The following is a 57,671-nucleotide window of genomic DNA, read 5'->3' as shown; positions in this document are numbered from 1 at the left end:
TTGGGTATACCAAGTTCAGCGACGGCAGCGTTGGTCCCCACCTCTTTAGCTAATTTCACAGCCTGCTTTTTGAATTCGTTGTCATATTTTCTTTCTGCTCCCATGTTTGACACACTCCTTTGGTTTTATTATACTTTGGTTGTTGGGGTTGTATCAAGTTTTATTATACAGCATTACTATGAGGACAACGTATCCGGTAAGATCTCCGATGAACGCTTTACAATGATGTCCGATGGATACGATGACGAACAGAAGAAGCTGAAAGCAAGTGTTGCAGAGCTGAACGCTTTTATTGAGACAGCGGAGCAGAAAACAGCAGATGTGAACTCGTTTATTAAAGTAGTACGAAAATATGAGCATATAACCGAGCTTACTGAGAAGATAGTCATTTATGCTCCCGATAAGAGCAGCGGACACCGCACTCAGGATATTGAGATACACTTCCGCTTCGGCGTTGCAGTTGCTTCTGCTGTTGCTGACAGCAGAGACTACGATAAAAAGAGAAAGGCTGCGTAGGCTATTCTACGCAACCTTTACCTTAATTCTTAAATACTTCTTTTAGAGCGCAACTCTTGTGCAGTCCCTTGTTTTTTTGCAGTGATTCAGTGGAGCTGTATCTGACCGTTGTTCCTGCGTCTGTCCTTTTCGGGGTGCTGACGGTAGAACTCGTTCTTGTCCTCGTACATCTTCGCGTCGGCGGAATCCATGGCGCTGTCGATGTCGATGTCGCCCGAGATCCATTCCGTACCCACCGCAAAGCTCACATCGTCGGTAGTGTCTGCAAGGGCGCGAAGCTGTGCGGTCTGCCGTTCAAAGGCTTCCTCGGTGATGTTCGGGCAGAACACCACGAACTCGTCGCCGCCTGCACGGTATATCTCGTGGTCGCCGAACGCGAGCTTCAGCAGCGAAGCGGCTCTCGAAAGCAGCTTGTCGCCAGCCGCGTGACCTTCGGTATCGTTGACGGTCTTGAGACCGTTCAGGTCGGCAAAGACAAGACCGAAAGTCTCGGGCAGTTTGCTCTTGTCGGATTTCAGCTCTTTTATTCGCGTGTTCATGAAATTTCGGCTGCCCACCTGAGTGAGTTCGTCGATATTGCTTTTGATCTCGAGCTTTGACAGGAGCTGATGATTTGCGATGACTGCGCCGATGAGGAACGAAGTCAGTTCGAGCGTTTCCTTTATGTGCATCATCTTCGTCTTATCGAAATTCGCAGCCCAGATGAACCCGACGACCGTTTGGCTGAAACGCACTGAGTACAGAACGATGCTGTTGATCTTGAAATCACAGAGTGATTCGTACCACAGGGGATCGCGTTCCTTTATCACGCTGAGGTCGTCGAGCAGCAGGCAGTCGCTGCCCGCAAGGTCGTTTTCCCACGCAAAGGCGACCTCGTAGGGTGTACATTTCATCCCCTTTGCGATGATCTCAAGAAGTTCGGGCTGAGTGCCGTACTCGTTGATGAATGTGCATTTGTGTTCACTGCGGTCAACGGTCAGGAGCGAGCACAGTTCCGAACCGCAGACTTTTCTGAGCTCGGCGATAGTCTCGGACATGGACTGTATGAAATCCTGAGTTTCATGGAGCTTGATGCTGATATTAATGACCGCCGCCGAAGTTTCGGCAGAGCGGTGGGACATCGCGTCGGTGTCCATTTCTTTTGAATGGTCGAGAACGTAGAGGACGTACACAGTCCTCGGGCTGTCAGGGGATTCGGGCGTTTCGCCTGTCAGAACAGGAAGATAGAACCCTTTGAGCCAGAACCCGTGGGCGTTCACGTAGGAGTAGAGAGGTTTGCAGGTGCTGCCGCATCTGTAGCAGAAGCTCTCGAAGTTCACATCGGTAAAATAGCTCCGCCAGGGGATACCCGGGTAAAACTTCGGCGCTTTCGGGTTTCTCGCGATTATCGCGGCATTTTTCTTGTTCAAAGCCATCAGCCGAATCTCGCTGAAGCTGCCGTCGGGCATAATGTCGAATGCGTATACGCTCGCCAGACCGATCATGCTTTCTATCCACTGCTGAAAATCCATAAGCCGCACGCTCCTTTACCTGAACTTTACAATTAAATCACAATTCATTAACTTAATTATACACCATTCTTCGGCAAAAATCAATAGATAAATCAAAAAAAGTTTAAATACATTAAGGCTCCGATCTGTTTTCGGGATCGGAGCCCATATTTCTATCGAAAAATGTAAAACAGGATATTGCCGTTAACCGAACACCCTGACGCTGTCGCCCGTCTTGCCGTGGAAAATGATATATCCGCCGACAGGCAGGGGTATCTCGGCAGGCGCGTCCTTAATGTGGGTGGTGTAAACGAGCTCGCCGTACTTGTTGTACACGCAGATAACGCTGTTTTTCGGGCGCTCGGCAATTATCGAGCCGCCGCTCATGTCCTCGCCGATGCGGAACCACTGTTCAGCGTCACATCGTGTATATCAATGTTCCTGAGGTCACGGTTCGTTGATGAGGGAGTTGTGGTATCCTTTTTGATCTTGTGAGCGATCAGAAAGAAAACCGCCGCAAAAGTCACTGCCGAGAAGAAAATGCTGATATAAAGGTACATTTCCGTCTCCGTGGTCTCAATGATCTTTGAGTCATCAACATTGCGGTACGAACAAGCCTTTGAGAAATTATTACCGCTTTTTTCGGCGCATTTCTCGCTGTATTCGCGGTAATCAAAGCTCTCGCTCTTATCGAATATCAAAAGCTCACTCTCGGGGTAGATCGAGGTCAGCAGCATATAGTCGTAATCGGAGATAACGCATTTTCTGCCTATTCCGCCCTCGGCAAGAAGTCCGCATTTATAGAAGCCCGCTATCTCAAAGGGGTAATCCATACCGCCCGCCGTCAGGGTGAAGATGTCTCCGGGCTTGAAGCCGTCGGCGATCTTGAAGTATTCGGGCAGGTAGATCGGGTGCTGGAGCTTTGTGATCTTATCGTCGGACAGCGTTTCGTCCCTGACGAAATCCTCAAAGGCATACTCGGTGCTTTCGGTCACAAGGGTCATGTTCACGGAATGGTTTTCGCCGTTATTACTGTATCAGCGAAATCGACTTTGACGCTTGAAACAATATAATACTATTCCGTGCATCAAACAAGGCATACCACCTTTTCGGCGGTATGCCTTGCTTTTTACCAATCAATGATAGTATCAACGATCTCACGCTGTTCCATAAAAGCATCCGGCACTCGTTTTTTGTACATGACTGTGATTTATTAGCAGAGGGGAAAAGCATTGATTTTACCAGCTTTTCAGAATTATTGTTTTGACTGATAGGCAGTCCTTACGCCGAACATATTGAAATACTCGGACGTAGCCGCGGCGATCATCTCATCGTCATCTATCATCAGGACTTTGAAATTTTCGTTATCCATAACTTCTCCTATCTCTCTCCGATCTGTTAAATAACCGATTTTTACGGAGCGTTTGTCTCTTGGATTTTTATACCAAACCTTATGAAAAAAGTCAATCTGCCGACAATAAAACTGACAAGCAAAGCTGTAAACACACGAGAATTCGCCGTTTTTGTAAAGAAGTGTTGCATTTTGCCCGTAAATATGATAAAATATAAATATGAAGCACCGAACCCCCCGACCGCACCGAAAGGAGAGACCTATGAGGATATTATTCATCGGCGGAACAGGCACGATCAGCATGGCTATCACACGCCTGCTCGCTCAGCAGGGTCACGAGCTGTACCTGCTGAACCGCGGCAGCCGAAACGCAGACCTGCCAGAAAACGTCCGCACGATCATTGCAGACATCAGCTACGAACAGGAGACCGCAGAAAAGCTGGCAGGAATGGACTTCGACTGCGTTGGCGAGTTCATCGGCTTCGTCCCTCAGCAGCTTGAACGTGACTTTCGGCTGTTCGGCGGCAGAACGAAGCAGTTCATTTACATAAGCTCCGCCTCCGCCTATCAGAAGCCGCCGACAAGCTATATCATCACCGAGGAGACTCCTCTTGAAAACCCCTACTGGGAGTACTCGCGCAACAAGAAAGCCTGCGAGGAATACCTTATGGAGCGCTTCCGCGAGGACGGCTTCCCCGTGACGATAGTCCGCCCGAGCCATACCTATGACGAGCGCAGCGTACCTCTCGGAGTCCACGGCAGGAACGGCAGCTGGCAGGTGGTAAAGCGCATCATGGAAGGCAAGCCAGTAATAATCCACGGCGACGGCAGCTCCCTATGGACGATAACTCACAACAGCGACTTTGCAAAGGCGTATGTGGGGCTGATAGGCGACCCGCGGGCAATCGGCGAAGCCTTCCACATCACTTCAGACGAGAGCGTCAGCTGGAACGAGATATATCACGCGATAGCCGATGCGCTGGGCGTTGAGCTGAAGCCCTATTATGTTTCCTCGCAGACCCTTGCCGATATGAGCGATTATGATTTTGTCGGCAGTCTCATCGGCGACAAGGCGAATTCCGTCCACTTCGATAACTCGAAGGTCAGGGCGATCGTCCCCGACTTCAAGGCGGAGATAACTGCGAAAGAGGGCATCCGCAGGACGGTCGAAAACATCCTCGCGCATCCCGAATATCAGCACCCCGACGAGGAATTCGACAGCTGGTGCGACAGGGTCATCGCCGCACTTGAAAAGGCAAAGAAGGACTTTCACTGACATACAATTACAAGGCGCAGAGGCTTTATGGCTTCTGCGCTTTGTGCTGTCACAATATTGTCAGGGATGTACTTGAAAAAAGTCGGATGATATGTTATAATATCCAATGTGCCTTCATACTTACAGGCGAAAAAAAATACATACAGGAGCAGCAGAAATGAAAAAAATAATGATAATCGAAGACGAATCCGCCCTGCGCGACGAGCTTTCAATCATGCTTCGGAACGCGGGCTACGATACGGTCGTTGTGACCGATTTCGAGAACGTATCGGGTCAGATGACCGCCGCGAATGCCGATCTCATCCTGCTCGACATAAACCTGCCGAACGTCAACGGCGAGACACTTTTGCAGGAGTTCCGCAAGGGCAGCGACACCCCCGTCATAATGCTTACCAGCCGCACCACAGAGCTTGATGAAGTGCTGTCCATGAGCTACGGCGCGGACGACTACATCACAAAGCCCTACAACCCGACGATACTACTTCTGCGCATCTCGGCAGTTCTGAAACGCACCGCGAAGGTCAGTCAGGTGCAGAATTATCATGATATCGAGGTCAGCACCGTCAAGGGCAGCCTGTCGCGTGGCGGCAAGGAGCAGATACTCACCAAAAACGAAATGATAATCTTTCAGCTGCTGCTTGACCGACAGGGCGAGATAGTGACCCGTGACGACCTTATGACCGCCCTCTGGGACAACGACGAGTTCGTCAATGACAACGCCCTCTCGGTCAACATCAGCCGCCTGCGTGGAAAGCTCGCGGACATGGGGCTGCCCGACGCCATCGAGACACGCAAGAAACAGGGGTATGTGCTGAAATGAAGCTGACTGATTATATGAAAGACAGGCTTGCGGTGTACCTTATCGCAGGCGGGACATGGGTGCTCGTGCTGATATTTCTGGCGGCGTTCCGCGTTACGGTGCAGGCGGCGGTCATCGTGAGCGTGATACTCTGGCTCGGGATGTTTGCCGCCGAAGCCTGGGGCTTTACCCGTAAAAAGAGCTGGTATGACAAGCTGGAAAACTGTCTCGGCGAGCTGGACAAAAAATATCTGCTCTCTGAAATGGTCAGCGACCCCGACTTTTTAGAGGGGCACATCCTCTATGAGGCTTTGCAGGAGTCCAACAAATCCATGTGCGAGCATATCGCCGAATACCGCCGCGAGAACAAGGAGTTCCGCGAGTACCTCGAACTTTGGGTGCATGAGATAAAGCTGCCTGTCGCGAGTTTGCAGCTGATGTGCCACAACGATGACGGCAATTCGTCAAATCACACCAAATACGCCGAGCAGATAAGGCGCATCGACGACTACATTGAAAACGTCCTCTACTATGCCCGCAGCGGCAACGCCGAGCGCGACTATATCATCAAGCCCGTGTCGCTCAAACGCACCTTTGCCGACATCGCCATCAGGAACCGTGAGGAATTGCTGGAGCGCGGCATTTCGCTCCACACCGAGGGTCTTGACGTGAACGTAATGACCGATGGCAAGTGGCTCGGCTTCATCCTCGGTCAGCTGATGGGCAACAGCATGAAGTATGACGCAACAGAGATCACAGTTACCGCTGAGGACAGCCCCGAAAAAACAGTGCTGCATTTCCGCGACAACGGCTGTGGCATCCCCGCGGCCGACCTGCCGAACATTTTTTCAAAATCCTTCACGGGGGAAAACGGCAGGACTCACAGAAGATCGACGGGCATGGGTCTGTACATCGTGAAAAAGCTCTGCGGAAAGCTGGGTCACAGCGTTTCGGCGGGATCGGTGCAGGGGGAGTTCACCGAGATCTCCATTACTTTCGGCAAAAACGACCTGCATGACGTTGTTTGAGCCAACATTACAAAATTGTAATGTTATGTAAGATTAAAACAGCGACTATCGTTTTCAAGTGTGCTATAATTAGATCATCGAAAGGGCAATGACCCGAAAATAAAGAAAGAAAAGGTGATCTTTTATGAAAAACACAAAAAAGAAAATCAAGAGCATTAGAAAGGCACTCGTTATTTCCTCAGTTACTATGGCAGTATGCATCATCGGCGTTCTGCTGGTCTTGGTGAAGGAAAAGAGATTGGATGCGGCAGGCTGCTCGATACTTGCCTGCAACGCTGCGATCTTCAGCTGCTGCTGCGAAGCACTGAAGAAGGCTGAAGAGGTCTGACGAGTAGGAACAGAAGGAGAATAACGATCATGGAGTTGCTAAACATTCAGCATATAGAAAAGTATTACGGCAGCAAATCGAGCCTTACGAAAGCCATCGACGACATATCTTTCTCGGTGGAAGAGGGCGAGTTTGTCGCGATAATGGGAGCATCTGGCAGCGGAAAGACCACGCTTCTCAACTGCATCTCGACCATCGACCGCGTGACGGCAGGGCATATCAGCCTTGAAAATACCGACATCACCACCCTCAAAGGCAAGGCGCTGAACAAGTTCCGCCGCGAAAAGCTTGGTTTCATTTTTCAGGACTTCAACCTGCTCGACACGCTGACGGCTTACGAGAATATCTCGCTGGCGCTCTCGATTCAGAAAAAGCCTGCTGCTGAGATAGACAAGGCGGTCAAGACGGTCGCCGAACAGCTCGGCATCACCGAGGTCTTGCAAAAGTACCCCTACCAGATGTCGGGCGGTCAGAAGCAGAGGGTCGCGTCGGCACGCGCTATCGTCACCGACCCGAAGCTGGTGCTGGCAGACGAGCCCACAGGAGCACTCGACTCAAAGGCGGCAAGATGCTGCTTGAGCGTTTCAAGTACCTCAACAGTGAGTGCGGCGCCACTATAATGATGGTCACCCACGACAGCTTCACCGCAAGCTACGCAGGCCGCGTCATTTTCATCAAGGACGGCAAGGTATTCCACGAGATAAGCCGCGGCTCCGACAGCCGAAAGCAGTTCTTCGACAAGATCATCGACGTGGTAACGCTGCTGGGAGGAGATGTGAACGATGCTCTGTAAACTCTCCCTCAGTAATATCCGCAAGAGCCTGCGGGACTATGCGGTATACTTTTTCACGCTCATCATCGGCGTTTCGGTGTTCTATGTGTTCAACGCCATAGGCGGACAGGCGGCGATGATGGAAGTCTCGAAGAACCGCAGCGACATCATCGAACTGCTCACGACGATGCTTTCGGGCGTGAGCGTTTTCGTGGCAGGCGTGCTGGGTCTGCTTATCGTCTACGCAAGCCGCTTTCTGATGAAGCGCCGCAACCGTGAGTTCGCCCTCTACATGACCCTCGGCATGAGCAAGGCGAAGATATCGGCGATATTGCTGCTCGAAACGGTCATCATCGGTATCGGTTCGCTGGCAGTGGGACTGGTGATAGGCATAGGGCTCTCCCAGCTGATGAGCGCTCTTGTGGCGAACCTCTTTGAAGCGGATATGACCGCATATCGTTTCAGCTTTTCGGGCGAAGCGATGCTGAAGACCGTGATATATTTCGCGGTGATGTATCTTGTGGTGATGATCTTCAACAGTGCCGTCATCACGAAAATGAAGCTCATTGACCTCATACAGTCGGGAAAACGTTCCGAGCAGATAAGGCTGAAAAATCCCTGGATCTGTGTTGTGATCTTCCTGATGGCGGCGGCAGCGCTCGGCTTTGCCTACTATCAGGTGGGCTGGAATTACAGCGAGCTCTCACGCAGCCGTCTTATAATGTATATCATAACGGGCTGTGTTTCCACCTTCCTCATCTTCTGGTCGGTGTCGGGTATGCTGCTCCGCGTGGTAATGTCCATGAAGAACATCTACCATAAAGGGCTCAACAGCTTCACCTTCCGACAGATAAGCAGCAAGGTCAACACGATGGTGTTCTCCATGACGGTCATCTGCCTGATGCTGTTCGTGACCATCTGCACCCTTGCGGCGGCGTTCTCGATCCGCAACTCGATGAACTCCAACCTGACCGATCTTTGCCCTGCGGATCTCGAACTCACCTACCTCGAATATTCGGACGATGAGATGAAAACTCCTGTCTACGGCGATGTGACCGAGCTCTGCGAAAAGTACGGCTATGACCTTACCGATGAGTTTTCGGACTACGTGCATTTCCACGTTTACGCAGACCGTGATCTTACCCTTGCAGATTCGCTCGGCGGTCATCTGGATGAGACCCTTGAGGAGTTCCGTTTCTTACAGACCGACGTTCCCGAGACCATCATCCGACTCAGCGATTACAATACGCTGATGAAGCTATACGGCAGACAGCCGCTCTCACTCGGTGATGACGAATTCATCGTGCTCTGCGATTTTAAATCCATGAAGGCGCTCCGCGACAGTGCGCTGACGAAGGGCTCCGAACTGACCGTCTGCGGTCACACACTTCGCTCGAAATATGACGAGTGTCAGGATGGTTTCGTGAATATATCTTCACAGCATATCAACGCAGGAATGATAGTCGTTCCCGATACGGCTGTAGATGAAACTTTTGCGAACATGGATTATCTGATCGCGACCTACAAGGGTGGTTCGAGAAGAGAGAACAAGAAAACAGAAAGTACAGTCCGTGACGCTTTTGAAGCGATAACGACAAAAATGACCGACGACTTTGACAACAGCCGTTTCAGTCTTGAACTGAACACAAAGCTCGACATCGCCGAAGCGACAATCGGTCTCGGCGCGATGGTGACCTTTCTTGGTCTATACATCGGACTTGTGTTCCTCATCGCCTGCGGTGCGATACTCGCCCTCAAAGAGCTTTCCGAGAGCGTGGACAGCATCACAAGATACGAGATGCTCCGCAAGATCGGCGTTGAGGAGAGCGATATCTCCAAGTCGCTCTTCCGTCAGACGGGGATATTCTTCCTGCTGCCGCTGGTGCTCGCCGTTATCCATTCGGTGTTCGGCATGAAGTTCGCGGTACAGATATTAGAGGTGTTCGGCACCGAAAAGATGGGTTCGTCCATCGCCGCGACCTCGGTCATGATACTGCTTATCTACGGAGGATACTTCCTCGTAACCTATTTTTGCAGCAAAGGCATAATCAAAGACAGAAAATAACAAAACGGAAATACTATACAAAAGCTTTCAGCCGATGTCCGCCGATCTATTCGGGCATCGGCTGTTTATTTTTTTGCTCAGAACGAGGAAAAACAATCTTGAAAAATAAAAAATCGCCAAAAAGGGGTAGACAATGTTAACAAAAAGTGTTATAATGGTAACATAAAGCGTATTATTTCTTTAATTGAGTATAAAAAGCGGTATGATAGTCCGCGTGGGGGGAGTTTTTTACAGAAAGGGGTTGCTTTTTGTTGAACACGAAAACTGCTAAAAAGATCGCATACGTGGTCAACACCGTCATGCTTTTGATGGTTTTTGGACTGATGGCATTTTTTAAGCTGCTCGATGCTGATTTTCTTGTTTATTTCAGCATCCCGACGGCTTTGGTATACGTGATCTCGTACTTTCTCGTCTATACGGATCATCTGGAGATCTATCTATGGTTCTGCTATTGCTGGCTGGTGCTGTATATGGCGGTGACGACGGTCTTTCTCGGCGAGAGCTACGGTTTTCACCTGTACTGTTTTTCGATGATACCTGTCGTCTATGTGGTGGAATATATGTCGTTCAGGATCGGCAGAAAGGGTGTCAAGGCTCTGTACATCAGCATAATCATCGCACTGATCTACTTTGTGTTCATGAGCTACGTCATGGTCAACGGTCCGATATATGACCGCGGAAAAAAGTACGCGCCCTTCTTCTGGATTTTCAATTCGCTGACGGTCTTCGGGTATCTGGTCATCTACACGAACTATCTTATCCGCAATATCATCAAGTCGGAGAAGAAGCTCAGCGAGATGGCGCACAGAGACCGCCTGACTAAGCTCTATAACAGGCACTATATGCTCGAAAAGCTCTCGGAACTGCCCGAAGGCGGCAAGCCCGATATCCTCGCGATGGTGGATATAGATGACTTCAAGAAGATAAACGATACCTACGGCCATAATGCGGGCGATGAGGTGCTGAAGGTCATCAGCAGCAAAATGACGGCTTCCTGCGAAGGCTGCGTTATTGCAAGATGGGGCGGTGAGGAATTCCTTATACTCTGTCAGGATGACGAACAGCTCTCGCACGAAATGCTCGACAAGATGCGTGCGGGTATCGGCTCGGAACCCGTTGTTTTCGAGGACAGCAGTATAAAGGTCACAATCACGGTGGGTATGTCCCGCAGGAACAGCGGCGACACCATCGACGAGTGGATACATCAGATCGACAAAAAGCTCTACAAAGGAAAAAAGAGCGGAAAGAACAGAGTAGTTGTCTGAATCGGAAAATAATGCACAGCCCTCTTCGGGATCAGCCCCGAAGAGGGTGAAAAATTGCATTTTACCGCCAAAAAACTGTTGACCCCGATGCCACAGTGTGGTATACTGTTATCAGCGGTCAGAATTCCGCAGGAAGGAGTATCGGAAATGAAGTTCGGAGAATTCAGGAAGTATATTTCAAAGATCGACAGGGTGAGCATCTGTAATGCTGAAACTCTGAGTTATGAAAACTATCAGTTCATCAGTCAGGTGCCAGATAAGTTCGATGAGCTGTATCTTTACGGTATCGGCAGGATACAGTCGGAGTTTCCGCTCAGGGAAGCGCTCGATGAGGCTTCCGCACATGGCTATGAGCTTACCGAGGAAAACATGGATAAGATAATTTACGCAAACTGCATCGAGATCATGCTTTCGGAAAAGCCGAGGGATTTCGGGGCTGATGAGAGTGCAGAGGATATCGCTTTCTCATTTTCGTGACGGCTGATCGCAGGTGAGAAAATGGAAGTAATAAACGGTCAGTTCATCATGCGCGGTCTTTCGGAAAACGATCCGCTGAGGATAATGTCTCACAGCGAGCTTGTCGCGTGGGTGAAAGAGATAGGGTTCCTGCCGCTGTTCGCCAATGAGATAGAGGGCTTTTCCGCAGAGGAACACGTCTCTCCGAGGTACTGGTGGACAGGGAACAGAGAGCAAGACCCCTGGGAGTGGCGTGAGATCATCGCGTCAGGCAGGGAAGTCGCCTACGGTAAATTCTTCGGCGGCAAAGCAGGCTTTATCAGCACCGAATGGCTGCCTGTTTTCGCAAATTACAGACGAGGCGGATACGATTTTGATTCGCGCTGGGATGACGGTCTTGCCAACAGGCGCGAAAAGCTTATCATGGATATGCTCACCGAACGAGACAGCGACGGCGACATCATCCGGACAGACAAGCAGATACTTTCATCGGACCTGAAAAAGCTCTGCGGCTTCGGTAAGGGCGGAGAGAAAAATTTTCCGGGTATCATAACAGGGCTCATGATGCAGACCTACCTTACGATAACCGACTTTCACAGGCGCAGGAACAAAAAGGGCGCGGAATACGGTATGCCCGTTTCGGTACTGCTTCCGCCCGAAGCTGTATGGGGTTATGAGCTCGTCACATCTTGCTATGACGAAGCTCCGAGTATCTCACGCGAACGCATAGTCGGGCAGGTGAGAGCACTCTTCCCGAACGCCGACGAGGAAAGCATCGGCAAAGTCATCGGCAAAGCGCCGTAAACTATACAGAAAAAGAGCGGACAGCTTCGCAACTGTCCGCTTTTGATTTGTCACCTTGAGATATACTTGATGAGTTCCTCGCCGTAAACGGTGCGGAACATATCCATAACGCCCGTTGTTGCGTTTCGGAACGGTACGAGGTCGGGGTACACGACGATCATGCCCTTCGCTTCAAGCTCCTTGACGCAGTCCTCTGTCTGCTGTTTGACAAGGCTGCGGTTGAGCTGCTGAGCGTCGGCGGCAGCGTCGGAAATGACCTGCTTATAGTCATCGGAGAGCTGTTCCCATATGTCCTGACGGATGGTCAGCGGCATGGCGTCGTAGCTGTGGTTTGTGACCGAAAGATACTTCTGCACCTCATAAAGTCCGTTGTTGTAGATGACGGGGATGGGATTCTCCTGAGCGTCGAAAACGCCGTCTGTGAGCGCCTGTTTCAGTTCGGCGAAGGGGTAGCTTCGGGGATTTGCGCCGAGCTCGGACATGGTTTCCATAACGATCTGGTTTTCGGGAGTGCGGATGTTCAGCCCGTCCATATCTTCCGCTTTTTCGATGGGACCGATGTTCTCCGAAGTGGTCACGCACCTGAACCCGTTGTCGAAATAAGCGAGAACGTGCATATTATACTCTTCGAGGTCGGCGTTGAGCGCCTGCATCACGTCACTGTCGATGAACGTCCATGCCGATTCAAAGTCACTGAACAGGAACGGCAGAGCGGACACGCCTATCTTCGTAGCGTAGAGCGCGTAGTTGCCTGCGCTCGAAACGGTCATATCCACGGTCTTTTCGATCATGCCGTTGATAAGCTCAGAGTCGCTGCCGAGCTCTCCCGAGGGGTGTATCTCGAACAGTATATCGCCGTTGGTCTTTTCGGTGACGGTCTTGCAGAAGCTGTCGAGGGCGATACCTCGGGGGTCGTCCGCACCCGTGGAATAACCGACCCTGACCGTGAGCGGGTATTCGACCTTTGTCTGCACCTGAGATGTCTGCGGATCGCTTTCGATGGATGATGGGCTGCCGCTGTCTTTCTGACAGCCCGACATCAGCAGGAGCGAGACCGACAAAAGCAGTGCTGTCATCTTTTTATTCATTCTCCTGCTCCTCTCCGCTGTACAAAGCATACATATTCTTTCCGCTGCCTTTGACCTTGTAGAGGGCGCTGTCTGCGTTTCGGTACAGCTCCTCATAATCTCTGCCGCTTGCGGGGTAGAGCGCAATGCCAACACTGACAGACACGCTGACCGATGCCCCGTGAGCGGTATATTCCTTGTTCATTTCGGTGCATATCTTCTCCGCGGTCTTCTCGACCGTTTCGATATTGCCGCCGCAGCGAAGGAAAGCCGAGAATTCGTCGCCGCCTATCCTTCCGACGCTTTCACGGCTGCCGAAGATCTCCGACAGCTTGTCGGCAGTGTCTACGAGCACCTTGTCGCCCATGACGTGCCCGAGATTGTCGTTTACGGATTTGAAGTCGTCGAGGTCGATGATGAACATGGCAAGTCCGCTCTTTCCCTTGTCCATCTCCTCGCAGAAACGTGTGCGGAAAGTGCCTTTGTTGAGAATCCGCGTGAGCGAATCGGTGGACGCTCTCTCGGAGATGATGTCGGCTTTTCTGAGAAGTCTCGCTATGAGAAGCAGTATGATAAGGAATATTGTCAGAACAGACCCAACAGCAAATCCCACGTATACCGTTATCTCGGTCGTCAGATCTGTCACGGTCGTTTCGGGAAGTATCGTGATAAAATACCAGTCGTGCAGTCCGATGGGGACTATCTCTGCGATGTAGTTTTTGTCATGTCTCTCGACATACAGCGTCCTGGCTTTTTCGTTTGCAGGCATTTTCTGTCGGGGAATGAAGTCTTTCAGGTCGCTGCTCTGCTCGTCGTTTCCGCCGAAAGTCGAGTGAGCAAGAATCTTCCCCTCCGAGCTGACAACGATGTTTGACGTGGTTTTGGACATACTGATCGAATCAATGATCGAGTCGATGGTGTCTGTCGTGAAGGTTCCGTAAATAACGCCTGCGGCAGTACCGTCCTTGATGATCGGAACTGCGAGCACGAGCACTTCATCGCCGTCCTCGTCGATGATCGTGGATTCCGATATGGCGTTGTGACCCTGCATAGCCTCGCGGTAATAGCCCGAGAGGTAGATATTGCCCGAGGATGTTCCGTTGTAGTTTATCGTAGCGCCCGAGGAATTAGCCACGCCGATATTCTTGAAGCCTCCGATACCCTTTGTCGAGAGTATGGTCCTCTTCATCGAGTTATAGTCGGAAAGGTCGATGGTCCGGAAATACCTTGCCTGCGATTCAAGCATCGTCAGCTGGTCATCGAGCTTTGTGTAGAATACTTCCGAAACGGTATTCGCGTTTTCAACAAGATGCGCTTCCTCTGTTTCGCGCAGTGTGGCGTTCAGGTAGTGTCTGAACACTAAGAACACCGCAATCAGCAGTATGAGCATCACCACGACCACGATGGTCGTATGGAGATGCGTCGATCTTATCTTCTTCATTTCTGACCCCTGTTATAGTTCGTGATTTAGAAATAATTTATGTAACTGTATTAATATGTTTTGAAATAATAAACAGAATTTGTCCGTATATTTTCTACTCTATTAATTATACTAAAAAACCGCTCCTTTGTCAATGACTTTTTGAATAAAAAATAAATAAACGTAAAAAAGGAACAGTCTGTGTGACTGTTCCCAATAAATACCTATATTCTGAATGTGATGACGAACGCCTTTGTGAAGCCGCTGCTTCCCGATACCGTGCAGATCTTTCCCTTGTGGCGTTCGATGATGCGCTTTGTTATCGCAAGACCCAGCCCTGTACCGTGGTCGATGGTGCGGGCGGTGTTCTCGGTCACGAACGGCTCGAAAATATCCAGCCCCTCGGGAAGCGGAGAACCGCTGTCTTCTATCCTGACCAGAGCTTTGCCGCCGTCTTTTGCGACAGATATGCGCGCCTTTATGCCGTCGGGATTGTGCTTGTAGACATTCACGATGAGGTTTGAAACTGCGCGTTTCAGCTCCTTCTTGTCGGCGCTGATGGTCACAGTCTCATCGGGGATATCTATGTCGAGATCGATCTTGTGTTCCTCGATGTCGCAGTAATTCTCCGCGATGATATCCCTCACGACAGCACAGAGATCTACCTGTTCCATCACAGGCTTGTAGCCCGAAGTTCCGAGCTTCGAGTATTCAAACAGCGTATTTACCATGTCGTTCATGCTGATGGATTTGCGGTAGATTATATCGAATATCTCCTGCTGTTCTTCTGGTCTGACCTTCCCGTCGGAAAGTGCCTTTGCAAAGCCCTGCACCGAAGTCATGGGAGTTTTCAGGTCGTGAACTATCGCGGCATAAGTCAGGTCTTTTTCCTTCACCTGCCGCTCGCTCTCTTTTCTGACCGCCTTTCGGGTCATCAGATAGAAAATGAACGCGCTCGTCACATAGATGATTATGTCCGACATAAGCCACAAAAACGTAAAGATCATCGCAGCCTTTGAAGACTTGTCGAGCCTTTCGAGCTGTATGTTCGCAAAGGTATTCTATGTTGTTTGAGATGACCGTGGCAAAAAACGTCACCGCCAGAAATGATAACATTATTTTCTTGCGGAGCTTTGCCATCCCGTTTTTATTCTTCATAACGATATCCCAGCCCTCTTATTGTCTTGATGTGTTCTGCACCGATCTTGTCGCGAAGACGGCTGATTATGACGCGGATGGTGTTGTCATCCACCGCGCTGTCGGAATACCATGCGCTTTCGTATATCTGTTCCTTCGTGAAAACACGTCTCGGCTGTCCCATCAGTAGTTCGAGCACCTTGAATTCCGCCATCGTCAGTTCAATGGTCTTGCCGCCGCTGATGACGCTGCACTTGTCAAGGTCAAGCGAAACGCTGCCTACGGTTATAAGGTTCTTCACCTCCGCTTTCTGCGAGGTCGAGCTGAGTCTGCGAAGCTGTGCCTTGACCTTCGCGGCGACTTCCAGCGGCTCGAAGGGTTTTGTGATGTAGTCATCGGCGCCGAGATCGATGCCGAGCACTCTGTCCGACAGTGTGATCTTTGCGGAAATGACCATCACGGGGATATACCTTTCCAGGCTGCGTATCTTTTTAATCACCTGATAGCCGTCGATCTTCGGCATCATGATATCAACGAGCGCAAGGTCGATGTCGTTTTCAGCGATGATATCGAGCGCCTGCTGACCGTTATTCGCCTCAAGGATCGTCACGCCGTCCGATTCAAGGTATATTTTCAGCAGTTTCACTATCTCTTTTTCGTCATCTGCAATAAGGATCTTTGGCATTTTCGTCACTTCCCCTGATATTTGTAAGTTTTTTCCTTTATTATATCACAAAACCAAACATTTGGCAAGTCACCTGCTTTTCGGTTGTTATCATACTAATCCATCACCCTTAACGGTACTATCGATTAGTATTAACCGAACATTAAAATCCGCTCTCTGGCAAAAAAAGAGCCTGACACATTTCGTGTCGGGCTCTGCTGTTTGTTATTTCAGACCGAGAGATTCTCGCCCTTGAGACCGATGTAGGCACCCTGCTTCGCCTCAGCCGATTCCTCGTGTGCGAGCAGCCACTTGTTTCTTGCCCATAGCATCTTGTCCTCAAGGTTTCTGATCTCGGGCTTTTCGATGTCGGTGTTCGTCTCTCTCGGGAGAACGATCGCGACTCTGAAACCGTCATCGGAAGTCTGGCACGGTGCATAGTGCAGCGATGTCGCATAGACCTCAACGACTGCACCTGCGGGTGCGCGGAACGCCTTTACGTCAGCCGTGTCGAGCACGCCGTTTATGATCTTCTCCTGCTTTGCCAGCAGCAGTATGAAGTCGGTCGAACCGATGTTCAGCTCGCTGTTTCTGTGATATTCAAGACAGTTGAGCGACTTGTTGTGTCCCCAGCACATTCCGAGCTCGATGGGCATACCGCCGTAAGCATTTTCGGAAAGAGCCTTGAATATCCCGCACTTTTCGAGACTGTCGATCCAGGGCTCATAAGCAACGCCCTCGGCAGGCAGTGCGATATCGTTCATGGCTTTTGTGAGCTCTGCGGTGTCATAGCCCTCCAGCACCTTGCCGTATTCTGCGAATTCGGGGTCTGTAACTGAATAGATCTTCATTATTAGTATCCTCCTTGTTGTTTTGCCCCATTTTTCGTCTGAGCCGTGCTGATGGGGACACTATAATTATACATCTTCTCACCGAAAAAGTCAATCGAAAATTTCGCACCCGATATCCGAGACCATATCGATATCGATGACCCTGCCTGCGGCATCGAGTTTCTCGTCGCTGAAAACAAGCGTGCGGAAAGTGCTGTCTACCTTTCTCAGCTCCCCCGTGAAGTTCTCGTAGCAGCCGCCCGATTTGTGTTTGTCGGGAACGAAGCAGGTGACGGTGACAGTCGGGCGGTATCCCTCGGCGGTCATCGCGGTCAGAAGCGCCAGCCTGCGGTCAAGCTCATCCTTGACATGGTCGGGAAGTTCGCATTGTTCCTTCGTGATTCTGCCTGTCTCGCATATTATCTCATCATACCCCGTCAGTGCCGCGAACGGCGAGAACTGTGCCGCCCGTTCCGATAAGCTCATCGGCTTTCGATCCGCCGACTTATGGTGCGGCAGACCGATAATATCCCTGTACGGAAAAAATTCGTCCATTATATCACCTCTTCACGCCTTGTGTCCGCCTATCTGACCGTTCCTTTCGATGGTCATGCAGCCTTCAAGAAAATTCATGCCTTTGAGCAGGGCGTTCTTGCCGTATTTTTCCTGTATTGCGAGTGTCGCGAGCTGCAAGCGGTGCTCACGTTCTTCCGCCTGTTTCGCAAGCTCGCTCTTTGACACCGCCGTATCCGCATCCGTGAAAAAGTCGAGCTGTATCGGCTCTTCGTCGGGGATGTCGTCCGTTATGATGACATTTTCGGCAACGACATTTACTCTGCGTATCAGCAGTTCGGGGTCAACAACGCGGTCGTATATCCGTAGTACAGTCTCACACAGCAGGGAAGTCGAGCTCGTGTAGTGGTCGATGTTTTCCGTGCCGTGTGCGTGCTTAGGGATTACTCTGCCGTAGTGGTCGGTAACGACCGCGCCCCTGTACGACCGTCCGTGTCCGTCCGAAAGGCTCTTGCGGTCGTAGCCGATCACGAGGGTGATTTTTTTCGTGACGAAGCCTTTGCGCACAAGGTCGAGAGACAAAAGCTCCATCATCTCGCGGACGATGAGCCTGCACTTCCCGAACGTATACGGTTCTTTCAGCACCTGTCCCGAGGATATCGACTTCGCGGACGGTCGGTAGCTTTTGATAGCGGGCACGGTAGTCGGTTCCCAGCCCCATGCGTGGTCGATGATGAGCTCGGCGTTCACCCCGAAGGTCTTGTACAGCTTTTGTTCCAGACGCGGTTCAAGCGACGCCCGCGCCACGTCACCCATCGTGTAAAGGTGCATGGCTTCGAGCTTGCGGCTGATGCCTGCGCCGATGCGCCAGAAGTCGGTCAGCGGACGATGCGTCCACAGCAGCTCGCGGTATTTCCGCTCATCCAGCTCGGCGATGCGCACGCCGTCCTTGTCGGCAGGGGAGTGCTTCGCGACGATATCCATGCATATCTTTGCAAGATAGAGATTCGTACCGATGCCCGCCGTTGCTGTGATGCCCGTTTCGTACAGCACCTCCCGTATCATGGTCATGGCAAGCTCGTGTGCGGTCATGTTGTAGGCGGTCAGGTAGCCCGTCACATCCATGAATACCTCGTCGATGCTGTAAACCACAATGTCCTCCGCGCTTATATATTTAAGGTATATCGAGTATATCCTGCTGCTGTAATCTTCATAGAGCCGCATCCGCGGCGTAGCCGTGATATAGGAAAGCTCCAGCGACGGGTCGGCGGCGAGTGCGTCCGCGTCAAACGATCCTCCCGAAAAAGCGTACTTTCCCTCGCTGTTTTTCCTGATCCTGCCGTTTCTGACCGCCGTTACGAGGCGTTCTCTGTTGACCTGTTCAACGCGCTGTATGACCTCGAAAAGCCGTGCTCTGCCCGAAATGCCGTGAGCTTTCAGGCTTGGTGAGACCGCGAGGCATATTGTCTTTTCTGTGCGGCTCGAATCCGCGACCACAAGGTTCGTCGTCAGCGGATCGAGCTGACGTTCGGCGCACTCCACGGAAGCGTAGAAGCTTTTAAGGTCGATAGCAACATATGTTCTTTCACTCACGCAGAGCACCTCCTTTTAGTTCGCGGTCATAACGTACCATCGCCCGATACGGCTGGAAAAAGTCGAATCGGCAGGTTCAAAGTACAGATGTTTTTCCTCGCCGCGTATCATCACGGTGAAGCAGTATCCGCTGCAATCATCGCGGTATATGTTCGCAGGCCGAAAATCCTTTATCTTGTCTATCGTGAATGTACGTCCGTCGCTCCAGGTCACCGACCGCGGCTGCATATAGCCCGTAGCGTCGAAATCGGTGCTGACCCTGACGTACACTTTTTCTTTCTTATTACGGTCAACTGCCACCCTGCTCACCTCTCACACGATAACGCTTTCATGAGCCGCAAGGAACCTTCTGACATCGCTGTCCGACGCGATATCGCCGTCATCGAGAATGCCGATGACCTTTCCGATGAAGAACACCTTGTCCTCCTCGGTGAAATGTATGGTCTTGTATCTCTTGTTGAACGAGTGCAGACCATCGCGCTGAAATTCCTTTATGAACGCCTCATTCCCCTTGATGAACGCACCGACCTCGCCCTCGCGGATATCGCTGCACTCGGGGAAACGGCTGATGAGCACCATGTCCCCGTTGTGGTATTCGGGTTCCATGCTGCTGCCGTTGACGGTGAAAACATAGTCCGCCCTGTTGACGAGCTCGGATGAGTAAAGATAGATGGGCTCACCCTCGTCGGTGAGGTCGGTGGGGTCGCCGATACCTGCGGCGAGCTGTCGGCTGAAATATGTGAGCCTTGTCAGTTCGGGGCAGCTGTCCATAGTCTCGGCGGCCGCGAGCGAGTCAACAATGTTATCGACAGCGTACCTGTGACCTTCCGACAGCTCATGATACTTTGCGACGAGCAGCCGCTCCTGTTCGGACATATTTGCGCGGGGGTCGTCCACACCGAACAGCTCATAGAGCGTGATGCCGAGTATCCTGCAAACGGGCACCAGCACATCAAGGTTGGGCTTTGAAAAGCCTGTCTCCCAGTTGCTGACCGCGCTTGAAGCCACACCGAGCCTCCGTGAAAGCTCTTTTTGTTCCATGCCGAGCTGTTCACGGTATTTGCGGATGTTTCGGCTGACGATGTTTATCTCTTTATCAGAGTTTTTCTGACGAGCCATACTTAGCTCCTTTCTGTCACGTAACGGATGCTTTTTTACGGGGCCGTATCTTCTGTATACAATTATATCACAAAATATTTGTTGTGTCAAGCAGTAACCCCACCCTATTATTTCAAAATATTTGTAACAGACTGCTGTAAATATTGCCAGCCCCAAAAACAAAGCTGTCCGCTCCCTTTCGGAAACGGACAGCCCGTAATTGTAGGTGACGTGATCAATGTCGGCACTTTATCTGCCGAGGGTCATCACTGCTTGTTCTTTCTGGTAACTACGATCATGGCAGCCGCTGCAAGAATGGTAGCGCCGAAAGCAGCGCCCGAACCTGTAGCAGGGTTGCTGTCGGAAGCGGTCTTGCCGGCAGATGTTGAGGTGCTGTCTGCGGTGGAAGCAGTCGAAGCTGTGCTCGAAGCAGACGAGGAGCTCGAAGCGGAAGAGCTGCTGACGGAAGCGCTGTCGGTGCTGTTGTCGGAGTTGGAGCTGCTGTCAGCTGCGGAGCTGTCGCTTGTGGACTCTGCGGTGCCGATGCCGCTGTCTGTAACAGAACTTTCGTCAAGCACGCCGGAATCTGCGGAATCGGTAGCGGGGTCATCTATGGAATCGGTCTCGGAATCAGTCTCGGAGTCCTCAACGGAATCGGTCTTGGAATCAGCGTCGGAATCAGCATCGGAGTCCTCAACAGAATCTGTCTTGGAGTCAGCGTCAGAATCAACCTCGGAATCCTCAACGGAATCGGTCTTGGAATCAGCGGTGGAGTCAACCTCGGAGTCCTCAACGGAATCGGTCTCAGAGTCCTCAACAGAGTCGGTCTTGGAATCAGCGGTGGAGTCAACCTCGGAATCCTCAACGGAATCGGTCTTGGAATCAGCGGTGGAGTCAACTTCGGAATCCTCAACAGAGTCGGTCTTGGAATCAGCGGTGGAATCTACTTCGGAATCCTCAACAGAGTCGGTCTTGGAATCAGCGGTGGAATCTACTTCGGAATCCTCAACGGAGTCGGTTTTTGAGTCAGCGGTGGAATCAACCTCGGAATCCTCAACAGAATCGTTCTTGGAATCAGCGGTGGAATCAACCTCAGAGTCCTCAACGGAGTCATCCTTGGAGTCGGCAGTGGAATCTACAGCTGAAGAATCGGCAGCAGAATCGCTGATGCCTTCACTGGAATCGTCTGCGGACTCGGCAGAAGAATCATCAAGACCCTTGTCGGAATCTTCGGAGGAAGTCTCGGAAGACTCTTCGGCGCTGACGGTCTCAACGCTTGAAGTCTCCTCGGACTCGGTGTGGATGTCGGCGAAATCGCTTGCGGTGAACGGATTCTGGTGGATCTCGCAGGTGTCGTGGGTCACGCTCTTAGCGAATACCGAACCGTTGTGGGAAGCGGTAACGATGATGTTGGAATCGGGAGCGAGGATAACGCCCGTGTTGTTCTCGCCGAAAGTGATGGTCTTGTCAGCAGCGTCAACGAAGTTCCAGAGCAGCTTGCCGCCCTCTTCAAAGTAGCCGCCGCCTACGCCGTCAACGGTAGACTTGTTGTTGTATACAGCGCCGTCGGTAACACCAACAACGTTGATGACGAGCGAATAATCGGTATCATCGCTCTTTCCGACAACGTGGATCTCGTTGTTCTCGATAACGGAGGAGTCGAGAGTGATCGCGTTCTCACCGTCGCTGCAAATGATGGTGATGGACTTTTCGCCCGATACCTGTACGACAGTCTTGGTCTCCTCAGTGTTCATCTGCGAGGATGTGTAGGAATAGGAGCGGAGCGCGTCGAATGCCTTGTCGAAATCGATCTGATAGCTGGTCTTGGAAATGTGATAGAGACCGTTGGCAAGTCTTTCGGCGTTGTTGAAAGTGCCCGACTGAACGCCGTCCAGATCGTTGATGAGAACGATGCCGTTGCCGTTGTTTGCGCTGTGGTCGAAGGTGATGGTATCGGGGAGGATCATCGCCCATTTCTTGTCCTGAGTGATCTCGTTGATACCCTCATTTATCGAATCGATATTGTTTCCGAAAGTGCTGGTGTCTCCGGGCTTGTTAGCACCGAAGTTCTCGATGTATATGAAGTTCTCGCCGGGGTTGAGGTAGTTTACAACGTTGCCGGTAGTACCGAAGCCCATTCCCGAAGGATAGAGATACTTGGCAGCAAAAACGCCCTCCATGTGGTTGCCCTGATAGTAGTCATAAGTGAATACAGCATAGCTGTTAACGCTTCCGAGACCCTCGGACGAAGGATAAACGAAGTGTCCGAGATCCTTTTCCTGCTCATCGGCTGCTACGGCGAACTGTGTGATAGGTCTTGTGAATGCTCCGTTTGCTGCATTGGTTATCAGAACTGCGGAGTTTGCTGCCAGCGCAAGAGAAAGTACGCAGGCTGCGATCTTTTTGTGATTTCTCATTTCTTTTTCCTCCTGAAAAGCTGCTGTTTACATCTTTTAGTTAAATATTTTGTCTTAATAAAAATCAACCATGTCACATTATATACCAACAAAATGAAAATGTCAATAGCGTTCATAAAATTGATAGGTTTTATTTAAAAATATTTACTATATCAAAAATGTAATATTCCATTCGTGATACTGTACAATAAGTTGCAATATTTCAGCATGGTTTATTAATAATTCTTCTATGGAATATTATATTTTTGAAATCGATTTCAGAATCATGATATGTCACAGCTTCGTCATTATGCTAACATATTAACATAGTAAATCGAAGAGCTCACGGGCGCAAATTATGAACAAAACACCGATGCCATTGTCTGACATCGGTGTCTGAGATAACTTATCCCGTGTTCATTTTTTCGGCTGAGAACCCCGTGAACTTTTCGGTATCAGCAGTTCAAGTGTCTCGGATGCGTAGTAGGTAAAGCCCTTCTCCTTGCAGTAGTCTGATATCCCATCAATGAGTTTCTCGTCGGTGGTGTACTCAAGCAGATAAACATCCTTGCCGTACCCCGACACCATCTCGGCATACCCCTGAAAATACTCACGCTCGCTGTCGGTATTCGCGGAAAACTTATCGCCGTCCCAGTCTATCCTGCTGAAAACGGTCTCCTGATTCACAGCGTCCATCACACTGTCGAGCTCCCCGAACTTTTTTGCATACTCGGTCACGAAAGCGTCGCCGCCGTTTATCGAAACATAAGCACCCTTATCCTTCAGACCCTTCAGAAGAAAAGCCGTACCCTCGAAAATTTCCTCGGACGGGAAGTTGTAGTAAACATCGCAGTTGTCCACAAAGAACCCCTCGACACCTTTTTCGAGTATCTAAGGTGCGAGTTCATCCAGCACAAAGCTCTGCCACTCGGCAGAAGAAACATCGACCCAGCGTTCCTCATCCCAGTTTTCGTAATCGCCGATGGTGAGCTGTTCGTATTTGCTGTAATACGGTCGGAAATTCTCTACCGACCCGATGTTGATGTAGCTGTAAACGGTATGCCCCGAGTCTTTCAGAGAGTTTATCTGTTCCTTGGTGAAATACTGAGCGTCCAGAACGATTATCCTGTAGGGCTCCATCTTCCCGATGTCCTCGGCCTCTGCCCCGAGAAACACCCCGTATTCATAGCTGATACCCTTCGGTTTGCTGTCTTTTTCGGCAGGTCTGCCGCATCCTGCAAGAGCCGCCGCAGCGCCCGCTGTCAGCAGCAGTCCCGTCATGAATTTCTTTTTCATACTTTCTTTCCGTTTCTGTAGTTTTTTCAGACTGTTTCCGCACCTGTGCTGAGATCGCGGCGAGTCTGTTTTCTATTATAATACGTTCTGCCAATAATTTCAAGAAGCTGCGGCTATTTCACGCAACTTTCATGAAAATGTTTTTTAAGCAAAAATATATTGAATTATACCAAAAAATATGGTATAATATCAACCGTAGATAATGTGCTGTTCGTCCGTGTCTGTCTTTGCGTGACGAAGCATCATCTTTTTAATGGAGTAAAAAATGAAGAAAATACTGCACCTTTTTTCGCCGAGAAGGATATGGCTTTCGGTCCTGCTGGCCGTTCTCTCGGTGGTGATATATCTTTCTGTTAACATCAGCGGCAAGGATGGTTACGTGACTGACGGCATCCTGCCAAAGACAGGGGTGACTACCGAATCGATAAAGGATGCCGCTGTCTCTCCCGAGGGACTTCTCGGCATCGACGACACCACAGCCAGCAACTCGCTCGTCTACTGTGCCGACCCTGAAACGGGCAGGATACGTTATTATCTTGGCTACAAAGCGCTGTATCAGTACTGCGGCACAGAATCGAGGATACATATCGTTTTCGGCGATGACGGCGCTATGTTCCTGCACTATGTGAACTGGTCTGATAACGGCTTTGTCATCACTTCGGAGGGCGTGCTCTCCATTTCTTCCGACGGCAAGGAGATCGAGAAGATCTGCGGTTTCGACTACACCGATGATGATGAACCGCCTATCCGCGTTTCAAGGCTCACAGCTTTCTCCTACAAGGACGGCATACTCAGCTTTGCTTATGTTGACCCCCGTAAGGTCGAGCTTTATGCTCTCGAAACCGAAACGGGCACTCAGACACTTCTGAACACCATTGAAGCCGATCCCGACGGCAGTTATATCGGTCGTGTGTTCGCGCTTGACGGAAGATATATGTATGTCAAGAGCGATGGCAGCGTGTATATCGCCTCGGCAGACGAACAGCCGGGTGAACCTGTTTACAAGAGCGATATGCCGTCGGATAAGCCTTCCGACACAAATGTGATACTCAACGCTGCCGAGGTCGGCGGACAGATATACGTCACCAAAGACTACGACCGCAATACCGTGTACCTTTTCGAGGACGGCAGTTTCACCCCTGTTATCACTCTTGACGAGCTTTACGGCGAACTTGACGGTGATCTCCATGAGGACTATGGTCTTGAAATAACCAAGCTCAGCACAGACGGCGAAGATCTCGTTATCTGCACTTACAGCGATGTTTTCGTCTGGTCGGACGGGGAGTACGCTCAGCTCACGGGAGAGTATAAACTCCCTGCCGTGAACGCGGCTGTCACGATACTCAAATTCGTCTCGAAGTGCCTGATGGTACTTGCGGGTATAATGTTCATCGTGTGCGTTGTCCTGACCCGCAAGAACCTGCTCGTAAAGCAGCTTATGCTGACGATACCGATCTCCATCGTTACCGTAGCAGTCATCCTCGTGTTTGTTCAGAAGAAAATGACAAGCATCTATCTCGACAACTGCTACAGCGAGATGTCGGCATTCTGTGCCCTGTGTTCAAAGAACATCGACGGCGACAGGATAACATCCGACCCTGCCGATTATACCTACACCAAGAATGCAATTTTCAACTGTACCGAGCGATCTTCGACCTTCTGGAGCGGCGGCTATGATGTTATGCTCTGTGTTCCGTCCGAGGAAAAAGCGTTCGTCTATGCTGATTCCGCCAATGAGGCGATGCCATATTCGGAAGTGACCGATAACTATACCTATGAGGAGATAGTAGAGGGCTACTACAGCGACAGCAGCGTCTGCCTGTACTACTATAACGGTGAGAACGGCATCCTTTCCAAACTGGGTTTCAAGCCCGAAGCCATAAAGCTTCAGGCGGTCACGCCTGTCCTCAACAGCAAGGGCGAATTTGCCGCCTTCATCATTGTCGTTAACGACAGCTACTCGTTCGTGGACGATCAGCGCAGTCTGAGATGGGAGATGTATGAACTGCTCATACCCTGCGCTCTGCTTCTTGCAGGGGCGGTAACGGCAGTGTCTTTCTACATTTCGGTGATGATAAAGCGTGCGACCCGCACCGTCACAAGGATAGCGAACGGAGATTTCTCCGCGAGAGTGGATTCCCGTGCGAGCGATGAGCTGGGCGAGATATGCCGAAGCGTAAACTCGATGGCTTCGAGTCTCGACACCATGTTCAGGGAGAAGGACGAAAACGAGCAGTTCTATTACAAATTCGTGCCCGAGAAGTTCCGCGAGCTGCTGGGCAAGGAACGCTTCACCGACCTTAACCTCGGAGACGCCGAGAGCCGCGAGCTCACTGTACTTTTCACCGATATCCGCTCCTTCTCGCTCAATTCCGAGATGATGACCGCCAAGGAGAACTTCGAGTTCGTGAACGTCATTTACGGCAAGGCAGGCCCGATAGTCAGAAAGCACGGCGGTTTTGTCGATAAGTACATCGGCGATGCGGTCATGGCGCTTTTTGAATCTCCCGACAGTGCGGTCGCCTGCGGTATCGAGCTTTACAGGGAGATAGTCCTCGACCATTCAACTGCCGAATTGCTCGGTATCAGCGACATTAACATCGGTATCGGAATACACACGGGCATGGCGCGTATCGGTATCGTCGGCGAGAGCGAGAGACTTTCGGGAACGGTTATTTCCGATACGGTGAACCTGAGCTCACGTCTTGAATCGCTGACGAAGCAGTATCACACCGCTATGCTTGTCTCGAAAGACACCCTCGACCGCATGACCGACCCCGAATCCCTCGACCTGCGCTATCTTGGTATCCTTCAGGTGGCAGGCGTCAACGAGGTCAAGGCGGTCTACGAAGTGCTTGACTGTATCGACGGCGAAATTCGTGACCTGCGCTCTGCAAGCAAGAACGATTTCCGCGAGGCGGTGAGACTTTTCCATCTCGGACGCCGTGATGATGCGGCAGCACTGCTTCAGAAAATGATCGACGAGGGCAGGGCGGACGATACGGTTCAGCTTTACCTCGACTACATAAAGGGAATGTCGGCTGACGACAAGGGAAATGTATTCAGATTTGTGAGAAAGTAACGGAGGAAGCGAGTAATGAAGGCAAAAAAGATCGCCGCGCTGATGACAGCGCTGACTATGGCCGTATCCACGGGCTGTCTTGATGAAGACAGCAGCAAGGACCAAAAGGACAGCTCCTCGAAGAACGGCAAGTCACAGGTATCTCACAGCGGTTCGGATGACCGTCCCGCCGAGCTTATCATGAGAAAAAAACGTGCGGAAGAAAAGCCGATGGGCGAGGAAGGCACCTGGACGGTGTTCGTGTATATGTGCGGTTCAGACCTTGAGTCCGAGGACGGCGCTGGCACGAACGACCTTGAGGAAATGATGGATTCTGCGGCGAACGAAAATGTGCGGTTTGTGGTGCAGACGGGCGGTGCGGAGGAATGGGACTGCGAAGTCGATCCCGATGCCTGTGAACGCTACGTGGTACAGAACGGTACTGCCGATCTGGTCTATTCGGGAGATGAGACGGATATGGGCGAGGGCGAGTCCCTTGCGGATTTCCTCAAATGGGGTATAGCCGAGTATCCTGCCGCGAACATGGGTCTTGTTTTCTGGGATCACGGCAGCGGCAGCATCAACGGAGTGTGCTTCGATGAGAACCACGACGAAAGCTCGCTGCTTCTCAAAGAGATAGACGCGGCGCTCTACAGCGTGTACGACGACATGACCGAACCATTTGAATTCGTGGGCTTCGACGCCTGCCTGATGGCGACTGCCGAGACGGCGGCTATCATGGCGACTCACGCAAGGTATATGGTGGCCTCAGAAGAGTCCGAACCGGGAAACGGATGGAACTATGAGAAGATCGGCAGCTACCTGGCGAAAAACCAATCCTGCACTGGTGAAGAGATCGGCAAATACATATGTGACAGCTTCTACAAGGAATGTGAAAAGCTCGACATGGAAAATGAAGCGACCCTTTCCGTGACCGACCTCTCGAAGATGGACGCCTTCATCAAGGCGTTCGACCTTTACTCGAAGGACATTTACGAGCTTGTCGAGAGCAGTTCCGATTATACGGCTATCGCCCGTGCGGTTTCCGATGCCGATAATTTCGGCGGCAACAACAAGGCTTCGGGCTATACGAACATGGTGGATGCAAAGGGTCTTATCGAAGCGGGTATGGACAGTTCCGACAATGCGAAGGCTGCGGCAGATGCACTCGCCGAAGCTGTGGTCTACATGAAAAACGGCAGCGACCACCCCGACGCCTGCGGACTTTCCATGTACTATCCGCTGAGGGTCAGCGGTTCGCAGGAACTCGGCATATTCAAGGATGTGGCGCTCAGCCCCTACTATCTCGGACTTGTGGGAAAGATTGCATACGGTGCAGCCAACAACGACATCTCGGGCTATGATAATTCGGATATACTCGGCAGCTTCTCGAACAACTGGAGCACCGACAGATACACCTTTGAAAACGGCGTCTACACATACTCGGTCGGCGACCTGAGTGACTGGGATTTCGCCGACAGCTATACCCCCGGAAGCAGCAGCATTGAATTCAGCAAAGAGCCCGATTTCGACAGTGACGGCATCTACTGCTTCACCCTGACCGACGGATCGCTTGACAAGACCGACTATGTTGAAGCGGCTGTCTACCTGCTGGACGACGAGGATTCCGATATGATCGAGCTCGGATATTCGGGGGATGTCTATTGCGATTATGAGACGGGCGAGTTTTCCGACGGCTTTGACGGCTGCTGGTTCGCACTCGATGACGGACAGTACCTTGCGGCTTATTTGCAGGAGAACTGCGACGGTTACGACATCTACTATTCGCCGATACTTCTTAACGGTGATGATACATACCTGCGCTTCGCATACTACTACGACAAGGGCGACATCTCGATCATCGACGTATGGGACGGTATAGACGTCAGCGGAAGCGCCGCGAGAACAGGTAAGGAGCTGAAAAAAGGCGATAAGATCACTCCCGTTTACTATGCCTACTCGTTAGAGGACGATGAGGAGTATTCGTTCGAGGGCGACGAGTTCAAGTATAAGGGCAAGAACTGCATCGGCTTCATCGACCTGCTTGACGGGGAGTATATGTATTCGTTCATCATAAACGACATCTACGGCGATTATTACGAGACCGATGCGGTCATTTTCACCGTAGACGGTGAAGACGTTCTGTACGAAAAGCTCGACTGACCATACCGACAAAGGAGTTGATACCGTGTCTGACAGAAAAAGACCGACTGTAGGAAAACGCATCGCGAAGCTCACAATCATCGTTGTCTGCATACTGATGGTCCTGCTGATCGCGCTCACGCTGTGGCTGCCGTCCTACGTGATGACAGGCAAGCGCCAGACTCTTAACGAAGCATTTGAATGGCAGACAGACCATTATGACACCTCCTTCTACAAGCAGCTAACAAAGAACACTTACACAGTCAGCGGTGACGGCGGATATATCCTCCATGCCGAGCTGCTTGAAAATCCCGTTCCGACGACGAAGTATGTCATCCTTTCCCACGGCTATACCGACAACCGTTTCGGTTCGCTGAAATATGTGCAGATATATCTTGATCTCGGGTTCAACTGCATCATCTACGATCTGCGCGGACACGGCGAAAATGAGCAGACCTTCACGACTTACGGCGTGCGTGAAAGCGCCGACCTTGAATGTATTATCAAGGATTCTAGGTCGCGCTATCCCGATATGACCGCTCTCGGACTTCACGGCGAGTCCCTCGGTGCGGCAACCACCCTGACCTGTCTCGGCAGAAAGCCCGATGTTGATTTTGCGGTCGCCGACTGCGGTTTCTCGGACATAGAGAACGTGCTGAGGGGCGGCTTCGAGAACGCTCATCTGCCAGTGTTCCTCACCGATGTTGCGGATATCGGTGCGAATATCAGATACGGCTATTCGCTGAAAAAGATGCGTCCGATAGATTCGCTCAGTAACAATGAAGTCCCTGTTCTTTTCATTCACGGATCAGAGGACAGCTTCATCCTTCCGAAAAATTCAGAGGATATGTACGAGCGCACACGCGGCATCAAAGAGATACACCTGATTCCTAAGGCGGGTCACGCCGAATCGGTGCTGACCGAACCCGAACTGTACGGTCAGTACGTCAAAGGCTTCATTTCAAAAGTATACGGATAAAAACAGCGGCACGAAGGTTCATCTTCGTGCCGTTTAATCTATATTCCGAGAAATGCTGCAAGCTCTTCAAAGCCGCCGTGAGGGAACTGCGTGATCTCCTTGTTCCCGCGGTTTATCACGCAGTCGGTCAGCAGAAACACCGATGCTCCGATGTTTTTCGCTGCCATATCTTCATCTGCGTCGTTGCCGATGACAAGGCATTCTTCGGGAGCAAGTTTAAGCCTTTCCGTCATTTCGGAGAAATACTCGGGGTTCGGTTTGCAGAAGTGTGAGTTCTCGTAGGAGGAGATGAACTCAAAGCTGTCAGGCGAAATTCCCGCCCAGCCGAGACGCGCTTTCTGAGCCGCCATCGGGAACAGCGGATTGGATGCGAGCAGCAGACGGTATCCCTTTTTCTTGCAGGAATCGATAATCTCCGAAGCCTTCGGAGCAAAACCGCAGAACTGCTTTGCGTCGTTGAATTCGTTCTCATAGAATTCGTCGAAAACGCACTTGTCCTCATAGACCTTTTCGCCGAGGACCTCCGCGAATTTTCTCCAGAACGCATCGCAGTTTGTGGCGGAGCCGTCGTTTCTCACCATAGCTTCCGTGCCTTTCAGGATAGCAGCCACAAGCTCCTGCGGGTCGTAGCCGTGGGGCGCGAGCTTTTTTGCGAGCAGTCTGAAATAGCCCTTTGTGAAAACATCGTTATCCATCGGGAGCAGAGTCCCGTCGAGGTCGAAGAGTATTGCTTTTATATCCATTGGTTATCCTTTCCTTGGTGAAGCCGTTCGTTTGAGTCGGTATCGAAGTCTGATATTTGATAATTGTAGCACAAAATCGAGAAATAGTCAATACGGGTCGTGCGTCCTGCAAAAAGCGGCATATCTGTATTCGCAGATACGCCGCAGAAGTTTTGTCTTTACCAGCCGTAGCCGTAATCGTAGTTGTAGTCGTCGTAGCTGTACGTGTCCTCATACGAGTATGTGTAGCTATTGTCGTCATAGCCGTCCGAGCTGTCCTCCTGACTGTCTGGAACAGTGTCGCCGGCAGAAGATGTATCAGCAGAGCTGAGGTCTGGGATTATCTGGTCGGGCAGACTGTCGGGGACTATCGTTTCTGGAAGTCCGTCATCACCGAGCTTGGTCGTGTTCGTATCCTCGCTGTTTTCGGCGGTGATGTTGTGGGATATCTCGATGAGGTTTCCGTCGCCTGTGGTGTAGTATGCGAGTATGTCCATCCATTCAAGGCAGTAAGCGCGTATCATGTGGATGCCGTCGCCTGCCGCTCCGTAATAAAGGTCGCCCCGCGAATCGCGGAAGAAGCGGTTCACATCCATGTAGACGCATCCCGTTTCAAGTGCCACACGGCGGATGTAGTCCTCGTTGAAGGCGTCCACCGCAGGGGAGTTGTAGCAGGAGTTTATCTCAAGCGCCTGATAGGAAACAGGCAGCATCGACTCGATGTATATCGTCGCGTTCGGCTGAGCCTGACGCACCTGCGATATCAGCAGTTCGTATTTTTCGACGAATGTCTCGGGGTAAGGCCAGCCGAGCTCATTCACGCCGAAGTTGAGGAACACTCTTCTGTACTTTCTGTACTTTATCGCTTCGGGAACGAGCATATTTCCGCTGAGGTCGGGTCCGTCGTCCTCTTCGTCATCGCTTGCAACGTTTGCCGCCGCAGCAGTAATCTCCTCGGCAAATTCCGAGCGCGGAACGACAGGTGTTTCCTGCACGGTTATGACGTTCAGACCCGCCGAAGCAAAGTAATCTGCCTGTGGCTTGTTGCCGTTCAGCATCAGACCGACCGTTCGTGAGTCGCCGATGAAAAGCGCGTCGGAGAAGTCGTCATATTCGGCAGCTCCGTCATACGCACGGGGACCGTGGGTCTCGACCACGTAAAGGGGCTCAGCCTCTTTCTCTGCTTCCGAGGAAGAGGAGTCCTTCTTTTTCTTGCCGTTTTTCTTATTGTCTTTAGAATCGGCGGACTCGGCAGCATCGGGTGAAGAATCGAGCTCAGTCACTGCCTCGGTTTCGGCAGAGGTCTCGGTCACGGAAGTGTCCTTGACAGTCACCTTGTTGTCAGTCTTTACATCTGTTTTTCCGCAGCCTGCGAGCATCATGACCGTCATGAATGCCGCACATATCCTGCATACCGAACGTTTATTCATTCTCCGATATCCTTTCGGTCTCAGAACCTTTCCACGCGGGAAAGTCTTGTGTTTATTCGTCACGGAATATGTAAAAGTCATCAGACTCATTTTTACATAATACGCCAAATTTTATTATATCATATACCCGTGCGATTGTCAATAGTTGAACCGATACCCCATATGGCGGAACGAATACCCTGTGAAATGTCGGGATAACTTGATTTTCCAGTCGGTCTGTGCTATAATTGATATGATATGAGGGTGATAAAAATCACCGGGGAGGCGTAAGTCTTGAAAAGAATCGATTATAACATTGAAAATGATCTCATCCCCGAAGACAATGAGGAAATTACTTCGAGAGATATCCGGCTTCTTATCAATGTCGGAGTAATCATGGTGGTCATTCCGCTTTCGTCAGTAGCCCGCTTTTTCGGCGCACAGTACAGTACGATACTCATCGGGCTGACATTTCTCGGGCTCGGACTTCTTTCGTATACCGACAAGAGCAAAAAATATATCGACAAGCGTTTCGGGTCGATAGTGTCGATGTCGCTTGGAGGGCTTATCATACTTATCCCGTTAATGCTCGCAGGGATAAGATTTTCGGGTCTGTTTTCGGGGAAGACCGAACAGCAGGCAGAGATGTTTGTGGTCGGGACGATACTGTTCATGCTGAGTGTGGTTGTGACAGTACTGCCGTTTGTCGCAAACAGGATGCAGAAAGAGCGCTGTTCATATCCCGTGACCGCGACCTGCATCGGGCTGAAGGGACGCAGTATTCGCAGAAGTGATACTATGCTCTTTATCCCCATATGGGAATTCGATGTTAACGGCGAGAATGTAAAAATTGAGGGTATGCCTCAGGGGTATAAAATGCTCACGAAAAAGGGCGACACCCGCGATTTCCTCGTAAACCCGAACGACCCCGAGGAGATCTACTATAACAACGATATCACAAGACTGCTGTGCGTTATCATCGGGTTATGCGTAGCGGCGGCTGGAGTTCCCCTGATCTTATATGTTTTTCACTGAATATCAAAACGTCCCTGTGACCCTGACAGTCACGGGGACGTTTGTTTATCCTGACAGTTCAGCCGCCGAAGCGAAGCATTAACACTTGATACAAATAATATATCAATTTATCTGATAATTTGTTTTCACAAGCGACAGACCGCATTCATCATATACCCACCGCGGCGTTCTGTAGCTGAAATAGTAGCCGTCCTCTGCCCGGTTGATATATGCGGTTTTTTCATCGAGTATACCGTACCATGCGTAAAGATATTCTTTTAGTTTTTTGCATTTCCGGCTGAGATCAGATACTTAGCCATATCGTCTATTGTGGAATAGGAATCGTACTGTTAGCTTTTTTAGTTCCCTTTATAATAACTCCTGTGGAAGATCGGAAATAATACAAAAAGTTCTTTTCTCTGCGAAAAATCGGCGGTGTGCATAATTATTATATCAATATTTGTGGATAATAACAAGGGCATCATCGAAAAAGTGCAGTCAGGCGTATTTTATTATTCAGATGAAAAGTTATAATGTTCTATAAAAAACTTGACAAAACTTTAAAAATATTGTATAATAAAACTACAAATATACGAATAATTATGTGCAAATGTATGAACGAGACCGTGTATTCGTGTATCGGTCGTACAAATAGTCTTACGGAGGATGCTGATGGATTGGATAGTCGTTGTCGATAACGATAAATCGACTCTGATACAGGCAGGGCAGATACTCAGTTCTCATGATATGCGTGTGACTGCGCTGAGGTCGGGCAGGGCACTGCTTGAATATGTAAAGATGAACAGGCCCGACCTTATCCTGCTGGATATACGTATGCCGGGTATGGACGGTTTTGAGACTCTCGAAAAACTGAAGGAACAGTTGCCCGCAGGCGAAATGATACCCGTCATCTTCCTGACGGGGGTGGATTCTCCAGAATCGGAGACTCGTGGGCTAAAGCTTGGGGCGATGGACTTCATCAGAAAACCTTTCGTTGCTGATGTCCTGATCCTGCGTGTGAGACACACCATCGAGCTTGTCAGACTACAGCGTGACCTGTATGCCGAGGTCGAGAAAAAGGCGAAGGAAAATGAAAACCTTTCTTTCCACCTCGTCCAGACCCTCGCGGAGGCCATAGACGCTAAGGATACCTATACTCACGGTCATTCGGGACGGGTCGCCGCTTACTCTAAGGAGATCGCCGCCCGTTTCGGCTACGACCAGAAGCGGCAGGACGATATCTATATGATGGGTCTGCTGCACGATGTGGGCAAGATAGGCGTTCCCGATACGGTCATAAACAAGACGGGCGGGCTTACCGATGAGGAATTCGCACAGATCAAGCAACACCCCGACAAGGGTTCGCACATCCTGGAGAATATAACCGAGATGCCGAAGCTGATGATAGGCGCACGATGGCATCACGAGCGTTACGACGGTATAGGCTATCCCGACGGTCTTTCGGGAGAGGAGATCCCCGAAGAAGCGCGGATAATTGCGGTCGCCGACGCTTACGACGCTATGACCAGCCACCGCAGTTACCGCGGAATGCTTGAGCAGTCTTTCGTCAGAAAAGAGATCGAAAAGGGGAAAGGCACTCAGTTCGACCCCGTGTTCGCGGACATTATGCTCGCCATGATAGACGAAGACAAGGAGTACACCATGAAGGAGACGTAAGGGGGCGGTCCAATGGTCATGGAATACGTTGAGAATATCGTTCAGCTGATGTGTATACTTATCGCTCAGATGTTCTCTCTGTTCAGATATATCGACAGCAAAAAGCGCTGCTGGCTGTATGCGACGGGCTTTTTTGCGAGCAGCCTGCTGAGCTGTTATTTCTGGACGGCGTATCTTATCATCATCGGGAGCACTCCAAACGCATCCGACCTGCTGACGTATTTCGGCTGGAACATCTCATATATCGTGATGGTCTTACTGATACTGAACCTAAGACCGAAAGGCGAGCGCAGATTCATGCATCCGCTCATGCTGCTGCCGCTTCCGCTGAACGCGTGGCAGCTGACGCTGTACATGAATTTCGACGGCGCACTGCTGAGCGCGTATCAGGTAACGGTATGTTCGGTCGCCGCCTGTCTCTGTGTCAGGGACATCCTGTGGCACATAAAGAACCGAAAGAATGGAGCAGCACCGCCGTTTATCGCGATCGCCATGCTTACCTGCATCTATGCGGAGTTCGGTATGTGGACAGCTTCCTGCTTTGACGGCTGGACGCAGAAGGCTTACTATGTCTGCTCGCTGATATGCAGCGCATCCTATCTTTTCATGATATGGGCGATAAACCGCACTTTTCCGAAGGCGGGCGAGGGCTCGTCGGTATTCATCAGCCGCAGGGTACAGAGGATTCTCAAAGGCACTTACGTTGCGGTGTTTGTGATATGTTCGCTGGGCGGTATCGTGCTCGGTATATGGATAAGGGACAGGCTCTCAAAAGGCATGAGCGATACTGTCGAGAGTAATGTTTACGACATCATCCATGTTATCCTGTTCCTTATCGCAGTGCTGCTTGTGGTCGTTTCGATAGGTGTTATCATCATCGTATATTTCGAGCAGAAGCTGTCGGAGAATAACCGTCTCCGTGAGGAAAAGCTGGTGGCGGAGCGTTCAAACGCCGCTAAAAGCGATTTTCTCGCCAACATGAGCCACGAGATACGCACCCCGATAAATGCCGTGCTCGGCATGAACGAGATGATAATGCGCGCAACCAAAAGGGCGTATGAATCCCTTCCGAGGGACAGGGAAGCGGTTCGAGGTGTGTTTTCCGAGATAAAGGGATATTCGGGTAACATCGACAGCGCAGGCAATAATCTGCTCTCGATAATCAACGACATCCTCGACTTTTCTAAGATAGAAGCAGGGCGGTTTGACATCAACAAACGGGAGTATATGCTCAGCTCGGTTCTGAACGATGTCGCCAACACCGTCATGTTCAAGGCACGGGATAAGGGGCTCGAAATGAATATCGAGACGGACAGCGACCTTCCCGACGAGCTGTTCGGCGACGATATGCGCATCAGACAGATACTCATAAACCTGCTGAACAACGCCATCAAATACACTGACAAGGGAAGCGTGACGCTGACCGTTCACGGAAGCGGCGGCTACACGGCGGAACAGATGACCGAGCTTACGATTGCCGTCAGGGACACGGGCATCGGCATCAGGAAAGAGGATGTCTCCAGGATATTCGATAAATTTGAACGCACCGACCTGAAACGCAACAGCACTGTTGAGGGAACAGGGCTCGGGCTTTCGATAACAAATCGGCTTGTGGGCATCATGAACGGCAGTATCTCAGTCGAGAGCGAGTACGGGAAAGGTTCGGTGTTCAGTGTGAGGCTGCCGCAGAAGGTGATGTCCGCTGAGCCGATTGGCGATTTCCGTGCGAGACTTGAAAACAGCCTTCATGAGCGGGACAGTTCGGAAGTACTGTTCCGCGCACCCGATGCCCGCATCCTGATCGTGGACGATACGCGCATGAATCTCATGGTCGCGGCAGGTCTGCTGAGCGATACGGGTATGATGACAGACACTGCCGAAAGCGGTCAGCAGGCGCTTGAAATGATGTGCGAACAACAGTATGACATCATCCTGATGGATCAGCGGATGCCTGTGATGGACGGCGTTGAAACGCTTCACCGTCTGCGTGGACAGGAAGAAGAAAGCGGCCGTCATACCCCTGCTATCTGCCTGACAGCCGACGCCCTGACGGGTGCGAGGGAGCGTTACCTTGCCGAGGGATTCGATGACTATCTTTCAAAGCCGATCGACAGCCGCGAACTGAAAAAGATGATGCTGAAATATCTTCCCGAGGATAAGATCCTTTCGGCCGACGACGGCAGGGAAGAGGATGCTGACCTACAGAACGTGGACGACTTATATGGCAGACTCCGCAGTATCGGGCTGGATACCGAGAAGGGTCTCGGCTACTGCCAGAACAACGAGGAGCTTTATCGGACGATGCTGTATGAGTATGTCAGGAGCTCCGCGGAAAAGCTGAAGCCCTTGCAGGATCATTATGACAGCAGGGATGCCTTGAATTACGGTATTCTCGTACATTCGCTGAAAAGCAATTCCCGAACTGTCGGTGAGGAAGAGCTTGCGGAGCTCTCGGCTGTGCTTGAAAAAGCCGCGGATGCCGAACAGTGGGATGTCATTTCCGCCGATCATGAACTGCTGACCGAGAGACTTGACAAAGTGATAAGAGCGGTGGCAGAAGCTATCAGCGTTGATTTTGACGAACTATCTGCTGGCGGAGACGGAGATGAGGATGAGATAATCGAGTTCTTCCCCGAGTGACCGAGACGTGGACGTAATGCAAAAAAAGCCGTTCGGGCGTGAGTTTTCACCCCGAACGGCTTAATTATGTCTCTGCAAAAAAACTTCCCGACACCTCAGTATCGGGAAGAAGAAATATCAGTTTTTCAGGCTCTGCATCGGGGCAGGGATCTGTCCGCCGCGATGAATGAACTTGGTTGCGCTCTCTTTGTGGAGCGGCATAACGGGACCCTTGCCAAAGAGTCCGCCCCAGTCGAGCACGTCGCCTTCCTTCATGCCGATAGCAGGGATGATACGAACCGCAGTGGTCTTGGAGTTGACCATACCGATAGCGGCTTCATCAGCGATGATAGCGGCGATGGTATCGGTCTCGGTGTCGCCCGGAACGACGATCATATCAAGACCTACCGAGCATACAGCGGTCATAGCTTCGAGCTTTTCGATGGTCAGTACGCCTGCAACAGCAGCGTCGATCATGCCTGCGTCCTCAGAAACGGGGATGAACGCGCCCGACAGACCGCCGATGCGCGAGCAAGCCATTACGCCGCCCTTCTTGACTGCGTCGTTGAGCATCGCGAGGCATGCTGTAGTTCCGTGAGTTCCGCAGACCTCAAGACCCATCTCTTCAAGGATGTGAGCAACAGAGTCGCCGACAGCAGGAGTAGGCGCAAGCGACAGATCGACGATGCCGAAAGGCACGCCGAGACGTTTTGAAGCGGTCATGCCGACCAGCTGACCGACTCTTGTGATCTTGTAGCTGATCTCTTTGATAACGTCAGCGATCTTGGTGATGTCCGCATCGGGATACTTGGAGATAGCCGCTCTTACAACGCCCGGACCCGAAACGCCGACGTTTATCAGACAGTCGGGCATACCTACGCCGTGATAAGCACCTGCCATGAAGGGGTTATCCTCGACAGAGTTGCAGAATACAACGAGTTTTGCCGCACCGAAGCAAGCGTTGTCAACGGTCGCCTCAGCGCACTCCTTGACGATCCTGCCCATGATGCCGCAGGCGTCGAGATTTATGCCCGCCTTGGTCGAACCGATGTTGACCGACGAGCAGACTCTCTCTGTGCTGGCAAGAGCCTCGGGGATGGAGTTGATGAGTTCAAGGTCGCCCTCGGAGAAGCCTTTCTGAACGAGAGCGGTGTATCCGCCTATGAGGTTTACGCCGACAGCCTTTGCAGCCTCGTCCATAGCCTTCGCGAAAGGAACGGGCGAGCACTTGCAGGCCGCCGAGATGATCGCGATAGGTGTTACCGAGATTCGCTTGTTGATGATCGGGATGCCGTATTCCTTCTCGATCTGCTCGCCGACTCTTACGAGATCCTTTGCCTTGAGGGTGATCTTGTCGTACACCTTCTTGCAAGCCTTGTCGATGTCGGGGTCGATGCAGTCGAGGAGCGAGATACCCATCGTGATAGTGCGGATATCAAGACAGTCGTCCTGTATCATTCTTATTGTTTCAAGTATATCGTACTGATTTATCATTATTCATACTCCCTAAGATGGTATCGGCTCAGATGTGGTGCATACAATTGAAGATATCCTCATGCATAACAAACACCTTCAGACCCCATTCCTTCTCGCCCTTTGCGGAAAGATCTTCAGCCATTTGGGCGAAGTCGATGCTGAGCTTCGAGATGTCTATCATCATGATCATAGCGAAGATATCCTCGATAACAGACTGTGTTACCTCAGTGATGTTCGCATTGTATTTTGCGCACTCGGTGCTTACCTTAGCGAGGATGCCGACAGCGTCCTTGCCGATAACAGTAATTACTGCTCTCATATTCTCATTCCTTTCTGTTACGAATACAGCCCGTGAGGGTCTGCCCCCACGAGCTGTTCCTCATATTTCGTTCCTGTTCTCCAAAGCCTTGTAAAGCGTGATCTCGTCTGCGAATTCGAGTATGCCGCCAACGGGCAGACCGAATGCGAGCCTTGTGACCTTAACGCCGAGAGGCTTTATGAGTTTTGAGATATACATGGCGGTAGCCTCGCCTTCAACAGTCGGATTAGTCGCCATTATGACCTCTTCAACGCTGCCGTCGAGCCTTGCGAGCAATTCCTTGATGCGCAGGCTGTCGGGCGTTATGTTATCGATAGGAGAGATCAGTCCGTGAAGTACATGGTACACGCCCTTGTACTCTCTTGTGCGCTCGAATGCCGTAATATCCTTAGGGCTCTCGACTACGCAGATGATGCTCTGATCGCGCCGCGTATCCGAGCAGATAGGACAGACCTCATTCTCGGTCAGATTCTGGCAGACCCTGCAGGTATGAACGGTGCGTTTTGCGTTGAGGAGCGCGTCGGCAAATTCCCGAACTTCCTCGTCGTTCATGCGCATGACATGGTAAGCAAGTCTCTCAGCCGATTTCATGCCGATACCGGGAAGCCTTGCAAACTGCTCGGCGAGCAGCACGAGCGGTAATGCACTGCTGTTTTTATCCATTCGACCTGCTGTCTGTCAGAACAGTCCGGGGAAAGAAACGCCGCCGGTAAGCTCGCTCATTTCCTTGTCGCTTACCTCGTCGAGGTTGTGTACAGCCTCGTTGAAAGCGCTCATGATGAGATCCTGAAGCATCTCAACGTCAGCGGGATCAACTACTTCGGGCTTGATGTTGAGGCTGAGTACCTCTCTCTTACCGTTGATCTTGATGTCAACAGCGCCGCCGCCTACAGAAGCGGTGAACTCTCTCTGCTCAAGGTCAGCCTGAAGAGCAGTGATCTTGTCCTGCATCTCCTGTGCCTGTCTCAGCATCTGATTCATGTTGCCCGAAGGTCCTTTGCCCATTCCTTGTGGTAATCTTGCTCTCATTGTTATTTACTCCTTATTTTGATTTTATCTCAACTTCGACATTCAAGCTCTTTGCCCTTTTGATAAGCTCATTGATAGGGTTTTCCTTCTCGGTGATATCCACTGACGAAGAAGTATAGATCTTGAATTCAAAGTCCTTGCCATAGTAATCTTTGATGATCTTTTTGAGCATCACTCTGTCGTTCGATTCTCTGAACCGTTTCAGATACCATTCGCTCGCAACGACCACGCAGAAGGTCTCGCCTTCGATGCAGGCCAGCGAATTTTTGAGAAACGCCCATATAGTCGGTGCGCTTTTCTCGATTATCTCCAGTATTTCCTGCCATTCTTCGAGGGGCGTGAAATTATTGGGGTCGAATTTCTTTTTCGGCTTCTGCGGTATCTCAGGTTTTTTCGGTGCAGTTTCCGCGATAGGGATAGCTGCCGCCGTTCCGCTGTTAACAGCTTTTGTGAGGGCGGCAATCTGCGCTTTCAGCTCCCCGATGTCGGTGTTGTTTTCAGCCGCGGCTGCGGGTCTGCTGCTGCCTGCCGTGCAAAGTCTGACCATGCACATCTCGAACTCGATGCGCTTGTCGGCAGCCCTTGCGAAGCGGTCGTTCGTTTGCTGAAGTATCGCTATGCACTCGAATATCCTGTCGAGACTCATCTTTGAAGCGAGAGTCTGCAAACGTCCGAATTCTTCGGGCATACATACTATAAGGTCGCGTGCGCCGTCTGTCGAGCGTATCAGCATAACATTTCTGAGCTGTGCGAGCAGTTCGCCGCAGAGCACTTTCAGGTCCTTCGACTTGCCGTGCAGCTCGTCCGTCATTCTCACAGCGCCTGCGGTGTCTTTTGCGGCTATCATGTCGAGCAGGTCGTAGAGATACTCTCTTCCTGCGATGCCTGCCGCGTTGGAGACCACCGACATATCGATGTTATCGGCGTAAGCAGAGCATCTGTCGAGCAGTGAGAGCGCATCTCTCATACCGCCGTCGGACAGCCTTGCTATCATGAGCGCCGCGTCATCGGTCATGCCGAATCCCTCTTCGGAAGCGATATATTTCAATCGCGCAACGATATCCTCGCTGCGTATCCTGTTGAAGTCAAAATGCTGACACCTTGACACGATAGTCTCTGGGACTTTGTGTACCTCGGTGGTCGCGAGTATGAACTTTACGTGCTCGGGCGGCTCTTCCATAGTTTTCAGCAGAGCATTGAACGCCTGCGTAGTTATCATGTGAGCCTCGTCGATGATGTAGACCTTGTATCTGCACATCTCGGGGGTGTAGATAACGCCTTCCCTGAGCTCGCGCACGTCGTTTACCGACGAATTTGAAGCGCCGTCTATCTCGATTATATCGGGCAGTGTGCCGTTTTCGGCGGCCTTGCAGATATCGCACTCAAGGCACGGTTCACCGTCCTGAGGGTTGCGGCAGTTGATCGCCTTCGCAAAAATTCTCGCGCAGGTGGTCTTGCCCGTTCCTCTCGAACCCGTGAAAAGGTAAGCGTGAGCCGTTTTCTCGGCAACTATCTGATTTTTCAGCACAGTGGTGACATGAGGCTGTGAAACAACATCGTCAAATGATCTCGGACGCCATTTTCTGTACAAAGCCTGATACACCGTGCTCACACCCTTTTGCAAAAAAATTCGATCCGACATACAGGCGTGCAGGCGAAACTGCGTCACACGAAGCAAACTGCTTAATGCTGCTCGGTTCCCCGCCTGACATGGTTCACAGTTGTTCATTGCGCAGGACCCGCACACCTGTATCTCGGATCGACTAACTCGATCTTACGACCCTGTCCGAAATCAAATCTTTCATTCGGCAATATTTATTATAGCACACTCCGAAATAAAATGCAAGGGGTATTCACAAAAAAACTTTCAAAAAATCCATTCTTTCACAAATATTTATAAAACGGACAAAGATTGGTAACAAAAATTCGCGCTGATATGATAAAATACAAATATAGTAATGTACATGGGACATGATTTTTTGACAATTATGCCAAAATCTGAGAGGGGAGTGACCGAGATGAGCGTCGTCACCGACAGGCTCGTGACCGCTGCCGACTGTGCACAGTGCAAGGAATGCTGTTTTTTTGAGAGCTACACGCTCGCAGATACGCCGTCCGTATCGGATGACACTGCCGTAAGAGCGAGTATGCTCATTCCCGAAGTCCGCTTTACCGAGCCGTATGGCAAGCGGCTTTTTCTGATGCTTCCCACCGACGACCCCGAGATATTCGTCTGCCCGATGCTCGACCACTCCAAAGGCTGTCTGCTGGGAGCGGATAAGCCCTTTGAATGCCGACTTTTTCCTTTCGCACTGATGCAGCGGGACGGAGTCCGCATGATAACCCTGTCACCCTCATGCCCGTGTATCAGCGAGCAGTCGCGGGAGCACATGAAAAGGACCGCAGCCGACCTGCTGCCCGATGTTCTTGCCGAAGCCGACCGCCGACCCGAGCTTGTGCGTCCCTATGAGGCGGGGTATACCGTCATGTGTACGGAACAGCTGTTTACCGAAGGATGAACACCGTGAAATAGCCCACATCGGCGGGGATGTCTCTGCCGTATGTGACCCTCTCGTTTTCGAGCCCTGCGTTTTCGACTGCGATACAACTTTCGAGCATACCGCGCTCCTCAAGCTCCTGCAAGAGCTGAGGAGCTTTTTTGCCGCATTTCATTATGACCTTTGTGCCGTTGGCTGCGAGCATTTCGCTGAACCCCTCGCAGCCGTAAGGCAGGATGTGCAGAGGTTCGTTTCCACAGACGAGTGGGATGTTTGCCGCGCAGGCAGCCGCTGTTACCGAGCTTGCACCGGGCAGCCATTTCGTCTCAAAGCCCTTAGCCTCGACACGGCCGGAGATGTAAGAAAAAGTCGTGTAGATGCTCACATCCCCGAGACAGATCATAGCAGCATCTCCCTCGCGAAGTACTTCACAGACTGTTTCGGAAGCCGAGTCCCATGCGTTTTCGAGTTCCTGCGTATCCCTCGTCATCGGAAAATCGAGGTGTATAAGCTGCTTGGCGCTCATATCCACCGCTCCCGAAGCTATCCTTAGGGCAAGGCTTTTCTCGCCGCCTGTTCTCGGCACGAATACCGTATCGCAGCGTTCGATAGTCCGCACTGCTTTTATCGTCATATCGAGCGGATCTCCGCAGCCTACACTTACACCGTAAAGCATTCCATCATCTCCTTATATATAGTATATCCTCAAAGTGCGTAAATGTCAAGAAAAAAGACGTTCCCGAATATTTCGTCGGAAACGTCTTCTGATAGTTTTTATACCGAGCGCTTGAGCAGGCTGAGGTCTGTCTCGCGGTTGAGAAGCAGTCCGCAAAGCTTTTCCGCCATATTGTCGCGGAGATCCTTTATCTTCAGCTCCTTTTCCGCACGCTGTTCGTCGGTGTCGCTGTAGTAGAAGAAGGGGAGCTGACCTTCTACGGAAACGACCTCGAATTCCGTAGCGGGTATTGGTACGCCCACATATCTCTGAGAGCTCGGAGCCCACTTGGTGAGATAGTCTTTCAGGGGGTAGTTGGTCGTATCGAGGAACGGCTGCTTGTTGCCGCTTCTGCGACCCTGTTCGGACGCGATGTAGCCCGTGAGCCTTGACGTGAAGCTGACGATTCGTCCGTCCTCGTGTCTGAGCGTGTTGACGGGGACATCTCTCAGCACGATGACAGCAGGGCTGTTTTTAGCCGTGATGAGGTTGGTCTCGAAGTCGATGAACTGCCCGAGAAATTCCTTGTGACCATCGACCCTGAGCTCGGGGTATTTGCCGTAGAGCCACTTGTACGCGGTGTAATATGCCAGCAGTTCGTAGAGCATCTCGCCGAATCCGCAGTTAGTGCCGCAGGAGTGGTCGAGCACGGTCACGATGTTTGTGGTGACGTAAACGCCGCCGTAGCTGTTCTGAACGTAGGATGATATACCCGAATAAAGTACTTCGCCTTCTTCCGAGGGTTCGTCGCGGTAAGCGCGGTGGAATGCCAGCGACAGCTCTGAAAGGATGCGGCGGCACATATCGCGGTGCTGAGGCAGACCGCCAAATCCGTTTTCGCTGATGGATGCGATGTAAAGAGATGAAGTTCCGTGAAGAAGCACGGGTGCTTTCTTCCTGTATTCGCCCGTGAGATCGATAATTCCCTTTGAACCTGTCATAAAGATCGCCTCCCGATCATGTCTCTGTTTCTCATGCTTTTCTTGTTATCTCTTCATGCCTCTGGATGTATGTCTCATGCGGTTTCGGATATATTGCTTTACCATATTATATCATAATAGAATTTGCACTGTCAAGTATTTTAATTAATTTAAAACGTTTATGCGGAAATTTCATCATATGCGCCAAAAATATATCAAATTCAGGTCGATTAGTGTGGAAAACTTACTATCAAAATCCGAAATTCCCACGAAAACGTTTACATAAACCGAGCTTTTAATTTTCGTTTTACGAAAACCGTCCCATGCACTGAAACGAAAATTGCGGGTTTTTATCGTTTTTTTACTGTGTCTGGCAGGGATATCGGCGCTCGTTCTGCCGATTTTACTTAAATCTCATGAGTTTGTTCATGATGCGGAAATAATTATAGTGTATAATCATAACTTAATAACTCAAAAATAAGGAGCTTACTATAATATATGGGAAAAGGCATTGAAACGGGTAAGGGCGAAAAGGACTTTATACCCGACGAGGATTTTGAATACGAACGGGGTCTCGCAGAAGAAGAGCGCCGAAGGCAGGAAGAGGCCGAGGAAAAACGGCTTGAAATCGAGCATGAGAGAATACTCCGCGAAAAAAAAGCCCGTGAGGCGAGAGACCGCCGCATAGCACAGGACAAGCTCGACCTCATGAAAATGAAGGCGGGCATCGCCACCGAAGAAGAGGAGATAAAAGAAGTCCACGAGGAAAAGCGCGAACTCCACGGAATGGAAAAGGCTGCTAATTTCTGGTATCATGAGAAGATGTGGATAATCCTCGGCACGTTCTTTGCGCTGGTGCTCGGGTTCATTATTTATGACCTTGCGACAAAGGTCGATCCCGATATCGAGATACTGCTCATCTGCGACAACGTCCTGCAAAACGATGAGAGCGCAAAACTGCTCGAAAAGCGTATCGAACAGTACACGCCCGACCTCAACAGCGACGGCAAGGTCTACGTTCAGGTTATAATCTGTCCGCTGAACGACCAAAAGTACAACACCCTGTATCAGACGAACAGCCAGAAATTTTTCGCGAATTTGCAGCAGGACAGGATAATCATGGTGCTGACCGATTCAAACACTGACCCCGATCTTCAGGCGCTGATGACTACCGACCTCTCGCTGAAGATACCCGATAATCCTTATATCGATGACAAGGGTCTGTCGCTTAACTTCGGTTTCCTCGCCGACGAGTTGAAAGCTCCCGCGCTGCCGAACGACATTCACCTTTGTATGCGCCGTCCCGTCAATACACTTGACGGCAGTGTTGAGGAAATGCAGGCGAATTTTGATAAGAATCTGGAGATCCTCACCGATCTTGCAAACGCTCTTGCGCAGGAAGCGAAGGAGAAAAACGATCAGGGTCTTACCACCGAACCGACTCCGAACGACCCTTCGGCAGTTACATCGCTGTCGTCGGGTACCGCAAGCGAATAAAATAAAAGAGACCGCAGTCTTCATCGCTTCGGTCTCTTTTTTGTTTTTAGAAAGTAATTGTTACGGTGAATTTTCCGTCGTTCATCGTGAGATCGGTTTTGAAGCCTTCGCTGTCGCAGATGTTCTTCACGATCGAAAGTCCGAGTCCGCTGCCGAGCTTTTCACTGCGGCTGTTGTCTCCCTTTACGAAGGGCTGCCAGAGCTGGTCGGCGGTCTTGTTTGTGAGCTCGCGGCTCTGATTCGAGATGGTGTAGGACTTGCTGCTGATCTCGATGTCGATACTATTACCTTCGACGCTGTACTTGACGGCGTTTGAGAAAAGATTCTCGATGACCTGTCGCATAAGCGAACTGTCCGCCTTGACTGTGCCCGAACCGCTGATGTTCAGGCTGACATTCTTTTCTTTAAGGACGTCGGTATATTTGCCTGCGGTCTCTTCGGTGATGGTTTTCAGGTCTACGGTCTCTTTCTTGGTCCTGGTGATCTGCTCGACCTTCGCAAGTTCAAGCACGCTGCCGATAAGCCCGTTCATGTAATCTACGTTCGAGAGTATCATGTCTGCGTAGTGCATACGTTTTTCCTCATCGGTGATATTTTTCATGTTCTCTGCGGCGCCCGAGATCGCCATGAGCGGCGTTTTCAGGTCGTGCGCCATCGTGTTGGTCATGTCGCGGCGGTAGTCCTCCATCGCAAAGTGAGCCTGTTCTTTCATGTAGGTGCGGTATGCAGTCAGAAGAGCGATGATAACAGTTATCAGTGTGATGGCAGATCCGAACATCACAGCGTACTTTATGCAATATGCTGACCCGTCATCATAATAGCAGGCGCATATCATATAGCTCTTGCCGTTGGGAAGCAGCACCTTATCGCGGATGATGCTGTATGCACAGCCGTAATCGAACTCGCCGAATAAGCTGCTGTGATTTGTAGCGGTCATGAACGGCAGTTTATCATCGAGGATCCTGAATGCATTGGAGTCGGGAGAAATTCCGTAAAGTCCCGCGTAGGTCCTGTTCATACCGCATTCCAGATGGGTAAGCCCTGTTGTGTTGTCGGGTGTGAGGTCGAAGCTGAAAGAAGTATCGTCTGTGTATTCATCTTCGAGAACTACTTCCGATCTTTCAGGTGAAAGTGTATTTATCGAACCTTTTCCGGGAAGGAAAGTGCCGTCGTCCGAAATATAGATGTCTTCAAATCCCATGGAGATCTGCGCATTTTTGTCCTTGTTAGCCATGATGTCGAGATATTTGTCGTAAACATCGCCCAGATATTTTCTGTCGCAGTAATAATACACGGGAGATTTGGTCATTTCGTTATCTGTTTTTACCTGAGCAATACCCTTATGTTCTGTTCTCAGAAGCAGTTCGCCCGTATCGCTGTCATAAACTTCATAAGCCGTTTCGTTAATGCCGAAAGAATCACCTGATTTGACATATAAGCTGTGAAATATTCTTTGTTCGTAATTATCTCCGTTGTATAGATCGTATTCGTCTCTAAGCTGTTCGTCCGTAAAGTACTGATTTGTCAGATTTCCTTCGTGCATCGTGGCTATATAGATCTGTCCTGCGGCCCATATTGCCAAAGGGAACAGTGCGCCGCATACGATAAGGCAGGGAATGAGTCTTTTTAAGAGTATAGCCCCATAGCTGCGGCGTTTCAGAGGTTTTCTCAGCAGTTTCTCGCGCTTGTCTTTTTTCATAAATATCACTCTATTCTGTTATTTTGTAGCCCTTGGTGATGACCGTTTTTATCTGACCGCCGCAGGGTCCGAGTGCCTTTCTGAGCTTTTTGATGTGATTATCCACCACTCTGTCGCTTCCGAAGTAGTCAGCGCCCCATACCCGTGTCAGCAGTGTGTCTCGGTCTACTACCCAATCCTTGTGTTCTATGAGGTATTTGAGCATGGCGTATTCTTTCGGGGGAAGGTCTATCTGTTTGCCGTCGGCGGTGACGGTGAAGGTCGCGGGGTCAAGTCTTATCCCGCCGCAGACCATTTCCTGTTTTGCCACCATGCCTTTTGACCGCTTGATGAGCGCTCCGACCTTTGCGTAAAGAGCCGCGAGTGAGAAGGGTTTGACTATGTAATCATCGCAGCCGAGGTCGTAGCCGTAGAGGATGTCCTCTTCGCGTCCTCTCGCGGTAAGGAACAGTATCGGCACGATGCTTTTTGCGCGGACTTCGCGGCAGATGGAAAAGCCGTCAACACCGGGCAGCATTATGTCGAGCATCAGCAGGTCTAAGTTATTCTCGTAAATAAGGTCGAGCCCCTGAAGTCCGTCCTTTGCCGTCATAAGCGTATAGCCGCCTTTTTCCTTAAAGTAGTCGCTGATAAGCTCACGTATCTGAGCGTCATCCTCAACAAGAAGTATCGTGTATGCCATGTCATTTCCTCCATTATAAACATTTTACTCTACTGATGTGTCTTTTGTATATCCTCTGTAAGTCTTTTTGCAAAACCGTTCCTGTGACAGATAGGAATTTACGGGGAGTAAGTGCGGGTATTATTGGGGAAAACCCTTTTGAAAAAGGTTTATCCCCCAACCCCCTTTCCTAAAACTTTTAATATGTTGGCAGTTGGATGTGTTCCGTAAGATAGACTCTCGACATTTCATGAGAGACCATCTGATAAATTACGCAAATGATGCTTACAGCCGGCATTACAAAAGAAAAAGTCGATTGCATTATAAAAGCGGTACAGACAGAATAGTCTGAACCGCTTCTATGCTCTTTGATCCAAAAACCTATTAAACGTCAAGGTAACTCTTTACGAGCTCCTGCAACAGTTCATCACGGTCGATATGACGTATGAGACTGCGTGCGTTGTTATATGTGGTTATGTAGGTCGGATCCTCTGAGAGGATGTAGCCTACGATCTGATTGATCGGATTGTAGCCCTTTTTGACAAGAGCGCTGTACACTGCCTCGAGTGTTTCCTTCATCTTCTCATCTTTTTCTTTTTTGACTGTAAACTCGAGTGTATCGTGCATGATGCTCAACTCCTTACATTGTTCTGTGTCTGATGCGTGAACTGAATATAGAACTTTTACTAAAATTTATTCTGCGTCTTTTATATTATACCGCATTTCCCTTGAAAGTACAAGGGTTTTGCAAAATATTAAGCGAATTGCACAATTTGATGTTCATATTTTCGTTAAATACAGCAATTTATGAAAAAATCACATTCTGAGTTCTGCACCCTCGGCAGCAAGAGCCTTGATGACCTTGTCCATAGTCTTGTCAGCCTGGTCGTCAGTCAGTGTTCCCTCGTGAGAGCGAAGTGTCAGCGAGTAGGAGATGCTCTTCTTGCCCTCAGCGATCTGCTGACCCTTGTAGATGTCGAACAGAGTAACGCTTTCGAGGATGCTGCCTGCCGCGTCGCGGATGGTCTTTTCGATAACGGCTGCGGGGAGCTCGTCATCACAGATAAGGCTGAGGTCACGGGTAGCAGCAGGGAACTTGGGCAGAGGCTTGTAGGTCTTCTGCTCAGCGCAGAGTTCCATCAGCTCGGGGATGTTTACCTTTGCAGCATAAGCGCGGCAGCCGATGCCGTAATTCTCGCAGGTCTCGGGGTGCAGCTCACCGAAGATAGCGAGCTCTTTGCCCTCGGCGGTGATAACAGCAACTCTTCCGGGGTGGAACGCGCTCACTTCACCGAATGTGCAGTTCTCGGTGGGGCGTGCGACCTCGTAAGCGGGTGCGCCGCACTTGTCGAACAGTTCCTCGATCATGCCCTTGATGGTGTAGAAATCCAGCTTGCCGTTAGAGTCGTACAGACCGATGCCGAGACGCTCGGGCTCGGTGGGGAGAACTTCGCCCTCAACAGGGAGATATTCGCTGCCCAGCTCGAATGCGTAGCACTCCTGATTGCGGAAGCTGTAGTTGCGTGCGAGCACTTCCATCACGGACGGCAGGATCGTGGTCCTCATAACGCTGGTGTCCTCGCCGAGAGGGTTGGAGATAACAACGGTGTTCCTCAGCTTGGAGTCCTGCGGAAGTCTGATCTTGTCGAAGTACTTCGGGCTGATGAAGGAGAAGGTAGTGATCTCGTTCACGCCCATACCGAGCATCGCGTTGGTAACGGTGCGCTCGAAACGCTGCTTGCGGGTGAGCTTAGCCTGTGCAACGCCGCGGATGATAGTGTCGGGGATGTTGTTGTAGCCGTAGAGTCTTGCAACTTCCTCAGCGAGGTCGGACTTGCACTCGATGTCGATGCGGTAGTAGGGCGCGTAAGCCTTGCCGTCCTTGATCTCGAAGCCGAGACGGGTGAGGTATTCTTCCTGCTGTGCGGCAGGGATGTCGGTGCCGAGGAATCCGTTGATCCAGTCGGGGTCGAAGGTCACGCCCTTGTCCTTCTTAACGGTCTTGTCACAGTCGATATAGGTGCGGACAACCTCTCCGCAGCCGAGTTCTTCTACCAGCTCGAACGCACGCAGGAGAGCGTAGTAGGTGTTCTCGGGGTCGAGACCCTTCTCGAAGCGTGCGGAAGCGTCAGTCCTCATGCCGAGCTTCTTGGCGGTGGTGCGTACCGAAGCGCCGTCGAAGCAAGCCGACTCGAACACAACAGCGGTGGTGTCGTCCATGATGCCGCTGTACTCGCCACCCATAACGCCTGCAACAGCAACGGGCTTCTCAGCGTCGGCGATAACGAGCATTTCCTCAGAGAGCTCACGCTCCTGACCGTCGAGGGTGGTGATCTTCTCGCCTGCCTTAGCGTTGCGGATGTTTATCTTTGCGCCCGAAACGTATCTCAGATCGAAAGCGTGCATCGGCTGACCGTACTCAAGCATAACGAAGTTTGTGATATCAACGAAGTTGTTGATCGGGCGGACACCGCTTGCACGGAGTCTCTCGCGGAGCCATCTCGGGGAGGGTCCGATCTTAACGTTCTTGACGTAGCCTGCCATGTATCTCGGGCAGAGGTCAGCGTTGTGGATCTCTACCGACATGATCTCGTTGATGTCGCCGTCAACGCCCTTGAAGGTCGGCTCCTTGATGTTCACGGGAACGTTGAAGGTAGCCGCAGCCTCGCGTGCGAGACCTGTCACAGAAAGGCAGTCGGGACGGTTGGAGGTGATCTCGAACTCGACGATGGTATCGTCAAAGCCGATAGCCTTTTTTATGTCCATGCCGACGGTCTTGTCGCAGTCGTCGCCAAGGATGAAGATGCCATCCTCGATAGCGTAGGGGAAGTCGTGCAGGGTCAGACCCAGTTCTTCGAGCGAGCAGAGCATACCGTTGGAAGGCTCGCCGCGGAGCTTGCCCTTGGTGATCTTGACGGGTTTGCCCTCGTGGAGAACGGTGGACTTGTGCTTTGCAGCAGGAACATAGTCGCCCTTCTTTACGTTCTGAGCGCCCGTAACGATCTGAACGGGAGCGTCCTCGCCTACGTCGATCTGGCAGATGAACATATGGTCGCTGTTGGGGTGGGGAACGATGTCAACGACGTGACCTACCACCACGTTCGAGAGGTAGTCGCCCTCCTCGCCGAAGCACTCGACCTTAGAGCCCGAGAGGGTCATCTCGTCGCAGAATTTCTTTGTATCGCACTTGCAGTCAACATAATCTGCAAGCCATCTCATTGAAAGATCCATGTTAATTTATCCTTTCATTATTAGTTTTCCTGTGTGCTCTGCATCATTGCGAGCTTTCGGTTGTTTATCTCCTCGACGAGCTTGTCAGCGCCTGTGCCGAAGCTCTTCCAGTCCAGCACGGGAACGTTGAGACAGTCCGATCTGCCTGCAATGGTGAACACCACGCTGTAGCCCGATGTCACATTGTTCGTGAGCTTTCTCTGTATCTGAATCTCTGTGATGTCGGAGTATCTCACCATGATGTATTCGCTGGGGATACAGAGATAATACTGTGTGAAGTAGAATGTCTTGTACCAGTCCTGCGGGGGAACGTTCCCGAGTGTCGCGAGCCATTCGGCAGGCATACCCTCAAGAAAAGCTCTGACCTTCGGCAATTTCTTGAAGAAAGCCGAAAGACCGCTGACTATGAGCGCACCGCCCAACACGATGCCGATTATCTGGTAGGTGCTGAAAACTATCTTAAACAGAAGCAGGCACACCAGTATCAGCGCCGCCCCGACAAAGATAAAGCCTACGTCTTTTGCACAGGATTTCTTGCAGAGCTGATAGAACCAGCATTGGGTAACATCATTTTTCATTTGTATTCTCCTTGTTGTATGTATTTCTCTTCCTGCCGAAAGCAGGTTTGAACGTTCTGTTCACTTCTATACCGCTGTTTTTCTTTTTTATCTCTGCATCGAAGCTCTCTGGGAGCGTCCGTGCTGTTGCGGGAATGTATCGGCGCCGTCTGTCATGGCAGTGTATGTAAATGTGATGAACGTTTATTGTGTCAGTCTCGCTTGTCCGAAGCTCTATCTCCTCGATCTCGGGGTAGGGGAGAATGTGCCCGCCCGTGTAGTATAATGCTCCGTCTGCAAGGTATATCATGCCGAGCGGAGTTTTGTACGAGGGGCAGTTCCCGAGGGAATTTACGAGCCTTTCAAGCTCTCCGGGAGTGAGCCCTCTGACCTGACGCATGAACCTTGCATACCTTGTCACAGCGTCGGTCACGATGACAGCGAGCATGACAGCCGAGTATATGACGAGCACCCTGCCCGAGACGGTCGGGAAGCGCTGGCTCGTGACCCTGTACCACATGAGTACAGGCAGAAAATACAGTATCGCATACGCGAACAGATAGAATTTCGCAGATGAGAGATATCTTCTGCGCAGCTCTTTCATAGATCAGAACTGGTTCAGGAAGCGCATATCGTTCTCGTAGAGCAGACGCATATCGTTGATGCTGTATCTGCCCATCGTGATGCGCTCCAGACCGATACCGAACGCAAATCCGGAATATACCTCGGGGTCGATACCGCAGCCCTCAAGCACCTTCGGGTGTACCATGCCCGAGCCGAGCAGCTCAACGTAGCCCTCGCCCTTGCACATGGAGCAGCCCTTTCCGCGGCAGTTGAAGCACATGAGGTCTACCTCGGCGGAAGGTTCGGTGTAGGGGAAGTGATGGGGACGGAATCTCAGCTGGGTGTCCTCGCCATAGAGCCTGCGGAGCAGCAGCTCAAGAGTGCCCTTGAGGTCAGCCATCGTGATGCCCTTGTCGATAACGAGACCCTCGATCTGGTGGAACAGCGGCGAGTGGGTCGCGTCAACAGCGTCGGAGCGGTAAACGCGTCCCGGAGAGATGATGCGTATCGGGGGCTTCATCTTTTCCATTGTACGGATCTGAACGGAAGAAGTCTGAGTTCTCAGCAGCACGTTCTCGTTGATGTAGAAGGTGTCCTGAGTATCGCGTGCGGGGTGATGCTTGGGCATATTGAGTGCCTCGAAGCAGTAGTGGTCGGTCTCGACTTCGGGGCCTTCAACGATGTCGAAGCCCATGCCGAGGAATACTTCTTCGACCTCTGCAAGTGTAGCGTTGAGCGGGTGAGCGGTACCGAGTCTCGGAGCCTTTCCGGGAAGGGTAACGTCGATGCGCTCTGCTTCGAGCTTTTTGGCAGCAGCCATGCTCTTCAGGCTGTTCTGAGCGGAAGTCAGTGCCTCCTCGATCTCAGCGCGTACCTTGTTCGCGAGCTGTCCGATAACGGGTCTCTCTTCGGGGGAGAGCTTGCCCATCTGTTTCAGGATAGCGGTGATCTCGCCCTTCTTTCCAAGAAACTTAACTCTGATCTCGTCAAGTGCTTTGAGGTCAGCGGCTTTCGCGAGTTCCTCGCGTGCCTTTTCCTCGATAGCTTTCAGCTGTTCGTTCATATTTATCCTCCTAATAAAATATTGCATTATTGATACCGTGTGCGAAATGTCACAGTGCGAATCTTCTCGGCATAAGGTCGTTCAGCGTGTAAACGCCGTCAGAGAGAACTATACGGAAGTCTCCGCCGCAGAATTCACTCATGACCTGAAGGCAGGCGCCGCACGGAAAGCAAGGCTCTGAAAGGTCGCCGTCAGCGCCGCCGACTATCGCGATAGCCGAAAACGAAGTGTGACCCTCGGACACAGCCTTGAAAATTGCGGTACGTTCCGCGCAGATGGTCAGCGAATAAGAGCCGTTCTCGATGTTGCACCCTGTGAACACCGTCCCGTCCTCACATAGAAGTGCCGTACCGACAGAGAATCCCGAGTACTTGCACCATGCCTTTTCGGAAGCCTTTTCCGCAAGCGTGAGAAGTTCATTATCTGTCATAAAACCGACCTCTTTCCGTATTCTGTGAACTAAAAAAGCCCTGCCCCAATACGGGACAAGGCTTCATCAAAAGCGTTGTTATACCACCCATATCGTTCCCGAGAGCTGTCACTCTCACGTCCCTTAACGCAGGTATACGTCTGTGCTTACTTGCCGCGTCCGCGGTTTCGGCATAGCCGCTCACGAATGAAATTCGGTCGTGCAGACTGACTTCGGGGACGCTTTCAGCCAATGGCGCACCCTCTCTGAAAAAGCATTTCTGCCGACTTACTGTGTTCGGTCAAAGCGTTTCATACAGATACATTATATCACGGTTTTTCTACGATTGCAAGGGTTTTACAAAAAATTTACAGATTTTCGTTCGCTCTCTCCCGCCCCTGCGAAACTTGACAGCGGTCCGTATAATATGGTATAATTATATAGAGTTTATAACGTGTTCCGCGGAGGTATGTTGATGGAAGATTTCAGTGTCGGCGAAATGCTCGGGATGCAGAGGTCGCTTCAGGAAAAATACAAGAACAAATGGGAAGAGATCTCGCCCGAAACAGGTAAGAACAAGCTGCTGTGGATGATCGGAGAGATCGGCGAAGTCATAGATATCGTGAAAAAACACGGCGGCGAGACCGCAAGCAGTGACGAAGAACTCCGCAGTCATCTTGTGGAGGAACTGGCAGATGTGCTGATGTACTATAACGATGTTCTGCTCTGCTACGGAATAACCGCGGAAGAACTTAAAAGAACATATGTCAGCAAGTTTGAGAAGAATATGAAGCGCTGGTGAGCTTGGATCATTACGGCGAAAAAGGACATTTAACATGAAAGAAATACAGCAAAAAATAGAAAAGCTCCTGCTGAAAATACAGCGTCCCGCACGGTATATCGGCGGTGAGCTGGGTCAGGTGGTCAAGGACAAGTCGCAGGTGAATGTGCGCTTTGCGTTCTGTTTCCCCGACGTGTATGACGTCGGCATGAGCCACCTCGGTATGAAGATACTCTACGGACTGAAAAACAGCCGTCCGAACTGGTGGTGCGAGCGCGTTTTCATGCCCGAAAAAGACTTCGGACAGAAGATGCGCGAGAACGACATACCGCTCTACGCTCTCGAAAGTCTTGACCCGATACGGGATTTTGACTTCATCGGGTTCACGCTCCAGTACGAGCTGAGCTACACGAACGTTCTCGAAATGCTCGACCTTGCAGGTCTGCCCGTGCATTCGCGTGACCGTCACGAGCTTACGCCGATAGTCGTCGGCGGAGGCCCCTGCGTATGTGACCCCGAGCCTATGGCGGATTTCTTCGATCTGTTCATCATCGGCGAGGGCGAGGAGGTCAACTGCGAGCTGATGGAGCTTTACGAGCGCATGAAGCCATCGCATCTGTCGAAGGAGGAATTCCTGCGCGAAGCCGCGAAGATAGACGGCATCTATGTGCCTTCTTTCTATGACGTCAGCTACAATGAGGACGGCACTGTGGAGTCGGTGAAGCCGAACCGCGAGGGCGTTCCCGAGACCGTTAAAAAGCGTGTCATCACCGACCTTGAACATTCCTACTACCCCGAGAGCTTTGTTGTTCCGTTTACGTCCATCGTTCACGACCGTGCTGTTGTGGAAGTGCTCAGAGGGTGCATCAGAGGATGCAGGTTCTGTCAGGCAGGCTTTATCTACCGTCCCTTCCGCGAAAAGAGCATCGGTACTATCGAACACCAGACGAAGTGTCTCTGCGAGCAGACGGGTTACGAGCAGGTGTCGCTGTCCTCTCTTTCGACCAGCGACCATCCGCAGATAGAAACGCTTCTCGATACCCTTGCAGGCTACACCGACAGCGAGAACATCAACCTCTCCCTGCCGAGCCTTCGCATCGACAAGTTCAGTGAGGAGCTTCTCGAAAAGATAGCAAGTGTCCGAAAAAGCGGACTTACATTCGCTCCCGAAGCAGGCACTCAACACCTGCGCGACGTCATAAACAAAAACATCACCGAGGACGAGATAATGCACACCTGCAAGATGGCGTTTGAAGCAGGCTACGGTACGGTCAAGCTGTATTTCATGCTCGGTCTGCCCGAGGAGACCGACGAGGACGTGCTGGGTATCGCCGACCTTGCTCATAAGGTCGTAGATCTGTACTACTCGACTCCGCGTGAGGTCAGGGCAAGCTCGATTCAGGTGTCTGTCTCGACCGCGACATTCGTGCCGAAGCCCTTCACGCCCTTCGAGTTCGAGCCGCAGGCTATGCCCGAGGATATCGAACGCAAGCAGAAGCTGATAATCGACGCTATCAAGTCGAAGAAGATACGTTTCTCCTACCATCAGCAGCCTGTTTCGATGCTCGAAGCGGTGCTCGCGAGGGGTGACAGGCGCATCTGCGATGTCATCTACACAGCGTGGAAAAAGGGCTGCACCCTCGACAGCTGGGACGAGCATTTCCGCCCCGATCTTTGGGATGAGGCGTTCACCGAGTGCGGTATCGACAGGGAGTTTTACGCAAACCGCCGCCGCGGATATGATGAAGTCATGCCCTGGTCGCACCTTGATTATCTTGTTTCGAGGGAATTCCTCATCCGCGAGAACAAGAAGGCTCATGAGGCGGTGACGACCCGCAACTGTGCAGAGGGCTGTTCGGGCTGCGGCATCGGCAGCGGCTACGGCGGAACTTACTGCAAAGGTACACAGCACTTATGAGCGAGCTGATTATACGTGAAGCGGCCGCCGCGGACGCGGAAGCGATGATAGAATACCTGAAAGCCATCGGCGGCGAGAGCGATAATCTCACGTTCGGAGCCGAGGGGCTTCCGATAACAGCCGATAGCGAGAGGGATTATCTGGAAAGTGTGCTTGCCGATAAACGAAGCACGGAGCTTGTCGCTGTGCTCGGCGGTGAGATAATCGGCGACGCGAGTCTGACAGCACTCCCGAGACGGATGTCTCATCGCGCAGAACTCGGTATCGCCGTGAGAAAGGCGTACTGGGGCAGGGGAGTCGGCAGTATGCTGATGGAAGAGCTCATAGCCTTTGCAGAGGAGAGCGGCACGGAGATCATCGACCTCGAAGTGAGAAGCGATAACTCAGCCGCCATACATCTATATGAAAAATACGGCTTCGTGAGGTTTGGCAGGTCGCCCGCCTATTTCAGGATAGACGGCGAATACATCGACTTCGACCTGATGTATCTTGACCTCAGAAAGCCATGAACGTTTATTGACCGAACGGTAGTGATAATATGTTGATG

53 protein-coding genes, 1 other RNA gene and 2 pseudogenes (2 of these 56 cut by a window edge) are annotated in these 57,671 nt (G+C 51.1%); 22 read left to right on the top strand and 34 right to left on the bottom strand.

Annotation, left to right across the window (positions count from 1 at the left end; genetic code table 11):
- Positions 1 to 104, bottom strand: partial view of a transposase gene (locus tag BT142_RS09660; RefSeq protein ID WP_072417984.1) — the 5' end (the start) only. It extends 214 nt beyond the left edge of the window; 104 of the gene's 318 nt are visible here — the first part of the coding sequence; the start codon lies at positions 102 to 104; its stop codon lies off the left edge, out of view.
- 73 nt (positions 105 to 177) lie between these two features.
- Here BT142_RS09660 and BT142_RS09655 point away from each other — a divergent pair.
- Positions 178 to 516, top strand: a pseudogene (locus BT142_RS09655) (DUF4368 domain-containing protein); the annotation flags it as partial.
- Positions 517 to 602: 86 nt separating this feature from the next.
- Here the strand turns inward: BT142_RS09655 and BT142_RS09650 are convergent.
- The 3 genes from BT142_RS09650 to BT142_RS09640 all read right to left on the bottom strand — a co-directional run bounded on the left by BT142_RS09650 (position 603) and on the right by BT142_RS09640 (position 3,016).
- Positions 603 to 2,027: a sensor domain-containing diguanylate cyclase gene (locus BT142_RS09650; protein ID WP_072417983.1), complete on the bottom strand. Its 1,425-nt coding sequence runs from the start codon at positions 2,025 to 2,027 to the stop codon at positions 603 to 605.
- A gap of 183 nt (positions 2,028 to 2,210) precedes the next feature.
- The gene (locus BT142_RS09645; RefSeq protein WP_072417982.1) at positions 2,211 to 2,393 is read right to left on the bottom strand and encodes a hypothetical protein; all 183 of its coding nucleotides are present in this window, start codon (positions 2,391 to 2,393) and stop codon (positions 2,211 to 2,213) included.
- Positions 2,390 to 3,016 (bottom strand): hypothetical protein, encoded by a 627-nt coding sequence (locus BT142_RS09640; protein WP_072417981.1) that lies wholly within the window; start codon positions 3,014 to 3,016, stop codon positions 2,390 to 2,392. Before BT142_RS09640 ends, BT142_RS09645 begins: the two co-directional genes overlap by 4 nt.
- A gap of 603 nt (positions 3,017 to 3,619) precedes the next feature.
- On the opposite strand from BT142_RS09640, the gene BT142_RS09635 reads away from it, so the two are divergent.
- From BT142_RS09635 to BT142_RS09595, 9 genes and pseudogenes are all read left to right on the top strand, one after another.
- Positions 3,620 to 4,633, top strand: coding sequence for an SDR family oxidoreductase (locus tag BT142_RS09635; protein WP_072417980.1), 1,014 nt, complete (start codon positions 3,620 to 3,622; stop codon positions 4,631 to 4,633).
- A gap of 157 nt (positions 4,634 to 4,790) precedes the next feature.
- Positions 4,791 to 5,453 (top strand): response regulator transcription factor, encoded by a 663-nt coding sequence (locus BT142_RS09630; protein WP_072417979.1) that lies wholly within the window; start codon positions 4,791 to 4,793, stop codon positions 5,451 to 5,453.
- The gene (locus BT142_RS09625) at positions 5,450 to 6,460 is read left to right on the top strand and encodes a sensor histidine kinase (RefSeq protein WP_072417978.1); all 1,011 of its coding nucleotides are present in this window, start codon (positions 5,450 to 5,452) and stop codon (positions 6,458 to 6,460) included. The genes BT142_RS09630 and BT142_RS09625 overlap by 4 nt, the downstream gene beginning before the upstream one ends.
- A 124-nt stretch (positions 6,461 to 6,584) precedes the next feature.
- Positions 6,585 to 6,788 (top strand): hypothetical protein, encoded by a 204-nt coding sequence (locus tag BT142_RS09620; RefSeq protein WP_072417977.1) that lies wholly within the window; start codon positions 6,585 to 6,587, stop codon positions 6,786 to 6,788.
- A gap of 29 nt (positions 6,789 to 6,817) precedes the next feature.
- Positions 6,818 to 7,581: pseudogene (locus BT142_RS09615) on the top strand (ABC transporter ATP-binding protein).
- Positions 7,571 to 9,625 (top strand): FtsX-like permease family protein, encoded by a 2,055-nt coding sequence (locus BT142_RS09610; protein ID WP_072417976.1) that lies wholly within the window; start codon positions 7,571 to 7,573, stop codon positions 9,623 to 9,625. Before BT142_RS09615 ends, BT142_RS09610 begins: the two are co-directional and overlap by 11 nt.
- Before the next feature lie 248 nt (positions 9,626 to 9,873).
- A complete protein-coding gene (locus BT142_RS09605; RefSeq protein ID WP_242871955.1) occupies positions 9,874 to 10,890 on the top strand; it encodes a GGDEF domain-containing protein in 1,017 nt (338 codons plus the stop codon).
- Between the two features lie 147 nt (positions 10,891 to 11,037).
- Positions 11,038 to 11,367 carry a hypothetical protein gene (locus BT142_RS09600; RefSeq protein ID WP_072417975.1) on the top strand — a complete coding sequence of 110 codons (330 nt, stop codon included), beginning with the start codon at positions 11,038 to 11,040 and terminating at the stop codon, positions 11,365 to 11,367.
- A 21-nt stretch (positions 11,368 to 11,388) separates the two neighbouring features.
- Positions 11,389 to 12,150, top strand: coding sequence for an AlkZ-related protein (locus tag BT142_RS09595; protein WP_072417974.1), 762 nt, complete (start codon positions 11,389 to 11,391; stop codon positions 12,148 to 12,150).
- A gap of 50 nt (positions 12,151 to 12,200) precedes the next feature.
- Here BT142_RS09595 and BT142_RS09590 read toward each other — a convergent pair whose 3' ends face one another.
- From BT142_RS09590 to BT142_RS19575, 12 genes are all read right to left on the bottom strand, one after another.
- Positions 12,201 to 13,238, bottom strand: coding sequence for a TRAP transporter substrate-binding protein (locus BT142_RS09590; RefSeq protein ID WP_072417973.1), 1,038 nt, complete (start codon positions 13,236 to 13,238; stop codon positions 12,201 to 12,203).
- Positions 13,231 to 14,658 (bottom strand): sensor domain-containing diguanylate cyclase, encoded by a 1,428-nt coding sequence (locus BT142_RS09585; RefSeq protein WP_072417972.1) that lies wholly within the window; start codon positions 14,656 to 14,658, stop codon positions 13,231 to 13,233. The genes BT142_RS09590 and BT142_RS09585 overlap by 8 nt, the downstream gene beginning before the upstream one ends.
- 203 nt (positions 14,659 to 14,861) lie before the next feature.
- Complete coding sequence (locus BT142_RS09580) at positions 14,862 to 15,620, bottom strand: sensor histidine kinase (protein WP_072417971.1); 759 nt, start codon at positions 15,618 to 15,620, stop codon at positions 14,862 to 14,864.
- Positions 15,621 to 15,784: 164 nt separating this feature from the next.
- Positions 15,785 to 16,459, bottom strand: a complete 675-nt coding sequence (locus BT142_RS09575; RefSeq protein WP_072417970.1) for a response regulator transcription factor — start codon at positions 16,457 to 16,459, stop codon at positions 15,785 to 15,787.
- Positions 16,460 to 16,668: 209 nt separating this feature from the next.
- Positions 16,669 to 17,289: a DUF4867 family protein gene (locus BT142_RS09570; RefSeq protein WP_072417969.1), complete on the bottom strand. Its 621-nt coding sequence runs from the start codon at positions 17,287 to 17,289 to the stop codon at positions 16,669 to 16,671.
- A 90-nt stretch (positions 17,290 to 17,379) separates the two neighbouring features.
- The gene (locus BT142_RS09565; RefSeq protein ID WP_072417968.1) at positions 17,380 to 17,823 is read right to left on the bottom strand and encodes a hypothetical protein; all 444 of its coding nucleotides are present in this window, start codon (positions 17,821 to 17,823) and stop codon (positions 17,380 to 17,382) included.
- Between the two features lie 12 nt (positions 17,824 to 17,835).
- Positions 17,836 to 19,374, bottom strand: coding sequence for a Y-family DNA polymerase (locus BT142_RS09560; protein ID WP_072417967.1), 1,539 nt, complete (start codon positions 19,372 to 19,374; stop codon positions 17,836 to 17,838).
- Between the two features lie 15 nt (positions 19,375 to 19,389).
- A complete protein-coding gene (locus BT142_RS09555; RefSeq protein ID WP_072417966.1) occupies positions 19,390 to 19,683 on the bottom strand; it encodes a hypothetical protein in 294 nt (97 codons plus the stop codon).
- Between the two features lie 3 nt (positions 19,684 to 19,686).
- Positions 19,687 to 20,493, bottom strand: coding sequence for a helix-turn-helix domain-containing protein (locus BT142_RS09550; RefSeq protein WP_072417965.1), 807 nt, complete (start codon positions 20,491 to 20,493; stop codon positions 19,687 to 19,689).
- A 245-nt stretch (positions 20,494 to 20,738) separates the two neighbouring features.
- Positions 20,739 to 22,889 carry a choice-of-anchor A family protein gene (locus BT142_RS09545; RefSeq protein ID WP_072417964.1) on the bottom strand — a complete coding sequence of 717 codons (2,151 nt, stop codon included), beginning with the start codon at positions 22,887 to 22,889 and terminating at the stop codon, positions 20,739 to 20,741.
- A 396-nt stretch (positions 22,890 to 23,285) separates the two neighbouring features.
- The gene (locus BT142_RS19580; protein WP_242871956.1) at positions 23,286 to 23,729 is read right to left on the bottom strand and encodes a hypothetical protein; all 444 of its coding nucleotides are present in this window, start codon (positions 23,727 to 23,729) and stop codon (positions 23,286 to 23,288) included.
- A 30-nt stretch (positions 23,730 to 23,759) separates the two neighbouring features.
- Positions 23,760 to 24,164 carry an endo alpha-1,4 polygalactosaminidase gene (locus BT142_RS19575; protein ID WP_242871957.1) on the bottom strand — a complete coding sequence of 135 codons (405 nt, stop codon included), beginning with the start codon at positions 24,162 to 24,164 and terminating at the stop codon, positions 23,760 to 23,762.
- 265 nt (positions 24,165 to 24,429) lie between these two features.
- Between BT142_RS19575 and BT142_RS09535 the strand changes: the two genes are divergently transcribed.
- The 3 genes from BT142_RS09535 to BT142_RS09525 are packed head-to-tail and all read left to right on the top strand — an operon-like array spanning position 24,430 to position 30,346.
- Complete coding sequence (locus BT142_RS09535) at positions 24,430 to 27,246, top strand: adenylate/guanylate cyclase domain-containing protein (RefSeq protein WP_072417963.1); 2,817 nt, start codon at positions 24,430 to 24,432, stop codon at positions 27,244 to 27,246.
- Positions 27,247 to 27,261: 15 nt separating this feature from the next.
- Complete coding sequence (locus BT142_RS09530; protein ID WP_072417962.1) at positions 27,262 to 29,388, top strand: clostripain-related cysteine peptidase; 2,127 nt, start codon at positions 27,262 to 27,264, stop codon at positions 29,386 to 29,388.
- Positions 29,389 to 29,413: 25 nt separating this feature from the next.
- A complete protein-coding gene (locus BT142_RS09525) occupies positions 29,414 to 30,346 on the top strand; it encodes an alpha/beta hydrolase (protein ID WP_084659412.1) in 933 nt (310 codons plus the stop codon).
- A 38-nt stretch (positions 30,347 to 30,384) separates the two neighbouring features.
- Here BT142_RS09525 and BT142_RS09520 read toward each other — a convergent pair whose 3' ends face one another.
- Together BT142_RS09520 and BT142_RS09515 are read right to left on the bottom strand one after the other, a co-directional pair.
- On the bottom strand, positions 30,385 to 31,089 hold the full coding sequence (locus BT142_RS09520) for an HAD family hydrolase (protein ID WP_072417961.1): 705 nt from the start codon (positions 31,087 to 31,089) through the stop codon (positions 30,385 to 30,387).
- 158 nt (positions 31,090 to 31,247) lie between these two features.
- Entirely contained in the window at positions 31,248 to 32,498 is a 1,251-nt protein-coding gene (locus tag BT142_RS09515) for a GDSL-type esterase/lipase family protein (protein ID WP_072417960.1), read from the bottom strand.
- A gap of 273 nt (positions 32,499 to 32,771) precedes the next feature.
- Here BT142_RS09515 and BT142_RS09510 point away from each other — a divergent pair, with 273 nt between their 5' ends.
- The 3 genes from BT142_RS09510 (at position 32,772) to BT142_RS09500 (ending at position 37,808) form a co-directional block, all read left to right on the top strand.
- Positions 32,772 to 33,512 (top strand): hypothetical protein, encoded by a 741-nt coding sequence (locus tag BT142_RS09510; RefSeq protein ID WP_072417959.1) that lies wholly within the window; start codon positions 32,772 to 32,774, stop codon positions 33,510 to 33,512.
- Positions 33,513 to 34,163: 651 nt separating this feature from the next.
- Positions 34,164 to 35,168: an HD domain-containing phosphohydrolase gene (locus tag BT142_RS09505; protein ID WP_072417958.1), complete on the top strand. Its 1,005-nt coding sequence runs from the start codon at positions 34,164 to 34,166 to the stop codon at positions 35,166 to 35,168.
- 12 nt (positions 35,169 to 35,180) lie between these two features.
- Positions 35,181 to 37,808 (top strand): ATP-binding protein, encoded by a 2,628-nt coding sequence (locus BT142_RS09500; protein WP_072417957.1) that lies wholly within the window; start codon positions 35,181 to 35,183, stop codon positions 37,806 to 37,808.
- 117 nt (positions 37,809 to 37,925) lie between these two features.
- Here the strand turns inward: BT142_RS09500 and BT142_RS09495 are convergent, their stop codons facing one another.
- The 6 genes from BT142_RS09495 to ffs form a co-directional block, all read right to left on the bottom strand.
- Positions 37,926 to 39,281: a PFL family protein gene (locus BT142_RS09495; protein ID WP_072417956.1), complete on the bottom strand. Its 1,356-nt coding sequence runs from the start codon at positions 39,279 to 39,281 to the stop codon at positions 37,926 to 37,928.
- A 28-nt stretch (positions 39,282 to 39,309) separates the two neighbouring features.
- Positions 39,310 to 39,582 (bottom strand): ACT domain-containing protein, encoded by a 273-nt coding sequence (locus tag BT142_RS09490; RefSeq protein ID WP_072417955.1) that lies wholly within the window; start codon positions 39,580 to 39,582, stop codon positions 39,310 to 39,312.
- A 60-nt stretch (positions 39,583 to 39,642) separates the two neighbouring features.
- Entirely contained in the window at positions 39,643 to 40,245 is a 603-nt protein-coding gene (gene recR, locus BT142_RS09485; protein ID WP_072417954.1) for a recombination mediator RecR, read from the bottom strand.
- A 15-nt stretch (positions 40,246 to 40,260) separates the two neighbouring features.
- On the bottom strand, positions 40,261 to 40,611 hold the full coding sequence (locus BT142_RS09480; RefSeq protein ID WP_072417953.1) for a YbaB/EbfC family nucleoid-associated protein: 351 nt from the start codon (positions 40,609 to 40,611) through the stop codon (positions 40,261 to 40,263).
- Between the two features lie 13 nt (positions 40,612 to 40,624).
- Complete coding sequence (gene dnaX, locus BT142_RS09475; protein ID WP_242871958.1) at positions 40,625 to 42,202, bottom strand: DNA polymerase III subunit gamma/tau; 1,578 nt, start codon at positions 42,200 to 42,202, stop codon at positions 40,625 to 40,627.
- A 54-nt stretch (positions 42,203 to 42,256) separates the two neighbouring features.
- Positions 42,257 to 42,356, bottom strand: an RNA gene (gene ffs, locus BT142_RS09470) — signal recognition particle sRNA small type.
- A gap of 243 nt (positions 42,357 to 42,599) precedes the next feature.
- On the opposite strand from ffs, the gene BT142_RS09465 reads away from it, so the two are divergent.
- Complete coding sequence (locus BT142_RS09465) at positions 42,600 to 43,130, top strand: YkgJ family cysteine cluster protein (protein WP_139182207.1); 531 nt, start codon at positions 42,600 to 42,602, stop codon at positions 43,128 to 43,130.
- Here BT142_RS09465 and cobI read toward each other — a convergent pair.
- Positions 43,117 to 43,785, bottom strand: a complete 669-nt coding sequence (gene cobI / locus BT142_RS09460; protein WP_072417950.1) for a precorrin-2 C(20)-methyltransferase — start codon at positions 43,783 to 43,785, stop codon at positions 43,117 to 43,119. The genes BT142_RS09465 and cobI overlap by 14 nt on opposite strands.
- Positions 43,786 to 43,883: 98 nt before the next feature.
- Entirely contained in the window at positions 43,884 to 44,765 is an 882-nt protein-coding gene (locus tag BT142_RS09455) for a hypothetical protein (RefSeq protein WP_072417949.1), read from the bottom strand.
- A 477-nt stretch (positions 44,766 to 45,242) separates the two neighbouring features.
- On the opposite strand from BT142_RS09455, the gene BT142_RS09450 reads away from it, so the two are divergent.
- Positions 45,243 to 46,241, top strand: a complete 999-nt coding sequence (locus BT142_RS09450; RefSeq protein WP_072417948.1) for a hypothetical protein — start codon at positions 45,243 to 45,245, stop codon at positions 46,239 to 46,241.
- Positions 46,242 to 46,287: 46 nt separating this feature from the next.
- On the opposite strand, the gene BT142_RS09445 is transcribed toward BT142_RS09450, so the two are convergent.
- The 8 genes from BT142_RS09445 to BT142_RS09410 form a co-directional block, all read right to left on the bottom strand.
- Positions 46,288 to 47,940, bottom strand: a complete 1,653-nt coding sequence (locus tag BT142_RS09445) for a sensor histidine kinase (RefSeq protein ID WP_072417947.1) — start codon at positions 47,938 to 47,940, stop codon at positions 46,288 to 46,290.
- A 10-nt stretch (positions 47,941 to 47,950) separates the two neighbouring features.
- The gene (locus BT142_RS09440) at positions 47,951 to 48,622 is read right to left on the bottom strand and encodes a response regulator transcription factor (protein WP_072417946.1); all 672 of its coding nucleotides are present in this window, start codon (positions 48,620 to 48,622) and stop codon (positions 47,951 to 47,953) included.
- 363 nt (positions 48,623 to 48,985) lie between these two features.
- Complete coding sequence (locus BT142_RS09435; protein WP_175444920.1) at positions 48,986 to 49,228, bottom strand: IreB family regulatory phosphoprotein; 243 nt, start codon at positions 49,226 to 49,228, stop codon at positions 48,986 to 48,988.
- Positions 49,229 to 49,417: 189 nt separating this feature from the next.
- Positions 49,418 to 51,832, bottom strand: a complete 2,415-nt coding sequence (gene pheT, locus BT142_RS09430; protein ID WP_072417945.1) for a phenylalanine--tRNA ligase subunit beta — start codon at positions 51,830 to 51,832, stop codon at positions 49,418 to 49,420.
- 20 nt (positions 51,833 to 51,852) lie between these two features.
- Positions 51,853 to 52,410, bottom strand: a complete 558-nt coding sequence (locus BT142_RS09425; RefSeq protein WP_072417944.1) for a hypothetical protein — start codon at positions 52,408 to 52,410, stop codon at positions 51,853 to 51,855.
- A complete protein-coding gene (locus BT142_RS09420) occupies positions 52,400 to 52,993 on the bottom strand; it encodes a hypothetical protein (protein WP_072417943.1) in 594 nt (197 codons plus the stop codon). Before BT142_RS09420 ends, BT142_RS09425 begins: the two co-directional genes overlap by 11 nt.
- Before the next feature lie 3 nt (positions 52,994 to 52,996).
- Complete coding sequence (pheS, locus tag BT142_RS09415) at positions 52,997 to 54,016, bottom strand: phenylalanine--tRNA ligase subunit alpha (RefSeq protein WP_072417942.1); 1,020 nt, start codon at positions 54,014 to 54,016, stop codon at positions 52,997 to 52,999.
- 49 nt (positions 54,017 to 54,065) lie between these two features.
- Positions 54,066 to 54,446 carry a cytidine deaminase gene (locus BT142_RS09410; RefSeq protein ID WP_092983141.1) on the bottom strand — a complete coding sequence of 127 codons (381 nt, stop codon included), beginning with the start codon at positions 54,444 to 54,446 and terminating at the stop codon, positions 54,066 to 54,068.
- 454 nt (positions 54,447 to 54,900) lie between these two features.
- Between BT142_RS09410 and BT142_RS09405 the strand changes: the two genes are divergently transcribed.
- The 4 genes in view from BT142_RS09405 to BT142_RS09390 are tightly spaced (at most 34 nt apart) and all read left to right on the top strand, a layout consistent with a single transcriptional unit that may run on beyond the window.
- On the top strand, positions 54,901 to 55,227 hold the full coding sequence (locus BT142_RS09405; protein WP_072417940.1) for a MazG nucleotide pyrophosphohydrolase domain-containing protein: 327 nt from the start codon (positions 54,901 to 54,903) through the stop codon (positions 55,225 to 55,227).
- A 34-nt stretch (positions 55,228 to 55,261) separates the two neighbouring features.
- Positions 55,262 to 57,124 (top strand): TIGR03960 family B12-binding radical SAM protein, encoded by a 1,863-nt coding sequence (locus BT142_RS09400; RefSeq protein ID WP_072417939.1) that lies wholly within the window; start codon positions 55,262 to 55,264, stop codon positions 57,122 to 57,124.
- A complete protein-coding gene (locus BT142_RS09395; RefSeq protein ID WP_072417938.1) occupies positions 57,121 to 57,633 on the top strand; it encodes a GNAT family N-acetyltransferase in 513 nt (170 codons plus the stop codon). The genes BT142_RS09400 and BT142_RS09395 overlap by 4 nt, the downstream gene beginning before the upstream one ends.
- A 29-nt stretch (positions 57,634 to 57,662) precedes the next feature.
- Positions 57,663 to 57,671 carry the 5' portion of a TIGR03936 family radical SAM-associated protein gene (locus tag BT142_RS09390; protein WP_072417937.1) on the top strand. It continues 705 nt past the right edge of the window, so only the first 9 of its 714 coding nucleotides appear in the window; its start codon is at positions 57,663 to 57,665; the stop codon falls past the right edge of the window.

It is taken from the genome of Ruminococcus sp. YE71 (assembly GCF_900119155.1).
Classification (GTDB): Bacteria; Bacillota; Clostridia; order Oscillospirales; family Ruminococcaceae; genus YE71.
This window is presented reverse-complemented; position numbering and strand designations above follow the sequence as displayed.

Bases quoted from the DNA above. Each gene is read 5' to 3' on its own strand.
- BT142_RS09650 (WP_072417983.1), bottom strand. From the start codon at position 2,027: ATGGATTTTCAGCAGTGGATAGAAAGCATGATCGGTCTGGCGAGCGTA.
- BT142_RS09645 (WP_072417982.1), bottom strand. From the start codon at position 2,393: ATGAGCGGCGGCTCGATAATTGCCGAGCGCCCGAAAAACAGCGTTATC.
- BT142_RS09635 (WP_072417980.1), top strand. From the start codon at position 3,620: ATGAGGATATTATTCATCGGCGGAACAGGCACGATCAGCATGGCTATC.
- BT142_RS09630 (WP_072417979.1), top strand. From the start codon at position 4,791: ATGAAAAAAATAATGATAATCGAAGACGAATCCGCCCTGCGCGACGAG.
- BT142_RS09625 (WP_072417978.1), top strand. From the start codon at position 5,450: ATGAAGCTGACTGATTATATGAAAGACAGGCTTGCGGTGTACCTTATC.
- BT142_RS09620 (WP_072417977.1), top strand. From the start codon at position 6,585: ATGAAAAACACAAAAAAGAAAATCAAGAGCATTAGAAAGGCACTCGTT.
- BT142_RS09610 (WP_072417976.1), top strand. From the start codon at position 7,571: ATGCTCTGTAAACTCTCCCTCAGTAATATCCGCAAGAGCCTGCGGGAC.
- BT142_RS09600 (WP_072417975.1), top strand. From the start codon at position 11,038: ATGAAGTTCGGAGAATTCAGGAAGTATATTTCAAAGATCGACAGGGTG.
- BT142_RS09595 (WP_072417974.1), top strand. From the start codon at position 11,389: ATGGAAGTAATAAACGGTCAGTTCATCATGCGCGGTCTTTCGGAAAAC.
- BT142_RS09590 (WP_072417973.1), bottom strand. From the start codon at position 13,238: ATGAATAAAAAGATGACAGCACTGCTTTTGTCGGTCTCGCTCCTGCTG.
- BT142_RS09585 (WP_072417972.1), bottom strand. From the start codon at position 14,658: ATGAAGAAGATAAGATCGACGCATCTCCATACGACCATCGTGGTCGTG.
- BT142_RS09580 (WP_072417971.1), bottom strand. From the start codon at position 15,620: ATGTCGGACATAATCATCTATGTGACGAGCGCGTTCATTTTCTATCTG.
- BT142_RS09575 (WP_072417970.1), bottom strand. From the start codon at position 16,459: ATGCCAAAGATCCTTATTGCAGATGACGAAAAAGAGATAGTGAAACTG.
- BT142_RS09570 (WP_072417969.1), bottom strand. From the start codon at position 17,289: ATGAAGATCTATTCAGTTACAGACCCCGAATTCGCAGAATACGGCAAG.
- BT142_RS09565 (WP_072417968.1), bottom strand. From the start codon at position 17,823: ATGGACGAATTTTTTCCGTACAGGGATATTATCGGTCTGCCGCACCAT.
- BT142_RS09550 (WP_072417965.1), bottom strand. From the start codon at position 20,493: ATGGCTCGTCAGAAAAACTCTGATAAAGAGATAAACATCGTCAGCCGA.
- BT142_RS09545 (WP_072417964.1), bottom strand. From the start codon at position 22,889: ATGAGAAATCACAAAAAGATCGCAGCCTGCGTACTTTCTCTTGCGCTG.
- BT142_RS19575 (WP_242871957.1), bottom strand. From the start codon at position 24,164: ATGAAAAAGAAATTCATGACGGGACTGCTGCTGACAGCGGGCGCTGCG.
- BT142_RS09535 (WP_072417963.1), top strand. From the start codon at position 24,430: ATGAAGAAAATACTGCACCTTTTTTCGCCGAGAAGGATATGGCTTTCG.
- BT142_RS09530 (WP_072417962.1), top strand. From the start codon at position 27,262: ATGAAGGCAAAAAAGATCGCCGCGCTGATGACAGCGCTGACTATGGCC.
- BT142_RS09520 (WP_072417961.1), bottom strand. From the start codon at position 31,089: ATGGATATAAAAGCAATACTCTTCGACCTCGACGGGACTCTGCTCCCG.
- BT142_RS09515 (WP_072417960.1), bottom strand. From the start codon at position 32,498: ATGAATAAACGTTCGGTATGCAGGATATGTGCGGCATTCATGACGGTC.
- BT142_RS09505 (WP_072417958.1), top strand. From the start codon at position 34,164: ATGGATTGGATAGTCGTTGTCGATAACGATAAATCGACTCTGATACAG.
- BT142_RS09500 (WP_072417957.1), top strand. From the start codon at position 35,181: ATGGTCATGGAATACGTTGAGAATATCGTTCAGCTGATGTGTATACTT.
- BT142_RS09495 (WP_072417956.1), bottom strand. From the start codon at position 39,281: ATGATAAATCAGTACGATATACTTGAAACAATAAGAATGATACAGGAC.
- BT142_RS09490 (WP_072417955.1), bottom strand. From the start codon at position 39,582: ATGAGAGCAGTAATTACTGTTATCGGCAAGGACGCTGTCGGCATCCTC.
- recR (WP_072417954.1), bottom strand. From the start codon at position 40,245: ATGGATAAAAACAGCAGTGCATTACCGCTCGTGCTGCTCGCCGAGCAG.
- BT142_RS09480 (WP_072417953.1), bottom strand. From the start codon at position 40,611: ATGAGAGCAAGATTACCACAAGGAATGGGCAAAGGACCTTCGGGCAAC.
- BT142_RS09465 (WP_139182207.1), top strand. From the start codon at position 42,600: ATGCCAAAATCTGAGAGGGGAGTGACCGAGATGAGCGTCGTCACCGAC.
- cobI (WP_072417950.1), bottom strand. From the start codon at position 43,785: ATGCTTTACGGTGTAAGTGTAGGCTGCGGAGATCCGCTCGATATGACG.
- BT142_RS09455 (WP_072417949.1), bottom strand. From the start codon at position 44,765: ATGACAGGTTCAAAGGGAATTATCGATCTCACGGGCGAATACAGGAAG.
- BT142_RS09450 (WP_072417948.1), top strand. From the start codon at position 45,243: ATGGGAAAAGGCATTGAAACGGGTAAGGGCGAAAAGGACTTTATACCC.
- BT142_RS09445 (WP_072417947.1), bottom strand. From the start codon at position 47,940: ATGAAAAAAGACAAGCGCGAGAAACTGCTGAGAAAACCTCTGAAACGC.
- BT142_RS09440 (WP_072417946.1), bottom strand. From the start codon at position 48,622: ATGGCATACACGATACTTCTTGTTGAGGATGACGCTCAGATACGTGAG.
- BT142_RS09435 (WP_175444920.1), bottom strand. From the start codon at position 49,228: ATGCACGATACACTCGAGTTTACAGTCAAAAAAGAAAAAGATGAGAAG.
- pheT (WP_072417945.1), bottom strand. From the start codon at position 51,832: ATGGATCTTTCAATGAGATGGCTTGCAGATTATGTTGACTGCAAGTGC.
- BT142_RS09425 (WP_072417944.1), bottom strand. From the start codon at position 52,410: ATGAAAAATGATGTTACCCAATGCTGGTTCTATCAGCTCTGCAAGAAA.
- BT142_RS09420 (WP_072417943.1), bottom strand. From the start codon at position 52,993: ATGAAAGAGCTGCGCAGAAGATATCTCTCATCTGCGAAATTCTATCTG.
- pheS (WP_072417942.1), bottom strand. From the start codon at position 54,016: ATGAACGAACAGCTGAAAGCTATCGAGGAAAAGGCACGCGAGGAACTC.
- BT142_RS09410 (WP_092983141.1), bottom strand. From the start codon at position 54,446: ATGACAGATAATGAACTTCTCACGCTTGCGGAAAAGGCTTCCGAAAAG.
- BT142_RS09405 (WP_072417940.1), top strand. From the start codon at position 54,901: ATGGAAGATTTCAGTGTCGGCGAAATGCTCGGGATGCAGAGGTCGCTT.
- BT142_RS09400 (WP_072417939.1), top strand. From the start codon at position 55,262: ATGAAAGAAATACAGCAAAAAATAGAAAAGCTCCTGCTGAAAATACAG.
- BT142_RS09395 (WP_072417938.1), top strand. From the start codon at position 57,121: ATGAGCGAGCTGATTATACGTGAAGCGGCCGCCGCGGACGCGGAAGCG.